Source organism: Massilia consociata, from assembly GCF_042432755.1.
GTDB lineage: Bacteria > Pseudomonadota > Gammaproteobacteria > Burkholderiales > Burkholderiaceae_D > Telluria > Telluria consociata.
Window position 1 is genome coordinate 112248 of record NZ_JBHLWP010000009.1, and the last position, 57671, is coordinate 169918.

Genomic DNA, 57671 nt, shown 5'->3' on the forward strand with positions numbered 1-57671 from the left:
CTGCTGCGCATGGCCGGCTACGACACGCTGTACGACAACCACTACCATGACGACGACATCGAGCGGGTGGCGCGCGAAGAAGGGCGCGTGCTGCTCACGCGCGACCGCGACCTGCTCAAGCGCAGGACGGTCGAGTTCGGCTGCTACCTCCACGCGCTCGACCCGGCTGCCCAGTTGCGCGAGCTGTTCGCCCGACTCGGCCTGGCGCCCGGCGTGCAGGCCTTCACCCTGTGCCTGCACTGCAACCTGACGTTGCGGGCCGTTCCCAAGGAAGCGGTGCTCGACCGGCTGCCACCGATGGTCGCGGCCACGCACGAGACATTCACGACCTGCGACGGCTGCCGCCGGGTGTACTGGAAGGGTTCGCATCACGAACGCATGCGCGGCCTGCTGGAGGGCGTGGCGGCGCGGGCCGCTGATGTAGAATTGCCCCGGACCCCAGACACCACATCATGACAGCGTGAGCGAACACCTTCCGCCGTTTTCCTTCCCCATCCGCACCGAGTGCCCGCCGGGCGCCTGCGTGTGCGAGCGTGACCGCGTGCTGGGCGACCCGCAGGCCGACCATCGCCCGCTCGCCCTGACGCGCCTGCAGGAACAGAAGCTCATCGAGCGGATCGAACGCGTCGACAGTTACGAGGACCTGCGCCACGTGCAGGCCCTGGTGCGCAAGAACCTGGGCGCCGAACTGCGCATCGAACCGGGCCCGAACGAAGTGCGCACGGTGCGGGGCATCATCGTGGTGCTGGAAGAAAAGCCGGGGCTGTGCAAGAAAGTGCGGCAGTCGGTGCCCGCGGCGGTACGGCGCCGCCTGGGCGAACGTCCCGAAATCGCCTACGCGCTGCTCGACGCGCATGACCTGTTCGGTTCGGGACCGGCGGGATGACGGGCAGGCCGGATCGCGGGCGCACGGCGGGCAGGCGTGTTGCACGTGTTTCTCTTGGCTCTTATACAATGCATTCAAGGCGGCAGCAGCCGTTTGCCATTTGCACACCAGGAGAACAAACAATGTCGGGCTACAGCATCAACATCGAAGAAAAAACCCTTGCCGGTAATAACTTTCGCGAAGTCCTTTACACCACCCAGCGCAGCCAGCTCGTCATCATGACGCTGCAGCCGGGCGAGGAGATCGGCGTCGAGCGCCACGAAGGCCATGACCAGTTCATCCGGGTCGAAGCGGGCGAAGGCGTGGCCCTGCTGGACGGCGAAGAGCACAAGCTGGAAGACGGCGTCGCCGTCGTGATCCCTGCCGGGGCCGAGCACAACGTGATCAATACCTCGAAGACCGAACCGATGCGCCTGTACACCCTGTACACCCCGCCGGAGCACCCGGACGGCACCGTCCACGCCGACAAGGCCGAAGCGGACGAGTACGAGCGCCAGCACGGTCACTGATCGTCCAGCGTCAGCGACCGCATGAAAAAGGCCGGCATTTGCCGGCCTCGTCATATCAGCGGTAGTGGAACGGGAAACGCGTCCCGATGTGCCCGCCCCATCCACGGTGGTGCCCCCAGCCGCGGCCGAAGTTGAAGCCGAGACCGATGGAGACCGGCGGATAGTAGTAGCGCGGCTGGTACACCGGCTGCGGGACGTAGACAGGATGCGGCACGGGTTGCGGCACGTATACGGGCTGCGGCACATAGACCGGCTGCTGCTGCACGACCACCGGCGCCGTGCTGTAGGTGGTGGTGCCGGTTTCGCCGTTGGCGGCGGCGCGGGCGCCGGTGCCCACCGGCACCGGCGTCACCGACACCACTTGCCACTGGCCCGGGTCGGCCGGCTGGCCATAGCTACGGCTGCCGTAGTAGTCCTGGCCGGGTGTGGCGCAACCGGTCAGGGCGGCCAGCGCGGTCAGCGACGCGGTAACAATGATGAGTTTTTTCATGGCGGTCCTCCTGATGCTGCCATGATAAAAAATCCCACATACAGTTGCCGTTGCTATTACAGCTGGTTACATCCTCGTCGCAGGTGACCGCAATGCGGTGCCGGTCAGGTCATCATCGAGACCAGCCTCGACAAGGGCACAGCCGCGGCCAAGGCCTGGTAACCGGCATCGTTCGGATGCAGATAGTCTCCAAGTCGTCCGTCGGGCTTGCGGTTGTAGTCCGGATGCAGGCGTCCGGGATTCGCCGGATCGCGCAGCACTCTGTCCCAGTCGATCAGCATGTCGAATTCGTTCGAGGACCGCAACCAGCCGTTCGTGGCCTGCCGCACCGCTTCGCGCTGCGCCGTGTAGTAGACGAATCCTTCCATCGGCGGCAGGGTCGCCCCCACTATCCTGACGCCGCGCGCCCGCGCCCGGGAGATCAGCTGGCGGTAGCCGGCGATCAGGTCCTGCTGCATTCGCGACAGCGCGGTACCGGATGCGTACACGATGTCGTTGATGCCGATGGCCACAATGACTGCACGCACCCCCGGTGTGGCCAGCACGTCGCGGTCGAAGCGCTCCACGACGCGACGCCCGGCCAAAAGGGCATTCGGGTCGTCCAGCAGCAAGCGGTTGCCTGCGATGCCGCGGTTCACCACGCCGATGCGTCCCACCGTGCCGAGTTCCGACGGCAGGCGACGCGCCAGGTAATCGGGCCAGCGCCGGTTCGCGTTCGCCGTGCTGCCCAAGCCGTCCGTGAGTGAATCGCCGATGGCGACGATGCACCGCGTGCTGCCGTCGACGTCTACCTCGGTGAGGAAGGGCCAGGAGCCGAACGAGCGCGACACGGGAAACGAGGTATGTGCCGCGAAATTGCCCGCGCTGGAGACATAGTTCGTCTGCCACGAATCCCTGTGAATCGTGGTCGCCATGACGGTGCCGGGGAAAAACAGGCTGATTGCCAGGTCGGCGAATGGGGCGACCTGCAGGTACACCGGATCGGACAGGATTGCCACACCGGCTGGAATGGTGATCGACGTGCGGCCGCCGAAGGTCAGCGGATGATTCGAGCCAGCCACGACAGCGACGCCACTGCTGCGCAGGCCGACCTGCGCTGCGCCGATGGCCAGGGACGTGTTGCCCATTTCGTTGGACAGCCGCACACGCACCCGGTTACCGCCGGTACTGGCATGCGCGATCATGCGCAGCGTCTGCCCGCTGAAACTCATCGTGCTGGCGGAGGGCGGGGGGCCTGCCGGCGCGCAGCCCCAGGTCGCGGACCAGCCGGACGACGACTGCGCCAGCACCGGCTGCGCGATCCCCCCGAGGGTGCCGGCCAATGCTGGAGCAGCAAGCAACAATCGTCGCCGCTGCCGGTTGATATCCAGGTGTTCGGTAGTTGGAGTGTCGGGTAGCTGGGCGTCGTCGGCTTGCATTTTGCTCTCCCTTGCGGCACTGGATTGGCCGCAGAACGCCATTACGATAGCCCAGCAATTCGCGCACAACAAAGACTAGTACGCGAAAGCTTGCGCTAGATCGTGGCTTGCCCGCAGTAATTATGGTGGAGAATTACTCCAGGATACGGAGAACCCCATCAAGACCGGAGAAGTTGAGCGCCACCGACGCCTGGGCACGCACCACCGGCTTGGCCCGGAAGGCCACCGACAGGCCGGCAATACCCATCATCTTCAGGTCGTTGGCGCCGTCGCCCATGACGATGGCCCGGCGCGGATCGATGCCGAGTTCGCCGCACACGCGCTGCACGGTACGCATCTTTTCCTCGGCATCGACGATGCCGCCGAGCACGCGGCCGGTGAGCTTGCCATCAAGCACCTCGAGCACGTTGGCGTGCGTGAAGTCCAGCCCGAGGCGTTCCTTCAGGCGGTCGGTGAAGAAGGTGAAGCCGCCGGATACCAGCAGCGTCTTCAGGCCGGCAGCCTGCACCGCGCGCAGCATCGTTTCGCCGCCCATCGAGATGCGCAGGCGCTCGTCGTAGACGCGTTGCAGGCTTGCCGCGTCCAGCCCCTCGAGCAGGGCCACGCGGCGCGTGAGGCTGGCGGCAAAATCGAGCTCGCCGCGCATCGCCGCTTCGGTGATCTCGGCCACCTGGGGCTTGAGGCCCTGCATGTCCGCGATCTCGTCGATGCATTCGATGGTGATCAGTGTCGAATCCATGTCCATCGCCACCAGGCCGAAATCGGCCAGCGTGCGGCCGGCCTCGATGAAGCAGGCGTCCACCCCGGCCTCGAAGGCGGCGGCGTCGATGCGCTCTTTCAGCCCGGCGGAAAAGGGTACGCCTTCGCAGCGCAGCGCGTGGTCGCCGAGCGCAGCGGTGCGCGCCGGCTGCGCCAGTTGCGCGATGCGTTCGAGCGTGTCGAGGGAGGCTTGCGGCCCCTGGAGCACCAGGTTCATGGTCATAAAAGGATGGGCTCTAGGCGAGCAGTTGTTTGATGGTCTGTTTTACCTGCGTCACGCGCGCCGCGAGGTCGGGCATGCTGGCGGTGATGCGCAGCTTGTCCTGGCCGGCGAGCTTGATGTGGCGGTTCTTCTGGATCAGGGTGATGATCCTGATCGGGTCGATCGGCGGCTTCTCGATGAACTGCAGGTTGGCCGCTTCGCCGTGGGCGTCGATCTTGACGATGCCGACCGACTTCGCCGCGATGCGCAGGCGGTGGGTCTCGATCAGCGCCTTCACCGGGTCCGGCAGCTTGCCGAAGCGGTCGATCAGCTCTTCCTGCATGGCGTCGATCTTGTCCTGGCTCTCGCAGTTGGCCAGGCGCTTGTAGATCGACAGGCGCTCGTGCACGTCGCCGCAGTAGTCCGAGGGCAGCAGGGCCGGCACGTGCAGGTTGATCTCGGTGGTGCTCGACAAGGGCGCCGCCAGGTCGGGCTCCTTGCCCGCCTTGAGCGAGCGCACCGCCTCGTTGAGCATGTCGGAATACAGCTGGAAGCCCACTTCCAGCATCTCGCCGGACTGGTTTTCGCCCAGCACCTCGCCGGCGCCGCGGATCTCGAGGTCGTGCATGGCCAGGTAGAAGCCGCTGCCCAGTTCCTCCATCGCCTGGATCGCGTCGAGCCGGCGCTGCGCCTGTTTCGTCAGCCCGGTCACGTCGTTCACCAGGAGGTAGGCATAGGCCTGGTGGTGCGAACGGCCGACGCGGCCGCGCAGCTGGTGCAGCTGGGCCAGGCCGAAGCGGTCGGCGCGGTGCATGATGATGGTGTTCGCGGTCGGCACGTCGATGCCGGTCTCGATGATGGTCGTGCACAGCAGGATGTTGAAGCGCTGCTGGACGAAGTCGCGCATGACCTTTTCCAGGTCGCGCTCGTGCATCTGGCCGTGGGCCACGCCGATGCGCGCTTCCGGCAGGAGCGCCGAGAGCATCGCGCGGCGGTTCTCGATGGTCTCGACCTCGTTGTGCAGGAAGTAGATCTGGCCGCCGCGCTTCAGTTCGCGCAGGCAGGCTTCGCGAATGATGGAACCGTCCTCGCTGCGGACAAAGGTCTTGATCGCCAGGCGCTTCTGCGGCGCGGTGGCGATGATCGAGAAGTCGCGCAGGCCCTCCAGCGCCATGCCGAGGGTGCGCGGGATCGGCGTCGCGGTCAGCGTCAGCACGTCGACCTCGGCGCGCAGGGCCTTCAGCGCTTCCTTCTGGCGCACGCCGAAGCGGTGTTCCTCGTCGATGATGACCAGGCCCAGGCGGGTGAACTTCACGTCCGGCGAGAGCAGCTTATGGGTGCCGATCACGATGTCGAGCGTGCCGTCGGCCATGCCCTTGATCGCATTGTTTATTTCTTTTCCTGTCCTGAAGCGCGACAGCTCGGCGATTCTGACCGGCCAGTCGGCGAAACGGTCGGCGAAGGTCTGCGCATGCTGCTCGGCCAGCAGGGTGGTCGGCGCCAGGATCGCCACCTGCTTGCCGCCCATGACGGCGATGAAGGCGGCGCGCAGCGCCACCTCGGTCTTGCCGAAGCCGACGTCGCCGCACACCAGGCGGTCCATCGGACGGCCCGAGGTCATGTCCTTGATGACGTTGTTGATCGCTTCCGCCTGGTCCGGGGTCTCGTCGAAGCCGAAGCTGGCGGCGAAGTTCTCGTAGTCGGTTGCGGAATACTCGAAGGCGTGGCCCTGGCGCGCGGCGCGGCGCGCGTACAGGTTGAGCAGCTCGGCCGCGGTGTCGCGCACCTGCTCGGCGGCCTTGCGCTTGGCCTTGTCCCACTGGCCCGAGCCGAGGGCGTGCAGCGGCGCGTCCTCGGGGGAGGCGCCGGAGTAGCGCGAGATGACGTGCAGCTGCGAGACCGGCACATACAGCTTCGTCTCTTTCGCGTATTCCAGGTGCAGGAACTCGGTCTCGCCTTCGCCCAGGTCCATGCTCATCAGGCCCATGTAGCGCCCGATGCCGTGGTTGATGTGGACCACCGGGTCGCCGACCTTCAATTCCGACAGGTCGCGCACCATCGACTCGACCTGGCTGGTCGCTTCCTGCTTCTTCTTGCCGGCACGCCTGCCCGAACCCGCATACAGCTCGGTCTCGGTGATGAAGACCAGGCGGTTGACCCCTTCCTCGGTCAGTTCGCTCAGTTCGAACCCTGCCTGCAGCGGCGCCACGCCCAGCGCCAGTTTCGCACTGGTCGCGCGCAGGCCCTCGAAGCCCTCGACCGGGGCCGGTTCGAGGCGGTACTCGTGGAAGTATTGCTGGAGCGTCTCGCGCCGGCCGGCCGAATCGGCGCAGATCATGACGCGCGCGTCCTGGCGCAGGAGGTAGGCGCGCAGGTTGGCGAGCGGGTCGTCCAGGCGGCGGTTGACCGAGATGTCGGGAATCGGCGCGCTCAGTTCGGATGCGGGCGCGCCCGGGTCGCGCGCGATGGTCCAGCGTCCGTGCGGCTTGGCGCAGGTGAAGAATTGCTCGGCGCTCAGGAACAGTTCACGGGGCTCGAGGATGGGGCGCTCGCGGTCGCTCTTGAGGAACTTGTAACGCGACTCGGTATCGAGCCAGAAGCGCTGGATGGCCGCTTCGATGTCGCCCACCAGCGCCAGCGGCGTTCCTTGCGGCAGGTAGTCGAACAGGTTGGCCGTGTCTTCGAAGAACAGCGGCAGGTAGTATTCGATGCCGGCCGAGGCGATGCCGTTGCCGATGTCGCGGTAGATCGGCGAGCGCGAGGGGTCGCCCTCGAAGCGCTCGCGCCAACGGCCGCGGAAGGCGGTGCGCGCCGCCTCGTCCATCGGGAATTCTCGGCCCGGCAGCAGGCGCACCTCCTTGACCGGGTACAGCGAACGCTGGGTGTCGGCGTCGAACGTGCGGATCGATTCGATCTCGTCGCCGAACAGGTCGAGGCGATAAGGCAGGGCCGAACCCATCGGGAACAGGTCGATCAGGCCGCCGCGCACCGAATATTCGCCCGGCGACATCACCTGCGAAACATGCGAGTAACCGGCCAGGGTCAACTGGGCCTTGAGCTTGCCTTCGTCCAGGCGTTCGCCCTGGCGGAAGAAGAAGGTGTAGGCCGCCAGGAAGGACGGCGGCGCCAGGCGCAGCAGCGCGGTGGTGGCCGGCACGACCAGCACGTCGCACTGGCCGTTGCGGATTTCGTGCAGCGTGGCCAGCCGTTCCGACACCAGGTCCTGGTGCGGCGAGAACGCGTCGTAGGGCAGGGTTTCCCAGTCCGGCAGCAGGTGGCACGACAGTTTGTTGTCCGCGAACCAGGGAATCTCGTCGAGCAGGCGCTGGCCGTCGCTGGCGTTGGCCACGACGACGGTGAGCATCTGCTGGTTCGCCTTGAGCGTCAGTGCGGCCGTGGCCAGTGCATAGGCGTCGGACGAGCCGTGCAGGCTCGGCAGGGCAAATCGGGTACCTGGCTTAGGAAGGTTTTTCTTGAGATCGAAGGGCATGCAGCGTTGGATGACATTCGCGGGATGGGTTGTTCATTATAGACGAACGGCGCGCCAGGCTGCTGCCGGCCAAACTTCGGACGCGTTGGCGACGGCCCTGTGCTCTGCCAGAAGGTGGAAGATGTGGTGTGTTTACAATTTATCTACTTTCTGTAACGATAAGATTGTTTTTCAATAATCTCGATATAACGATTCCAACAGGGAGACGAGAATGAACGCGAACAGGCTTGGCACAATCAAGTTGGCAGTGAGCGCGACAGCGCTGCTGCTCGGCGCTTGCTCCAACATGTCCGGCCTGGCCGGCGGCGAACAGGCCGGACGGAATGTGCTGGTCGTTGCGGATCCTCAACTGCACAATGTGCACGGCCTGAGTCTCAAGCAGATGGCGCCGTGGGCAGACTTTGTCAGCGGCGTCGCGATCCGGCCTCCAGAATTGAACCTTCTCGCACCGCTCGTGCTGGACCATGCGCTCACCGACGGCTTGAAGAGTAATCCGGACGTTCTGCTGGTGTTGGGGGATCTCGGCAACATCGGCTGTAGCGGCGAAATCGAGCAGTTCCAGAAGATCCTGCACGAACGGCCGGGCCCGCTCCCGCCGGTGATCATGGCCCATGGTAACCACGATACTTATCTGATGGGCACGCTCAATTCGTACGTTCCGGCCGACGAGGCCCCCAACTGGAAACCGGCGCGCATGGAAAAATCGCCCACGCCCACCGACGAAAGCTGGTGGGATCTTCCAACCGTCGATACACCGATGCAAAAGACCGGCTGGCGCGACGGCTGCTACCAGCCCGGCACGACAAGTGCCCCGATGAACAAGTCGCGCTGGCTGGCGAAGTACCTCGCGTCGCTGGCGCAGTGGGGAGCCGTTGTCGAGACGCCGGCTGCAGGCGCCACGGACGGGCCGTCGACGCCGATCCGGGTGCAGGCGACGCCGGGCACTGCGTTGGGCAAGATGGGCTATGTCGCCGAAGGCGTATGGCATCGCCCTGCGTTTGGCGACAAGGCGCCAAGCAAAGCCAGTTTCACGCCGACCTACAGCTCATACATCGTGCAGCGCTTCGACCTGGACAAGACCTCGACACTGGTCATTGATACCTCGGTCTGCCTGAATGCCGGTGCCAACGCGGCTTTCCCGATTACCAATGCAGGCATGTGGGGCTGCATCGGCCTCGAGCAGTTCGGCACGATCGAACGCATGGTGGCCCAGGTGCCGGCCGATCACAAGCTGGTCGTAGCGAGCCATTTTCCGATTAAATGGCTGGGCCCGTTGGAGACCCTGAGGCTTGTCCGTTTCCTTGGAAAACGCGGGAACTGGACTTATCTGTCCGCGCACTCCCATGATGCGCATTCCGACAAGCGCATCGCCCGCGGCCGCGAGATTAACATGGGCTCGACAACGGACTGGCCGATGGAATGGAACATCGTGCACTATCCGGGCGGCGCCGGAGTCCCCGCGGCGGCACCGGTGCGGCTCGGGCGGGTGCAGGAAATCGGCTATATCCACCCCGTGGATTTCGATGACCGCTTCGAGGTGTGCCGCCACCTGGCGGCGGCCGAGAAGCTCGCGAAGCTCGACCCCGCTGTCCCGATCAAGGAGTGGATGTCGCCTTCGACGCCGGCCGATTGCAGGATTGCCACGCGCGCGGACTGGCACACCCACAGCAGCCGCCTCGCGGAGCACGTCGCGAGAATCCATGCGCGCTACCGCGAGAACAAGGATGGCTACCGGGACCGGGTACTTGCGATCGCGGCGGCTGCCAGTGAAGCCGAGTCCCATGAATTCAGCCTGATCAAATAAGGCGAGGAGTGTCATGGACAAAGACATGAAGCGCCGCGTGTTATTGAAAGCCGGGATGCTTGCCGGCGCAGCCTCGCTGGGAGGCTGTTGCTGGCTGAAGCCGCGCGATCCGGTTCCGTACTGCCCCACCGGCAGCATGGTCAGCGCGCCGGACGGCCGGCTGACGATCGACGCCCATGCGCACGTGTTCAACGGTACCGACCTGCCGGTCGAGCCGTTCTTTCGACTCGTACTGGCGCGCGAGGCCGGCCTGCCGGGCGCAATTGCAGGCCTCATCGGCGAGCTGCTGCAGGCGGTTGCGTGGAATGTGGCCCCGGGCGCGCAACGGGAACTGGCGATGCTCGACAAGCTTCGGCCGGAGCTGGCGGCATGCGGCGATGGCCGCGGGACAACGGCTGCAGAAACCGTTCGCAACCTGGCCGATACCGCGCATCGGCAGGGAGTGGCCCAACTGCGGCAGGCGCTGGACAGCGCCAGGGGTGCCCAGTTGCGCGACAAGGCAGAGCGCAAGGCCGCGGCGGCGCTGACGATCGACATGCTCGCCGCGATGGCTGTGGTCGGCGAAATCGAACTGCTCGACGAGGACGAGAGCTACGAAGCGTATCGCCGGCGCATGCTGGCGGAGGAAAAGGCTGCGCTGATGGTCGATGAGGCGCGGCGCAGCGCGCGGGGCATGATCGCGTTCGTCCTGCAGAATTTCCAGTACCGCTATGTGACGATCCACGATTACCTTCAGCTCTACAACAAGCCCGGCGAACGCGTGGTAGACCTGATGATGCCGATGATGGTCGACTACGACTGGTGGCTGTCTTCCGGGGAAACCACGGCGACGGCGCTACGGGATCAGGTGGTGGTCATGGAGGCCCTGGCGATCGCGACTGGCGGAAGAGTGCATGGCTTCGTGCCCTTCGATCCGCTGCGCGAGGTGATGCATCAGGTCACGCTCCGGACGGGCAGACCCGTCCCCGGCTCGTTCGACCTGGTCAAGGAGGCGCTCGCGCGCGGGTGCATCGGCGTGAAGCTGTATCCGCCAATGGGCTTTGCCCCCTTGGGGAATGCCGGGATCCAGGAGAAGAACCCGGGCTTCTGGGATCGCCCATGGCTTCCGGAGCAAGTCAGGAAGGCGCCCGGACTCGGGCAACAACTCGACGCAGCGCTATGCCGGCTCTACGAATACTGCGTCGCGGAAGACGTCCCAATCATGGCCCATACCGGTCTGTCGAACGGTCCTGCGAAAGATTTCGAAGGGCTGGCAGGAGCGGAACACTGGAACACGGCCCTCCAGGCATATCGGGGACTGCGCATCAATTTCGGACACTTCGGCGACACGGCGCCGGTCGCTCATCAAGGGGACGTGGCGGCGCGTGCGCTTGCCTTCACAAAACTAATGCAGGCATCGGGGGCCGGTGCGCATGCCTATGCCGATTCGGGCTACTTCGTCGAAGCCATGGATGACGAAGACAAGATGCTGTCCTTGCTGCAGCAACTGTACACCCGCACCCACGACAAAGGGCCGGCAGCGCTGGAGAACCGCTTCCTCTACGGGTCCGACTGGGAAATGACGATCACGCACGGTCGCGTCGAGCCCTATCTGGCCTCATTCGAACGCTTGTTCGACCGTATGGCAGGTGACTCGCGGCTTGCAGGGGAACGCGCCAAAACGCTTGTCCGCAAGTTCTTCGGTGCGAATGCTGCGGACTACGCGGGCCTCAGGGCCGGCGAGAAAACGCGCGCGCGCCTGCAGGAGTTCTACAAGCGCAAGGGCATACCCGATGCGGACTGGATGCGCAAGGTGGATGCGTTGCCGTCGCCAACTCGCACCGCCAGTTAGGTCCACTCGCGCCGCTTGGCGCTGCCGAACCTCACACGCGCCATCGGGATCGTCCCGCCGGACGCCGGGCGCAGCTGGGTTAACTGATCATTGAAGAAGACGTGGGGCGTGCACCGACAATGCGCGTGATTTGTCCAAAACAGCTTCGGCTCGATCTGGGATCCCATCACTCCTCATCCCGGCACAGTTTGTCGAAAATCCGCCGGCGGGCGCCATCGAGCGCAGCCGCTGTCCCCTGCGCACCGGCGGCACCGACGTCGAGCAGCAGGCGCAGCTTGGCCAGCCGGTCGCCTTCGTGCAGCGCCTGGGCCAGCGGCGGCGCATCCGGCCGGCCAGCCTCCAGGATCGCTTTCGCGACCGGCGGTGGGAATTCCCACTGTGTTGCGATGCGCGCGGAGAGCGTGCGGGCGCTGTCCTGCAGCGCCGCCGCGAACGCATCGGATTGCGGCAGCGCCGCCGCGCCCGACACCTGGTCGACGAGGCGGAACGCGACGATCAGGCCCACGTTCTGCATCAAGCCGGCAAGACAGGCCTCGAACGGGTCGGCGCCGAGCACGGGCGCCGCGCTGCTGGCCGCAAGGGCGCACTTCTCGGACTGGCTCCAGACCTGCGGCGCAACCTGGCGCGCCAGGCGTCCGCCCTGGGTGCTGATCAGGGGACGGAAGGCCACCCGCGCCAGCAGCATGCGCAGGCCGTTCTGCCCCAGCAGCATGAGCGCCCCTTCGATGGTGCGCACCGGCGCGGTCGGGCGGTAGTACGGGCTGTTGACTTCACGGATGACTTCGGCGACGAGCGTGACGTCCTGCGCCACCTGGCGCGCAAGGTCGGCCGCCGACATGTTCTCGTCGCGCAGGCTGCGCAGCAGTTGCGGGACGACGCTGGGCACCCGCGGCACGAGGTCGGCGGCGGCGCCGGGATCGCGCGCCAGCCGGGCCAGCTCGTCCAGGATCAATTGCTCCGGCGCGTCACCCGCATGCGCCGTCGCACCCGCAAGCAAGCGATAAAAAGCGAGGTCGATATCGAGCGCTGGTGGCGGATTTACAACAATTTCCTGCGCGGGAGCGGTCTGGGCAGTGGGTGCGGCCTGGCCCGGACGGGTTGACCCGCCGAACCAGCGCGCAAGCCAATTTTTTATCATGGGGAGGAAATCAGGGCAGCAGGCAGGGCAATTCTACCCCAGCAGCGTGCGCGGCTGAGGGGAATAATGCGGGGAATAATGCAGGAATCAATGACGGGAAATAACGGACCTGCAGAAAGGAATACGCCCGGTCGCTGCCGCATGGCGGTGCGCAGCCGGGCTGCACGGCCGGCTGTGCCGGCCGGGAATAACGTGGCAGGGCCGCCATGCGGCCCTGCCAGGGTGTGGCTCAGCGGCCGGTGCCGGTCGTCGACGAGTTGGTGGTCGTCGAGTCGGTCATGTGGGTGTTGGTCGGGGTCGAGGCATTGCCCGTGTTCAGGTCATTGGTGGTGCCGGTGTTGGTGCCGCTCTGGCCCGAGGTGCCGGTGGTACCCGAGGCGCCGGTGGTGCCGGTGCTGCCCGAGCTCATCGACGAGCCGGAGGTCGAGCTGCCGGTGGAGTCGGTGCCGGTGCCGGTGGTGTTGCAGGCGGCAAGAGCGAAGGCCATGATGCCGCCCAGCAGGGCGCCTTGGAATTTGTTGGTCATTCGTTTTCTCCTTGGGGTTGGATAGGTATCGCCATCATGCGAGTACGGCCGGGCGTGTGAAATAGGAACACGGCGTTATCGCATGTAGGAGCGGGCGTACGTATTGACGGGTATCTTTCCGCTTGGCATATAAAACCACCGGGAGACGTGTGGACGTGCGCTGCCGTACCGTACCGTACCGTACCGGTCGGCCCGGCCGGCGGCACGGCGCGCTGCACGCGGCTCAGCGGCCGGTGCCCGAGGTCGAGGAGTTGGTGCTGTCCGAGCCGCTGGTGCCGCCGGTGCCCGACGCACCCACGTTGCCGGAAGCGCTGGAGCTGCCGGCGCCGCTCGTGCCCGCGCCGGTCGGGCTCATGGTGGAACCCGCGTCATAGGAGCCGGTGGTGCTGGTGTCGGTCGAGGTGCCGGTCGAGCTGCACGCTGCCAGTGCGAAGGCCATGATGCCGCCAGCAGGGCGCCTTGGAAGTTGGTTTTCATCCGTTCTCTCCTTGGGTTGGTGGTAACGCCATCATGCGAGGGCGGCCGTGCACACCCAATAGGAACACCGCCTTGGCGGATGTAGGAGGAGACGGACGTTCCCGTCAGGCCGTCGGCGCCGCATGGCTTGCCAGCCAGTCGAGCAGGGCATCCGGCGCCAGCGGACGGCTGTAGAAATAGCCCTGGCCCTTGGCGCAGAACTGGGCGCGCACCACGTCGGCCTGCGACTGCGTCTCGATGCCTTCGGCCACCGTCAGCATGCCGAGGCTTTGCGCCACCTTCACGGTGGCCTCGATCAGGACGCGGTGGTGGTTGCTGGTGTCGGCCTGGCTCACGAACGAGCGGTCGATCTTCACCGTGTCCACCGGCAGCAGGTGCAGGCTCGAGAGCGACGAGTAACCGGTGCCGAAATCGTCCAGCGCGAGCTTGACGCCGAGCGCCTTCAGTTCGTGCAGGCGCTGCTGGATGTCCAGGTCCTGCGCGGCCAGGCTTTCGGTCACTTCCAGCTGCAGCTGCCCGGGCGGCATGCCGGTGGCGCACAGGATGGCGTGGACCGTGTCGACCCAGCCCGGCTGGCCGAGCTGGGCGCGCGACAGGTTGACGGCGACCAGCCGCGGGGCTGCCGGGCCCAGGCGCGCCTGCCAGTCCATGAAGTCGCGGCACGAGCGCTCCAGCACGAAGTCGCCCACGGGCCCGATCAGGCCGCACTCTTCGGCCACCGTGATGAAGTCGACCGGGGGGACGATGCCGCGCGTCGGGTGGCGCCAGCGCACCAGCGCCTCGACCCCGGCCCCGTGGTCGGTGCGGCCGTCGGACAGCAGGCCGACCACCGGCTGGTACACGACGAACAGCTGCTCCTGCTCGATGGCCAGGCGCAGCTCGGCTTCGATATCGGCGCGGCGTGCCGCGCGCTCGCGCATCGCGGTCTCGAACACCAGGTGGCGCGCGCCGCCGGCGCGCTTGGCCTCGACCATGGCGATGCCTGCGTCGCGCAGCACCTCGTCGGCGTCGCGCGCGCTGTCGTAGCTCCATGCCAGCCCCAGGCTGGCGCTGCAGACCACATGGTGGCCCTGCACGCGGTAGGGTCGCGACAGTGCATCGAGCAGGCGCGCGGCGACACGTTCGGCGTCCTCGCGCGTGCGCATGCCGTCCAGCACCACCGCGAACTCGTCGCCGCCCACGCGCGCTGCCAGTTGGCCGCTTCCGCTCGCGGCGTCGATGCGGTCGCTGGGCGGGCGCAGCGCGCCGCGGATACGGTCCGCGATCTGCACCAGCAAGTCGTCGCCCGCGGCCTGGCCGAGGGTGTCGTTGATGCGCCGGAAACGGTCGCAGTTCATGAGCAGTACGGCGAAATTGTTCGGCGACTGCGCACCAGCCGGCAGCGGCCGTGCGACCAGGCGCTGCAACTGCTCGCGCACCGCTTCCCGGTTCGGCATGCGCGTGAGCGCATCGGTACGCGCCGCGTTGCGCAGGCGGCGCGCCAGCACTTCCTGCTCGCGCTGCACCTCGAGCGTGGCGTCGGCCACCACCGCCATCAGGCGCTCGCCATCGAGCTTCATGAGGCTGATCGCCAGCACTTGCGGGCTGCCCGGGCCGCTCAGCTCGGGCGGCAGGGTGGCGCGCAGCCCTTCGCAGATCACACCCGAGGGGGCGGTGAAGTCGCGTACCAGTTGCGGAAGTTGCGGGGCGAGCGGCGCGAGCGCCTCGAACAGGTTGTCCAGGCCGGCGCTGCGCGCGATCGGCATCAGGAGATTCGATGCCATCGGATTGAGCATGTCGACCGTGCCGTCGAAGCCGATCTGGGCCAGGCCGATCGGCGCGCGGTACAGGAACTGCACCAGGGCCTCGTAGGCATCGCTTGGGTCAGGCTGCATTTTTTCCTCCTTCCTCTCCGGGTGGCGCAGGGTCTGTCGATTCTGGGCGCCAGCACATCACACGGTTGCGTCCCGCGCGCTTGGCGGCGTACAAGGCCTGGTCCGCGCGCTTGAGCAGCAGGTCGATGCCGCCATCCGGCCCCTCGGCCGGCTCGAGGCAGGCCACCCCGGCGCTGAGCGTGTAGCGGATGCCTGCGTCGTCGAACTGGACGACCTGCGACGCAACGACGCCGCGCAGCCGCCGTGCGACCATCTCCGCGCGCGCCAGGTCGGTGGAAGGCAGGAGCACGGCGAATTCCTCGCCACCGATGCGCGCCACCGTGTCCACTTCGCGGAAGGTCTCGGCCAGGATCGCCGCCAGGTGTTGCAGCACGGCGTCGCCGCCCGGATGCCCGTAACGGTCGTTGATAGCCTTGAAGTGGTCGGCATCGACCACGATCACGGCGGTGGAGCGCGGCACGAACCTGCTGCGCGCCAGTTCCTGCTCGGCGGCCTCGAAGAAGGCGCGGCGGTTGGCCAGGCCGGTGAGGTAGTCGCCGTAGGCTTCGCGACGGCGACATTCGCTCGCCTCGCGCTTGTCGGTAATGTCGCGCAGGATCAGGCAGTAGGCCGGCCCGTCGGGCTCGCCGGCCCGGCCGTCCCCATCGGCGCGGTCGGGCAGCGGGGCGATCATCGCGCTGCCCCAGAAGCTGCTGCCGTCGGCGCGCGCACGCGTGCCTTCGTCCAGGCTCCAGCCATCCTTGTCGGCGTCGTGCAGGCGGTCGAGCACGCGCTCGGGCGTCATCGCGTCCCGAGGGTAGAAGACGGAGTACGGCCGGCCCACGATCTCGGCGCCGAAGCCGGTGACGCGGCCGATGCTCGGATTCCAGTCGGTCACGGCGCCCTGCGCGTCGAGGCCGACGAGCGCATAATCGGTGATGCCGGTCAGGATGGCGTTGAGCCAGGCGTCGTTCTGGCGCAACTGGCGCTCGCGCCGCACCTGCAAGGTGACGTCGTCGATCACCGCCATCATGCGCCGCCCATCGAGCTTGAGCAGCGTGATTGCCAGGATCTGCGGAATCTTCTTGCCGGTGCCGCCGGCATTCAGGTGCACGTGCAGGCCATCGCAGATTTTTCCGGAAGGCTTGTCGAAACGGCTGCTCAGGTGGCGCAGTTCCGGCGCCACGCCTTCCAGTGCGGTGAACAGGTTGTCGAGGCTGCCATCGTGCGACAGCGGCATGAGCAGCTGGGCGGCGATCGGGTTCATCATCACGATGGCGCCATCGAGGTCGGCCTGTGCCAGGCCCACCGGCGCCAGGTACAGGAACTGGATCAGCGCCTCGTGTTCCGCGCGCAGCTGCTCGAGATCGCTCACCGGCGTTACCGCGGCTGGCGCTGGACCAGCACGTAGCGGTGCCTGCCCGCCGGGCTGGCCAGCAGGCGCAGGGCGACCTTCACCGGGCGCATGCGCAGGGTCAGGACGTAGTCGATGGTGGCATCGAGCGCGCTGCCTTCTTCCTGCGCATCCTCGAAGCGCTGGGCCACCATGAAGTTGTTCAGGCAGGGGGCGACGTTGGTGAACAGCGGCTCGCCCAGCACGCGTTGCGTGGACAGGCCGGCTGCCTGCGATTCGAAGGCGTTGTAGCGCTGGACCTTGGTGTCGGCGTCGAAGGCGATCACGCCGAAATCGAGCTGGTCGAGTTGTTCGGTGGTGCAGTCGTCGAGCTGCGCGGCCAGGTCGGCCGAGGCGAACGACAGGGGGCGGTGTGCATCGTTGGTGTCCGCGGATGGCGGATATTTAGTTGATTTGAGGAAATTGATGTTGACACGCGAGCAGGAGCTTGTCAATTGTGCGCGCCCTGTTTTGACATTTTGCGTTGTCAATTCTCCTTTCCGGTGCAAAAACAGCCGCGTTCATTGACAGCCGCGCGCGCCGTCGGCACCATCTGCCGGTTTCCGCTGCCGCTTGTCATGACCAAACCCGTTCCCGCCGACCGCCGCTGGTGTTCACACCGATCCACCTTGTTGCGCGTGCTGTCCGACCTGCTTGCGGGCGAGCTGGCGCTCATGCGTCCCGGCATCGCGCGCCGCCCCTTGCCGTGGCCGCCCGAACTGGACCTGGCGGCGGACCTCGGCGCCGATTCGCTGGAGTTGCTGGGCCTGGCCAGCGCGATGGAAGAGGTACTGGCCATCGGCTGCATCGGCCAGGAGCGGGTGCTGGCCGATCCCCGGCTCGGCGCATGGCTTGACGCTGCGGCGGCGGGCCTGGACAGCGGCGCCGATCTCATCCGATTCCGCACTTCCGGTAGTTCCGGCGCCCCCAAGTCCTGCAGCCATACCCTGGACACCCTGTGGCAGGAAACTGCCGAGCTGGCGCAACTGTTCCCGTCCACCCGGCGGATCGTGACGCTGGTGCCTGCGCACCACATCTACGGATTCCTGTTCACGGTGCTGCTGCCGCGGGCGCTGGGGCTGCCCCCGGACGCGCTGCGCGACCTGCGCGGAGCCTCGCCGGGTGGAGTGGCGCGCCAGTTGCAGCCGGGTGACCTGGTGGTCGGGTTCCCCGACTTCTGGGGCGCATTCGCGCCGGTGGCGGGCCCGCTTGCGCCTGGCATCGTGGGCGTGAGTTCGACCGCACCCTGCCCGGACGTCGTGGCGCGCGCCGTCGTCGCTGCCGGGCTGGCGCGCCTGGTGCAGGTATACGGCAGTTCCGAAACGGCCGGCGTGGGCTGGCGCGAAGACGCGGACGGCGATTACCGCCTGTTTCCTTTTTGGGAAGCAGGGGAGGACGCGGCAAGCCTGGTGCGGCTTGGCGCGGACGGACGGCGCAGCACCTACCCGCTGCAGGACCGGCTGGCCTGGTCGGCCCCGGGGTACTTCCGCCCGGTGGGACGGATCGACCACGCGGTGCAGGTCGGCGGGACGAACGTGTTCCCGGCCTACGTGGCCGACGTGCTGCGCATGCACCCGGCGGTCGGGCAGGCCGCGGTGCGCCTCATGCGGCCTGACGAAGGGCAGCGCCTGAAAGCGTTCGTGGTGCCGCGCGCGGGCGTGCCCGGCGATGCGTCCGGCCTGCGTGCGGAATTGACGGCGTGGATCGGCCAGCGCCTGTCGGCGCCGGAGTGTCCCGCCGCCTACTCGTTCGGTCCGGCGCTGCCGCGCAACGCCGGCGGCAAGCTCACCGACTGGATCATCGACGCCTGGGCCTGAACACCCGGGTACAGGCCGCTACAGGTCGACCAGCACCTCGAAGCCGCCCCAGAACATGCGCTTGCCGTCGAAGGGCATGGTCCCGGGCTGCATCATGTCGGCCATGCGCGGATCCTTCATGACCTTGTCGTTGACCTCGTCGCGCTGCTGGCGCGATTCGTAGACGATCCAGGAAAAGATCACGGTTTCGCCTTCTTCCAGCTTGACGCTCTGGGGAAAGGACGTGACCAGGCCCGGCTTGACGTCATCGCCGACGCATTCGACGAACTTCAACGCGCCATGCTCGCGCCAGATCTGGCCGGCACGGGTGGCGATATCGCGGTACTTCTCGATGTTGGACAGGGGAACGGGAAGCACGAAACCGTCGACGTAGGCCATGGTGATCTCCTCGGGATAGGCGGGTTGCCTCGGGAACGGGAACCGCCTGGTAACAGACCCGTGGAAGGCCGCGAGGTTCCCGCATCGCGGGAACCAGGCCGGCATCGCGTCAGAAGATCGTGGTGGGAGGAGGAGGTGGAGGCGGCGGTGGGGCGGGCGCTGCCGGCGCTTCCAGCGGATCTTCGCCGTACTCCTCCTCTTCCGGCAACGCGATGCCGCTGTCGAGCGCAGGCGCGACGTCGATCGCACGCCGGTCGTCACGCTCCACGTTCTCGGCGTAGATCCAGTCGTCGTTCTCGCGCAACACGCCTTCCGGTTCGATCCTCTCTTCCTGCGGCGGCACCTTGGCCAGCGCCACGCGCATGTAGTCGATCCAGATCGGCAGCGCCAGGGTGGAGCCGAACTCGCGCCCGCCCAGCGAGCGCGGCTCGTCGTAGCCCATCCAGGCCACCGCGACCACGTTGCCGCCGTAGCCGGCGAACCACCCGTCGATGGCGTCGTTCGTGGTGCCGGTCTTGCCGGCGATATCCTGGCGTCCCAGTCTCTGGCTGGCCGCGGCGCCGGTGCCGTAGCGCGTGACGTCGCGCAGCATGCTGTCGGTAATGAACGCGTTGCGCGGGTCGAGCACGCGGTTGGCCTCCTGCGCGGCGGCCGGCGGCCTGTTGTCCACCAGGATGGTGCCGTCGCCGTCCCGGATCTGCGCGATCAGGTAGGGCTTGACCCGGTAGCCGCCGTTGGCGAGCACCGCATACGCGCCGGCCAGCTGCAGCGGCGTGACGGCGCCGGTGCCCAGGCCGAGCGTGAGGTTGCGCGGGTGCCGCGCCGGGTCGAAGCCGAAGCGGCCGAGGTAGGCGTGGGTATAGTCCACGTCGAGCGCGCGCAGCAGCCGTACCGTGGCGACGTTCTTCGAGCGCGTGAGGGCGCGGCGCAGGGTGATCGCCCCGTCGTAGGCGCCGTCGTCGTTCTGCGGCGACCAGGTCGCCCCCGCGTTCTCGCCCGGCAGGTCGAGCGGCGCGTCGAGGATGAGCGTGGAGGGCGCGTAGCCGAGTTCGATGGCCGCCGAATACACGAAGGGCTTGATGACCGACCCCGGCTGGCGCCACGCCTGCGTGACGTGATTGAACTTCTGCAAGTTGAAGTCGAAGCCTCCGACCAGCGCATGGTAGGCGCCGGTACCGGCGTCGATCGCGACGAACGCCGCGGCGACCTCGGGCAACTGCGTGATTGCCCAGCCGTCCTTGCCCAGCTTGCTGATGCGCACGACCGCGCCCGGCGCGATCCGGACCTTGTCGCCGGCGTTCGGCGCCAGGCCCCGTGCGGCGAACTTCAATCCGGCGCCTTCGATGGTGATGTCGTCGCCGCCCAGGGTCTCGACCGTCACGCGCCTGGCGGATGCGGCGGTGACCATGGCCGGCAGCAGGCCGTCGCTCACCGGCCGCTTCTGCAGCGCCTCGATGATGGCTTCCTCGCGCTCGAGGCGGTCCTGCGGCAGCGTGATGCGCGCTTCCGGGCCGCGGTAGCCGTGGCGCTGGTCGTAGTCCAGTACGTTGCGCCGCACCGATTCGTAGGCCGCGTCCTGTTCGGCCTTGAGGATGGTCGTGGTGACCACGATGCCACGCTCGTAGGCTTGCTCTCCGAACTGCGTGTAGACGGCCTGGCGCGCCAGTTCGGCCACGTAGTCGGCCCTGGTCTCGAACACCTGGCCGCCACGTTTGAGGCGCAGCGGCTCCGCCAGCGCCTGGCGGTATTCGGGTTCGGTGATCTGGCCGAGCTCATACAGGCGCTTGAGCACGGCATGCTGGCGCTGCTGCGCGCGCTTCGGGTTGGCCACCGGGTTGTGGCGCGAAGGGTTCTGCGGCAGGCCGGCCAGCATGGCGGTCTCCGCCAGCGTCAATTCTTCCAGCGACTTGCCGAAGTAGCCACGCGCGGCGCTGGAGAACCCGTAGGAGCGGTTGCCGAGGAAGATCTGGTTCATGTACAGCTCGAGGATCTGGTCCTTGCTGAGGGCATCCTCGATCCGGTAGGCGAGGGCGACTTCGGTCAGCTTGCGCGAGATGACCTTTTCCTTCGAGAGGAAGAAGTTGCGCGCCACCTGCATCGTGATGGTCGAGGCGCCGCCGGATCCGAAGCCGTCGCGCAGGTTGGTGGCGACGGCGCGCGCGGCGCCGCGCCAGTCGATGCCCTGGTGCTGGTAGAAGTGGGCGTCCTCGATGGCGAGCAGGGCCTGTTTCATCCGGGCCGGAATCCTGTCGATCGGGACGAAGTCGCGCCGCTCGACGCCGAACTCGCCGATCAGGTGATTGTCGGCGGTGTACACCCGCAGCGGAATCTTGGGCTGGTAGTCCAGGACGGCGTCGATCTTCGGCACGTTCGGCAGGATCGCCGTCATCATGTAGATCGCGGCGCCCGCAATTGCCATGACGACGGCGGCAAGGCTGAAGAGGATGAAGGCGCGCAGGAGGCCGAAACGCCGCACGGGCGGCTGGGGGGATGTGGTCACGAAGTTGCTACCTAAGTTTTGCTACCAGAATTTGCTGCCTGAATTTGCTGCTCGAGTTGCTACGCGATTAGTCGCAGGGCAGGGCCGGTGCTGCATGAAGGCCGTCACCGGCCGATTATAAACCGCTTTCATTCCATTTCGGCATGTGCCATAGTCACGCCTTCAGCTCTACCTAAGTCTGCATTCCGAAGGAACCCTCCATGCCTTACGATTCCGCATCCGGCCAACCCCCGGCCGGCTTCAAGCCCTACATCCCGGCCGGCGCGCACCTGCCCGAAATGACGCTGCGCGCGCTTGTCATGGGCGTGGTGCTGGGCATGGTGTTCGGCGCTTCCTCGCTCTACCTCGTGCTCAAGGTCGGCCTCACCGTCAGCGCCTCGATCCCGGTGGCGGTCATCGCGATCACCCTGTTCGGCATGGCGCGCAAGATGGGCGCGCGCGAATCGACCATCCTCGAGAACAGCATCACCCAGACCGCCGGTTCGGCCGGCGAATCGCTGGCCTTCGGCCTGGGCGCGACCATGCCGGCCATCCTGATCCTGGGTTTCGACCTCGAGATCACCCGCGTCATGCTGGTGGGCGTGCTGGGCGGCCTGCTGGGCATCCTGATGATGATCCCGATGCGCCGCACGATGATCGTCGACGCGCATGGCCAGCTGAAGTACCCGGAAGGTACCGCCTGCGCCGAGGTGCTCAAGGCCGCCGCCACCGACGTCTCGCGCGAAGCCGCGGGCGAGGAGCGCGACCCGGCCTCGGACGCCGTCAAGGACGCGAAGCGCCGCGCCGCGATCATCTTCGGCGGCTTCGGCATCGGCCTGCTGTACAAGACCCTGAGCGTCTCGTTCAAGGGCTGGAGGGACACCGTCAACTTCGAGTTCGGCGCGCCGCTCAAGGGCGGCTCCGCCGGCGCCGAGGTGTCGCCCGAACTGCTGGGGGTGGGTTACATCATCGGCCCGCGCATCGCCCTCACCATGGCGGCGGGCGGCGTGCTGTCCTACCTGATGCTGATCCCGATGATCAAGTTCTTCGGCGATGCCCTGAGCGCACCGCTGGCGCCGGCGACCACCTTGATACGCGACATGTCGCCGGACGAGATCCGCAACGCCTACGTGCTCTACATCGGCGCCGGCGCGGTGGCCGCCGCGGGCCTGATCTCGCTGGTGCGCGCGATGCCGATGATCTGGAAGAGCCTGAGCGCGGGGCTGTCCGGGATGGGCAAATCCAGTTCGGCCGACGCCACGCTGCGCACCGACCGCGACATCCCGATGAAGTGGGTGATGATCGGCTGCCTTGCCATCATCGCCATCATCACCGTGGCCACCCCCCTGCACATGAACCTGCTGGGCGCGCTCCTGATCCTGGTGTTCGGCTTCCTGTTCTCCACCGTGTCCTCGCGCCTGACCGGCGAAATCGGCTCGTCCTCGAACCCGATCTCGGGCATGGCGGTGGCGACGCTGCTGTTCACCTGCCTGATCTTCCTGGTGATGGGCTGGACCGGCGGCCAGTACTACGTGACCGCGCTGTCGGTCGGCGCCATCGTCTGCATCGCGGCCAGCAACGCCGGCACCACCTCGCAGGACCTGAAGACCGGTTTCCTGGTGGGCTCGACCCCGCGCATGCAGCAATACGCGATCCTGTGCGGCGCCTTCGCCTCGGCGCTGGTGCTGGGCCCGATCCTGCTCAAGCTGAACGAGGCGGGCACGGTCTACGTGCCGGCGGCCCAGGTGGCGCCCGGCCTGAGCGTGGATGCGTCGAAGCTGACCCAGACTGCCCGGCTGCAGGGCCCGCAGGCGGCCAGCGACGCCAATACCTACAAGGTCTGGCAGAAGAACGACAGCGTGGGCGGCCCGGCCGGCAAGTACCTGGTGGCCGACGACGGCAAGGTGGCGTACCTGGTCGACCCGGGCATCAACGGCGTCCACAAGACCCGCCCGGACGGTACCGAGGTCAAGAAGTACGACGCGCCGAAGGCCGTCCTGATGTCCTACATCATCAAGGGCATCCTCGACCAGGAACTGCCGTGGACCCTGGTGCTGTTCGGCGTGATGATCTCGGTGGTGCTGGAGATGGCGGGCATCGCCTCGCTGGCCTTCACCGTCGGCGTCTACCTGCCGCTGGTGGCGACGCTGCCGATCGCGGTGGGCGGCCTGCTGCGCTGGGGCGTGGACCGCCGCAACAACAAGCTGCCGCAGTACGAGAAGCTGACGCCGGAACAGTGCCAGGCCGCGGGTGACCGCAGTTCGGGCACGCTGCTGGCCTCGGGCTACATCGCGGGCGGCGCGCTGGCGGGCATCATCATCGCCATCACGGCCGGCGTGCTGACCGACTTCGACAGCACCATGGCCAAGTGGGCGGAAGCGGCAAATCCGTTCTACGCGGGCCCCGACGCCAATGTGCTGACCCTGGTTCCGTATGCGCTGATCATCGGGCTGCTGTACTGGGTGGCCCGCGAGAAGCCCGGAAAGCGGCAGCAGACATAAAACGAATGGCCCGGGGATCCGGGCCATTTTTCTTTGCGTGCGGCTTGTGCGCGCTTCGCGGGAGCTTGCCGGCCCCGGCTTCAGACGTGGGCCAGGTCGTGCTGGCGGATGGCGTCGTCCAGCCACTCGTCCACATGGCTGAAGCGGTAGCCGAGCGCACGGGCGCGCGATGTATCCAGTACCAGCGGCGCGGCGAGGTCGAAGGGCGACAGGCCCGGCCGGGCGGCTTTGCGCGCATGCGCGGTCCCGTCGAGTACCTGGGCCACGCGCGCATGCAGGTCGAAGGCCGACAGCGCGCCGTCCGCCGCCGCGTTTACCGCGCCGGTAAACGCCTGGGCGCCGGCCCAGGCCAGGAAATCCGCCGCCTCCTGCGCTTCCATGAACGACACCCTGGCTGCCGCGTTGGCGTAGTGCAGGACCCCATTGAGGCGCACCAGGTCGACGTAGTGCGCCAAGCGGCCGGTGAAATCCTCCGGGCCGCCCAGCACGTGGGCCAGGCGCACGGTGACGAGCGGCAGGCTGCCGTCGCGCACCAGGTAGGCTTCGGCCTGGACCTTGCCCGACACGTAGCTTTCGACGGCCAGCTTCGGATCGTGCCACGGGTACGCGGTGTCGATGCGCCGGGCCGCCACCTTCAGGTCGTCCTCGCGCAAGGGCCGCGCGGCGCAAGCCCGTTCCCCGAGGCGCACCTCGCGGTAGGTGTCGATCGTCGAGGTCATGACATAGCGGCCCACCTTGCCGGCGAATACGCGTACCGAGATCGCGGCGTCCAGGGGCGAATAGCACATCTGGTCGAAGACGATGTCGTAGCCGGCGTCGCGGAAGGCGTTGCGCATCGCGTGCTCGTTGCGGCGGTCGACGCGGATGCGTGCGAACTGGTCTCCATAGCGCTGGCCGAAAGGGTCGGGCGCATAGCCGCGCGTCGCGATGGTCACGCGGTGGCCCGCGCGCAGCAGGCGCTGGACCAGGAGCTTGCCGAAATAACGGGTCCCGCCGATCACCAATATATTCTTGGGCATGACTTTTCCTTGAAGGATCGAGTATATTTTCTGCAAAGCAGCAAAATTCATCAAACCAGAAAAAGTATCGATGTTGAATAAGAAAAACTTATGCAAGGAGGGGGCATGAAGCCCCTGCGCAGCCTTTCCGGCCTCATCGATTTCGACTGCGCCGCGCGCTGGGGCAGCTTCAAGCTGGCCGCACGCGAGCTGCACAAGACACCCGCCGCGGTCAGCCTGCAGGTCAAGCAGCTGGAGGAGAACGTCGGCTTTGCGCTGTTCGTGCGCCATCCGCGCCACATCGCGCTGACCGAGAAAGGGCAGGAACTGGCGATTGCGACGAGCCGCATGCTGGCCGACCTGCGGGCCAAGGTCGCTGCGCTGCAGCGCGGCGACGAGGAATCGGTTCTCCGGATCTCGACCACGCATTCGTTCGCGATCAAGTGGCTGGTGCCGCGCATGCACCGCTTCACGAAACTGTACCCGGAGCTCGACATCCGCATCGACTCCAACGATGCGCCGGTGGACCTGCAGGCCGACAGCACCGACGTGGCGATCCGCTACGGGCCGGTGCGCGAGGGCGACCCGGCGGTGCTGTTTCGCGAGCGCCTGGTGCCGGTGTACAGCCCCGAGCTGCTCTCGCCCGGCCAGGACCCGTTGACGCTGGCCGACCTGCCGCAGTACAAGCTGCTGGTGGAGCATTCGCCGGAACGCTGGCTGCAGCTGCTCAACGAGAACCGGGCGCTCAAGGGCAAGTACGACTTCTCGCGCGGCTACAGCCATTGGGGCGTGCTGGTGCAGGCGGCGGTGGCCGGGCTGGGCGTAGCGCTGGTTCCCTACGGGATCGCGTTCCAGGACATCGCCTCCGGCGCGCTGCGCCAGATCGCCTGCCGCAGCGCGCGCTTCGACAGCGGCTACAGGTTCCTGGCCAATCCGCACAAGGAGCACATGCTCAAGGTGCGGCGCTTCCGCGAGTGGATGGAGGGGGAGATGCGGGAGATGGAGGCGACGCTGGACCGGCGCTGAAGCGCCAGGCAAGGCAGACAAAAAACGGCGGCCGGTTTGAACCGGCCGCCGTTTTCATTGAAGCTGAAGGACGCTCAATGCAGAACGATCACTTCACGCCGTGCATCAGTTTCTGGATCACCGGTGCGAGCAGGAACAGCAGCACGCCGCCGCCCAGCAGCGACCAGAAGCCGAACTCGTAGCCGGTCAGTGCCGACTGCACCGACATGCCGGTTTCGCCCGAAACGTGCGAGGCGAAGATGCCCGACAGGTTGTTGCCGATACCGGTCGACAGGAACCAGCCGCCCATGCCCAGGCCCACCAGGCGGGTCGGAGCCAGCTTGGTGACCATCGACAGGCCGATCGGCGACAGGCACAGCTCACCGACCGACTGGATCACGTACACCATGAACAGGGTCCAGAACGGGATCTTGCCGTCCATGTCGATCAGTTGCGACAGCGCGTACACCAGCAGGCCGAAGGCCAGGGCGTTGAAGATGATGCCCAGGCCGAACTTGCGCGGGATCGACGGGTTGGCGTTGCGCTTGCCCAGCATGACCCAGATCGCGGCGATGATCGGCGCGCAGGCGATGATGGCCACCGAGTTCACGGACTGGAACCAGGCCACCGGGAACACCCAGCCGCCCAGGTTGCGGTCGACGATCTGGTCGGCCAGGAAGGTGAACGAGCTGCCGGCCTGCTCGAAGAAGCACCAGAACAGGATGTTGAAGAAGAAGATGATCATCATCGCGATGGTCTTGTCACGCGAGACCTTGCCTTCGCGGACGCCTTCGACGATCAGCATCAGGGCCAGGATGACGAACAGCACCGACAGCACGATCTGCAGGTTGGCCGCGCCGGCCTGCAGCAGCAGGTAGACACCCGGGATCACGACGATCGACCCGATCACCACGCCGATCAGGCGCTTCGGGCTGGCCAGTTCGCCGACCGGCGCGCCGATGCCCTGCAGTTGCTTGCGACCGAAGTAGAACCAGACGAGCGACAGCAGCATGCCGACGCCCGAGGCGTAGAACACGACCTTGTAGGCGGGCACGTCGCCGGTGTTGAACACGTGCTGGGCCAGCACCTGGGTCAGGATCGGCGACAGGAAGGCGCCGGCATTGATGCCCATGTAGAAGATGGTGAAGCCGGAATCGCGGCGGGTGTCGTGCAGCGAGTACAGCTGGCCGACCATCGCCGAGATGTTGGGCTTGAACATGCCGTTGCCGACGATGATCGTCGCCAGGCCGAGCTTGAACACGTCCTGGTCCGGGACCGCGATCATGAACAGGCCGGCGGCCATGAAGATCGCGCCGACCAGGATCGAACGCTGGTAGCCGATGACGCGGTCGGCGATGTAGCCGCCGAACACGGCGCCGGCATACACCAGCGCGAGGTAGGAACCGTAGGTCAGGTTGGCGTCTGCCTGCCCGACGCCGCTGCCGTCGTAGAACTGGGCGACGATATAGAGCACCAGGGCCCAACGAATGCCGTAGAAAGCGAAGCGCTCCCAGAATTCGGTCATGAACAACATCCACAGTGGTGCTGGATGGCCCATGATCTGCTTGAATTCCGGAAGGTCTCCCTTGGCTGAAGTAGCTGCACCGCTCATGCGGTTCCTCCCAAGTTAATTATTGAAGTAGCTGAATCGGTTGTTGTATATGGAGCGATCGGATGCCCGAAAATTCCAGTAGGCACGCATTTTAGTGTAATTCGCTCATCGCAAGCGAACTTTTTCTGGTTGTGGTATTGACGGTTCCGACCGGTGCGAGACGCCTCATGGCGCACCCTCAATCGGGGCGCAAAACCTTGCGCTTTGGCGTATATTGATAACCAGGCCAGTCCGTTTTACAGATCGAAAGGGATAATAAAACCATGACCCATGATGTAATCGATGTTCTCATTTCACCGGAAGGCCGCCTCGAAGTCCTGTCGAAAGCCGAAGTGGCCAAGCTGCTCGATACCAGCAAGGCAGGGCTGTACGATGTGTTCCGCAAATGCGCGCTTGCCGTGCTCAATTGCGGAAGCTCGATCGACGACGGCAAGGAACTGATGGAGCGTTACCGTCATTTCGACATCAACATCCTCCAGCGCGAACGCGGCATCAAGCTCGATATCCGCGGCGCGCCCGCCATCGCTTTCGTCGATGGCAAGATGATCCGCGGTATCCACGAGCACCTGTTTGCGGTGCTGCGCGATATCGTCTTCGTCCATTTCGATATCACCGAAAACCCGAAATTCGACCTGAACCGTCCGGAAGGCATCACGGACGCCGTGTTCCATATCCTGCGCAATGCGAACGTGCTGCAGCCGCAGCGTAGCCCCAACCTGGTCGTGTGCTGGGGCGGGCATTCGATCAGCCGCATCGAGTACAACTACACCAAGGAAGTCGGCTATGCGCTGGGGCTGCGCGAGCTCGATATCTGCACCGGTTGCGGCCCGGGCGCCATGAAGGGCCCGATGAAGGGCGCCGCGATCGGCCATTCCAAGCAGCGCATCGCCGGCGGGCGTTATCTCGGCATTTCCGAGCCCGGCATCATCGCGGCCGAGTCGCCGAACCCGATCGTCAACGACCTGGTCATCATGCCGGACATCGAAAAGCGCCTGGAAGCCTTCGTGCGGACCGGCCATGGCATCGTCGTGTTCCCGGGGGGCGCCGGCACCGCCGAGGAAATCCTGTATATCCTGGGCATCCTGCTGCATCCGGACAATGCCGAAATGCCGTTCCCGCTGATCTTCACCGGCCCGGCCACGGCGCGCGAGTATTTCGACCAGATCGACCATTTCATCGGCCTGACGCTCGGCGAGGCCGCCCAGCGCCGCTACAAGATCATCATCGACGATCCGGAAGCGGTGGCCAAGGAGATGTCCGCCGGGATCGCGGCGGTGCGCGCATTCCGCAAGGCGCACAGCGACGCTTATTACTTCAACTGGCGCCTGAAGATCGATCCGGAATTCCAGAAGCCGTTCCGGCCGACGCACGAGAACATGCGCAACCTGAAGCTGCATCGCAACCAGGACGCGCACGTGCTGGCGGCAAACCTGCGGCGCGCGTTTTCGGGCATCGTGGCCGGCAACGTGAAGGAAGAGGGGATCCGGGCGATCGAGCAGCACGGCAAGTACGAGATCCAGGGCGAGAGCGCGATCATGGGCCCGATGGATGCGCTGCTGGCGTCGTTCGTGGAACAGAGCAGGATGAAGTTGCCGGGCAAGGCGTACACGCCCTGCTATACGGTGGTGCAATAAGCGGCGCCGCGAGCACCTTTATCATGAGAGCCGTCGTTCCCGCGCAGGCGGGAATGACGGGCCGGAGGTCGAGGGAACGTGGCGCTGGTTGAAGGGCGCGCCAAAGACAAAGGCGGCCGTGCGAGAGCACGGCCGCCTTTCTACATATCGGGCCGCTTCGGCGACCCGATCGCTCAGTCTTCCTTGCGCAGGTGCGGGAACAGCAGCACGTCGCGGATGTTCGGCGAATCGGTGATGATCATCATCAGGCGGTCGATGCCGATGCCGCAGCCGCCGGCCGGCGGCATGCCGTATTCCAGCGCGCGGATGTAGTCGGCGTCGTAGAACATCGCCTCCTCGTCGCCGGCGTCCTTGGCTTCCACCTGGGCCTTGAAGCGCGCGGCCTGGTCTTCCGGATCGTTCAGCTCCGAGAAGCCGTTGGCGATCTCGCGGCCCACCATGAACAGCTCGAAGCGTTCGGTGATGCCTGCGCGGGTGTCCGATGCGCGCGCCAGCGGCGACACCTCGACCGGATAGTCGATGATGTAGGTCGGCTCCCAGAGCTGCGACTCGGCGGTCTCTTCGAACAGCGCCAGTTGCAGCGCGCCCAGGCCGGCGGTGGCGAAGGGCTTGACGCCGAACTTCAGCAGTTCCGTTTTCAGGAATGCCGGATCGTTCAGCTGTTCCATGGTGTAGCCCGGCGCGTACTTGTTGATCGCCTCGACGATGGTCAAGCGGTGGAAGGGCTTGGACAGGTCCAGCTCGCGGCCGCCGTAGGTCAGCTGGGCGTGGCCGTGCGCGTCGATCGCCGCCTGGCGGATGACGGCTTCCGTGAAGTCCATCAGCCACTTGTAGTCGGTGTAGGCCGCGTAGAACTCCATCATCGTGAATTCCGGGTTGTGGCGGATCGACACGCCTTCGTTGCGGAAGTTACGGTTGATCTCGAACACGCGGTCGAAGCCGCCGACCACCAGGCGCTTCAGGTACAGCTCGGGCGCGATGCGCAGGTACATCTGCATGTCGAGCGCGTTGTGGTGGGTGATGAAAGGCTTGGCCGCGGCGCCGCCCGGGATCGGGTGCAGCATCGGGGTCTCGACTTCCATGAAGCCGTTCTTTTCCATGAAGCGGCGGATCGACGACATCGCGGCGGTGCGCGCCTTGAAGGTGCGGCGCGTCTCTTCGTTCATGATCAGGTCGACGTAGCGCTGGCGGTACTTGGTCTCCTGGTCGGCCAGGCCGTGGAACTTGTCCGGCAGCGGGCGCAGCGACTTCGTGATCAGGCGCAGGTTCGTGACCTTGACGGTCAGTTCGTCGACCTTGGTCTTGAAGAGCAGGCCTTCCACGCCCAGGATGTCGCCCAGGTCGTAGTGGTGCAGCGCTTCCATGGTTTCAGGCGAGGTGTTGTCCAGCGTAACGTAGATCTGGATGCGGCCGTCGGCTTGCGGGCCGGAGGCGTCCTGCAGGGTCGCGAACGCGGCCTTCTTGCCGGCTTCGCGCTTGAGCATCATGCGGCCGGCCAGCACCACCGGCACCGGTTCGGCTTCGAGCTCTTCGCGGCTCTTGCCGCGGTAGGTTTCCTGCAGGTCGGCAGCCTTGTGCTGCGGGACGAAGTCGTTCGGGAAGGCGACGCCCTGCTGGCGGATCGCGGCCAGCTTGGCGCGGCGCTCGGCCATGATCTTGTTCTCGTCGGCCGCCAGCACTGGCGACTGTCCCTGGTCTTGGTTTTCCGTAGTCATGATTGGATAGCAGTTCTTATTGGCTTATTGGAACTCAGGCGAACAGCAGCCCGGCCTTGAGTTCGGAAAAGTCGCGCACGATGGCGATGACGTTGTCAAATTCGGCAAAGCTGGCGGCGGGCAGGGTCGTGGTGAGGACGATGCAGCGCATGCCTGCGCGGCGCGCCGCTTCCACGCCCAGCGGCGCGTCTTCGAACACGATGCAGTGTTCCGGCGCGACGCCGCAACGGCGCGCGGCTTCCAGGAACACGTCCGGATGCGGCTTGCCGCGCGCGACGTCCAGCGCCCCGACGATCGTGTCGAAGTGGCGGCGCAGGTCCAGGCCGTCGAGCGTGAACGCGACGTTGGCCGGTGGCGCGGCGGTGCCGACGGCCAGCTTCACGCCGTTCGCCTTCGCCTGCGCGACCAGGCAGTCGAAGCCGTGCACGGCTTGCAGATGCGGCGCGTACAGCTCGCGGTAGACCGATTCCTTCTCGTGGTTCAGCTCGGCGACGGCATCGTCATCGAGGTGTTCGCCGAGGTAGTGGCGGATGATCTCCTTGCCCTGGCGGCCGGCCGTCGTGCGGAAGAATGCGTCCGCGTCGATGGCCATGCCGCGGCGCTCGAAGAAGGTGATCCACGAGTCGGTGTGAAAGGCCATGTTGTCGACAATGGTGCCGTCCATGTCGAACACGAAGGCGCGCGGTGCGGTCGTCATCGCTGTCGTCATCGTTATTACACGCCCTGCTTGAGCGAGGCCGAGATGAAGTCGTCCAGGTCGCCGTCCAACACGTTCTTGGTGTTGCCGGTCTCGAAACCCGTGCGCAGGTCCTTGATGCGCGACTGGTCCAGCACGTACGAGCGGATCTGGTGGCCCCAGCCCACGTCGGTCTTGGAGTCTTCCAGTTTCTGTTGCTCGGCCAGGCGCTTGCGCATCTCCAGTTCGAACAGCTTGGCGCGCAGCATGTCGAAGGCCTCGGCCTTGTTGCGGTGCTGCGAGCGGTCGTTCTGGCACTGCACGACGATGCCCGACGGCGCGTGCGTCAGGCGCACCGCGGAGTCGGTCTTGTTGATGTGCTGGCCACCCGCGCCCGATGCACGGTAGGTGTCGATGCGCACGTCGGCCGGGTTGATCTCGATCTCGAACGATTCGTCGACTTCCGGATACACGAACAGCGAGGTGAACGAGGTGTGGCGGCCGTTGGCCGAGTCGAACGGCGACTTGCGCACCAGGCGGTGCACGCCGGTCTCGGTGCGCAGGTGGCCGTAGGCATACTCGCCCTCGACCTTGATGGTGGCGGTCTTGATGCCGGCGACTTCACCGTCGGACTGTTCGAGGATCTCGGCCTTGAAGCCCTTGCGTTCGCAGTAGCGCAGGTACTGGCGCAGCAGCATGGACGCCCAGTCCTGTGCCTCGGTGCCGCCGGCGCCGGCCTGGATGTCGATGAAGCAGTTGGCGTGGTCCATCGGGTTGCTGAACATGCGGCGGAATTCCATCGCCTCGATGGTCTTCTGGATCGCTTCGGCGTCGCTGCCGATCGACGCCAATGTGCCATGGTCGCCTTCTTCCCTTGCCATCTCGAACAGGTCGGATGCATCCGCCAGGTCGGCACGCGCCTTTTCGAGCGTCAGCACGACGGCCTCCAGGGCTTTCTTTTCCTTGCCGAGGTCCAGGGCCCGCTTCTGGTCGTTCCAGACGGTCGGGTCTTCCAGTTCCTGGTTGACCTGTTCTAGTTTCTCCGACTTGCGGTCGAAGTCAAAGATACCTCCGAAGTTCGGCTTCACGGCTGGTCAGGTCGTTCAGCAGGGCGGAGATGGCGTTGATGCGTTCAGCTTCCATGGTCTGGGCAGTATCGTAAGTTGGTTGAATCGAACCTTCGATTATACCCCAGGACGGCATGGAGACGGCAGCCATGGCGTCTTCGCTTGCCCCGCGGCATGGCGCTGCCGTATCATCGCGCGATTCCACTGCCGCTTCGCTACCCGTACACTCCATGGCCATTCATTTGCGTTACCAGATTTGCATCGCGCTCGCTCCCGTGCTCGTCAGCGCCTCGGCGCTCGGCGCCAAGCCTTCCGCCAAGGCGCCGCAGCCCGGCACGACCGCGACGCTGGCCGTGCTGGAAACCACCGACCTGCACGCGAACGTGGTCGGTTACGACTACTACAAGCTGGTGCCCGAACCCTCGCACGGGCTGGACCGCACCGCGACCCTCATTGCCCAGGCGCGCAAGGAATTCCCGAACACGCTCCTGCTCGACAACGGCGACACGATCCAGGGCAACGCGCTGGCCGACTACCAGGCGCAGGTCAAGCCGCTGCGCTGCGACCAGACCCTGGGCATCTACAAGATCATGAACCACCTGCGCTACGACGGCGCGGCGGTGGGCAACCACGAGTTCAACTACGGCCTGGCTTTCCTGAGCCAGGTGACCGGCAGCCGCTTGCAGGTGGCTGGCGTCGAGCAGCCCAGGCGCTGCGCCGGTCCGGCCTTCCCGCTGGTGCTGGCCAACGTGTACAGCGCGAAGACGAAGAAGCCGCTGTTCAACCCGTATACGATCATCGACAAGCAGGTGAGCGCGCTGGACGCCGCCGGCAAGCCGGTGACGGCCCTGGTACGGGTCGGCATCATCGGCTTTACCCCGCCGACGATCATGTCGTGGGACAAGCGCCACCTGGAAGGCCGCGTCTACACCGAGGGCGTGCGCGAGGCGGCGCTCAAGTACGTGCCGGAGATGCGCCGCAAGGGCGCCGACCTGGTTGTCGCGATCTCACACGGCGGCCTCGATACCAGTCCCTACACGCCTTCGATGGAAAACGCCAGCTGGCACCTGGCGCAGGTCCCGGGCATCGACGCGATGCTGCTGGGGCACTCGCACCAGTTGTTCCCGAATGCGGCCAGCACCGTCCCGCAATTCAACCTGCCGGGCGTGGACAAGGCGAAGGGCCTGGTGCACGGCGTGCCGACCGTGATGGCCAATTTGTGGGGCAAGCACCTGGGCGTCATCCAGCTGCACCTGAAACACGACGGCAAGCGCTGGATGGTCGAGCAGGACAAGACCGTCGTCCAGGCACGGGCGGCCCAGACGGGCGATAAGGCATTCGTCGACGCCGACCCGGCCGTGCTGGACCTGGTGCGGGAAGAGCACGAGGCGACGATCCGCTACGTGCAGACGCCGGTGGGTTCCACCGACTTTCGCATGTCGAGCTATTTCGCCGACGTGGGCGACGTGTCGGCGATCCAGGTGGTGAACCAGGCGCAGGCGGATTACGTGGCGAAATACGTTGCCGCCAACCTGCCGCAGTACCGGCACCTGCCGGTGCTGTCGGTATCGGCCCCGTTCAAGAGCGGCATGGCCGGCCCCGGCGACTTCACGGACGTGCAGCCGGGCGACCTGGCGCTGAACAATGCGGCCGACCTCTACCTGTACCCGAATGCGTTGCACGCGGTGAAGGTGGACGGCGCCCAGCTCAAGGCCTGGCTGGAGAAGGCGGCGCAGCGCTTCAATACGATCGATCCGCGCAAGACCGAAGCGCAGGCGCTGGTCAATCCGGCGGTGCCGAGCTATAACTTCGACACCATCACCTCGCCCGAGGTGTCGTACGAGATCGACGTGACGCGCGCACCGGGCGAGCGTATCCGCAACCTGGCGTGGCGCGGCAAGCCGGTGGCGGCGCAGCAGGAATTCCTGGTGGCGACCAACAACTACCGCGCCGGCGGCGGGGGCAACTTCCCGGCGCTGGACGGCAGCCGCACCGTCATCGCCTCGCCCGACAACAACCGCGACATCCTGATCGGCTACGTGCGCGGCGCCAGGCTCACCCGCGCGGCCAACGGGTCGGCGCGCAGCTGGCGCTTCGCAAGGGTGGCGACGGCCGGGCCGGTGGTGTTCCATTCGGCCCCTGGGCTAGCCGGACTGGCGCACGAGGCGGGCCTGTACAACGTCACCCAGCTGGCGGCCGACGACGGGCGCGGCAAGGGGACGGCGCTGTACGCGGTGGACCTGTCGAAATGAAGCGGGTCCTGGCAGCGGTCCTGGCCGCATTCATGCTCGCCCAGCCGGTCGCCGCCCAGCACGGGGACGAGGCCGATGTCGCGTACCGGCGCGGCCTGAGCCACAAGAACGGCGGCGACGCCGGCCTGGCGGCGCACTGGCTGGGCGTGGCGGCCGCGCGCGGCATGCCGGAAGCGATGTTCATGCTGGCGAACATGCTGCTGGACGGGGATGGCGTGCCGCGCGACGAGGCGGCCGCGCGCACCTGGCTGGAAGCGGCGGCCGAGCTGGATTATCCGGAGGCCTGGCAGCAGCTGGGCATGCTGGAAAAGGATCCGCAAAAGGCGGCGCAATACATGCGCCGTGCGGCGCATGCGTTGACGCACCGGGGGGAAGGCAAGCGTTAGCGGTACGCCTGCAGGAATTGGGCTCCCGCCTGCGCAGGAGCGACGGTCTTGGGCTACAGGCCGGGGCGACGCCGCAGCGGCTCGACGCATCGAATGATCATCAACGTCGTTCCGGCGAAGGCCGGAACCCAGGTTCGCCGAACAGACGCAGACGTGATCAATGCAGCCGCTTCTTTTCCGGCTGCACCAGCACGAACGGACTCACCACCGACGCCCACAGCGTCGCATCCGATGCAAGCCAGGTCTGCGCCTGCACGTCGCTGACCTTGGCCACCGTTCCCGCCGCCATCCACTTCGCCACGCTGGCCTTGTCGTCGTGCGCAATGCGCAGGGCGACGTCGATCAGGTCCAGTTCCTCGCTCACGTAGATCACCGAGCCGCTCGCGAAGTGGCGGTCCAGCTCGCTCCATTTGATGCGGCCGGTCTCGCGGTTGATCTTGTCGTGCAGTTCGGTGTCTTTTTCTGGATTCGTCTTCATACGCTTTGCTTCCGCTTTACATCTTCAAAGGATCTCGACCGCCGGTTGCGGCGAGCCCGCCCATGTTAACCGATAGGTCTTGTCCTTGCGCACATTGCCCACGAGTGCGGGGCGGAAGCAGGCGATGCAGGTGCCGCCGGGATGCCGCACGCTCGGGTAGATGATGCCCATCGAGTTACGTTCCAGGAGTTCGGCGGCCAGGGCCTGCGAAGCGACGTAGCTGTCCGGGTCGAGGCAGTCCTTGTACGCCTCGATGCCGCGCAGGTCGTGGAACGCGGCGCTGAAGTCCGCCAGCAGCGACTGGTAGGTGACGCTGTCGTCGAAGCGCTGGATTTCCGCATACTCGACGGTCTTGTGGAAGATCACTTCCGCCAGGGCCGTCTCGGGCGCGAAGGCGCAGTACCAGGCGCCGCGTTCGCCGTCGTTGAAGCGGCTGCCTTCCGGCCGGGCATAGGTGAAGGCGGCGTTGATGATGCGAAAGTTCGGCACGCCGAACACCAGTTCGTCCATCCCGATGCCGGGCAGCAGGCCGGACTCGCCACGCAGGCGCTCGTTGGTGGCGTTGTCGAGGTCGAACAGGTCGCGCAGGACGGCGTCGCTGTCTGCCAGCGGGGCGAGCACGGAATCCTCGACGTCGGCGAAGCGCGACGGGATCAGGCGGCAGGTGTCGTTCTGGCGCAACTGGGTGAGTTTATGAACTACGTGCAAGATCAGAGGCCTCCGCGGCGCGCATCGAGCAGCTTGCGGACCGTCTGCATGGCAATCAGGCCGCCGCCCAGCATGTAGGCGAGCGGTGTGCGGCCGCCGAAGATCAGGTTGGTGTTGGGCAGGTGCACCCATTCGTCGGCGAGCTTGTCGCCGTACAGGATGTGCAGGGCCTTGTAGATGCCGAGCAGGTAGGAGATGCGCGTGATGCGGTCCACCTCCAGTACCCGGTCCGGGTTTTTCTTCCAGTCGTAGTAGGACGACGACGACATGCCGCCGAGCAGTTCGCGCGCATCGTCGTCGCGTACCTGCCAGGCAGCCGCGAGCTTGAAGAAGCCCATCAGCGCCGAGCGCGACAGGCGCTCGCGCTCGGCGCGGGAATTCAGGTCGACCAGAACCGCGGGTTCGAATCGGCTCTTGGGGTAGGAGTAGGCTAGACTCATGGTGTCCTCCATCAATGGACTCTTTATACTCCAATTCCGGAGTCCCTGCAACTACCGGTTGTCAAGAGAAAGCGCCCATGACAGAATTATTATCATTGCCATTTAGAAAGGTCTAGGAGAGGTCTTCGATGCGCCTGCGTTCGCTTTCTCTTCTTTCTGCCTGCCTGTTGCTGGCGGCACTGGGCGGCACCGCCACCACGGGCGCCAGTGCGCGCGACGGCAACAGCGAGCTCAGGCGGCAGGTCATGGCATCCGAGCGGGCTTTCGCCGCAACCATGAAGGCACGGGATTTCGAGGGCTTCACCCGCTTCCTGGCGGAGGAGGCGATCTTCCTGTCCGACGGTGGCAAGCTGCGCGGCAAGGCGGCGATCGCCAGGGGCTGGCGCCAGTACTACGACAAGCCGCAGGCGCCGTGCTCGTGGGAGCCGGACGAGGTGGAGGTGGTGGCGTCGGGCACGCTGGCCTACAGCGGCGGGCCGATCTACAACGCCGCGGGACAGCGCATCGGCCGCTTCAATTCGGTCTGGCGCCTGAAGGCGCCGGGGCAGTGGGAAGTGGTGTTCGACCGCGGGTCGGATTTCGCCCCGCCGCAGCCGACGAAGTGAGCCAGGGAGCGGCCAGGCCTGCCGTATTCAACAACTCGTTCCACGAACCGGTCGCGTGCATTCATGTGCGATCTGAACGCGCGGTCGGCGCAGCCGACCACCCTTGTATCTACGCCGGCTCGGCGTGCTCGACCAGCAGCTGGACCTTGGTGACGCCGTTGTATTCGTTGGCATCGAGCCGGAACGCGACGCGCGCGCGCTCCGGCAGGCTGTCGGTATGCCCGAACCAGATCGCGTCGTAGCGCCGCCCGTTCTTCTCCAGCAGCAGCTTGAGGTGCCGCTCCTTCAGGATGCGCTGGCTTACCACGCGGAACTCGTCGCAGAACACCGGCGGGGCGAAGCCCTGGCCCCAGACCTGCTCGTCCATGGTTTCGATGAACTGGGTCGAGTAGAACTCGTCCTCGAGCGGCCCGTCGGTCTCGACGATGCGCTCCAGCTGCGCCTCGGTCAGCCAGGCGCGCCCCACGGCCTCGAAGGCCTCGCAGAAGGTGGTGAAATGGTCGGCGCGGATCGTCAGGCCGGCCGCCATCGCGTGGCCGCCGAACTTGTCGATCAGCCCCGGCACGCGCTTGGACACCAGGTCGAGCGCGTCGCGCAGGTGAAAGCCCGGAATCGAGCGGCCCGACCCCTTGATCCAGCCGTCGCCGGCAGGCGCGAAGGTGATCGTCGGCCGGAAGAACTTTTCCTTCAGGCGCGAGGCCACGATGCCGATCACGCCCTGGTGCCAGCCGTCGTCGAACACGGCGATCGTGCTGCTGCCCGAGGGTTCGAAGCTGTCCAGGTGCAGCAGGGCGGTGTCCTGCATCTCGGCCTCGATCTCGCGGCGCTTGAGGTTGATCTCGTTGAGCTGCTGGGCAATCGCCCAGGCCCGGCCCGGGTCGTCGGTGACAAGGCATTCGATCCCGAGCGACATGTCTTCCAGCCGGCCGGCGGCGTTCAGGCGCGGCCCGACCGCGAAGCCGAGGTCGAACGGCGACGCGCAGCGCGCTTCGCGGCCCGCCACCCGGAACAGCGCCGCCACCCCGGCATGCATGCGGCCCGCGCGCATGCGCTTGAGGCCCTGCGCCACCAGGATGCGGTTGTTGCAGTCCAGCCGCACCACGTCGGCCACGGTGCCCAGGGCGACCAGGTCGAGCAGGCTGTCCAGCTTGGGTTGCGACTGGGCGTCGAACACCCCGCGCTTGCGCAACTCGGCGCGCAGCGCCAGCAGCACGTAGAACACCACGCCCACCCCGGCCAGGTGCTTGCTCGGGAAGCCGCACTCGGGCTGGTTCGGGTTGACGATCACGCGCGCCGGCGGCAGCGCGTCGCCCGGCAGGTGGTGGTCGGTGACGACCACTTCGATGCCGCGGCGGTTCGCCTCGAGCACGCCGTCGATGCTGGCGATGCCGTTGTCGACCGTGATGATGATGTCCGGCGCTTTTTCCCGCGCCGTCAGTTCGACGATCTCGGGCGTCAGGCCGTAGCCGTACTCGAAGCGGTTCGGCACGATGTAGTCGACCCGGGCGCCCATCATGCGCAGGCCGCGCAGGGCGACCGCGCAGGCGGTGGCGCCGTCGCAGTCGTAGTCGGCGACGATGGTCATTTTCTTGCCGGCTGCGATGGCATCGGCCAGGAACACGGCGGCCGCGTCGATGTGGCGCAGGGCGCTCGGCGGCACCAGGGCGGCCAGTTCGCTCGAGAGCTCGCGCGGGTCGGTCAGGCCGCGCGCGGCGTAGATGCGCGCGAGCACAGGATGGACCCCGCCCTGGCGCAGCAGCTCGGAGGTGCGGAATGGGCAGGGGCGCGTGGTGATACGCGTCGTGGTGCGGGTAGTGATGCTCAAAGTGTTACTCACGTTGTGACTCAAGCGAGTCGTTCCAGGGTCGGCCGGCGCCAGAACTTGCGCTGCGCCATGGCGCTCGTGGTGAATTCGGCAAGGTCTTCGCGGCTGCTCAGGACCAGGCGCAGCTGTTTCACGCGGCCTTGCACCAGCGCCGCGTGCAGCGGCGCGAACAGTTGCTGTTCCAGGTGCTGCACGCGCATCATCCAGCTGCCCCAGTCGGCGGCGATCGCCGACTCGGCCAGGCTGCCGACGATGACGGTTCCGTCCTGGCCGAGCAGGCCATCCAGCCCGTCCAGTTCGTCGAGCGAAGCGTAGGTTTGGTCGGACAGGCCGGAAATCCAGCCCGGCACCTCGATGCCGGCGATGCGCCGGGTGGCGCGCTTGTCGGCGCCGGAGGCGGCGCCCCATAGCCAGAATGCATTCACGGCCGGCTGGCGGCGTGCTTCGCGCGCGGCGTTCACCGGGTGGGTATGCCACGCCATCTGCACCTCGTTCTGCAGCCTGCGGTAGGGCAGGGCCTGCTTCCCGCGCGGCACGAAGTCGGTCAGGTCCATCCCCACGACCGTGTCGGGGGTGGCGGTGTCGATGCCGGCCCAGTCGCCGGCGCGCAGGAACCAGGTCTGGGCGTCGCCATACAGGAGCGGATGGCCGATCTCGTCGCACAGTTGGCGGGCGGCCTCGTACAGGGCGCGGCTGTCTTCGCCGGACAGGTCCAGGTGGCGCAGGTCGGCCATCATCGAGTGGCTGCGCGCGATCTGGACATGCGACGGGTTGACGATGAACCAGGTGCCGTCCGCCGGGTCGAGGCCGAAACCGCGCATCGCGGCGGCGGCAAAGGCCGGCCGGCCGTCCGCGGCGAGGCCGAGTTCGCGCGCCAGCCATTGTTCATGTGGCAAGGCACGGCCGTTGTCGGGCGTCGGGGCGCGTTCGTGCGCGCCCGTGCGCGACAGCAGCGAGGCCAGTGCCGGGGTCTGCAGGGCGCGCACCAGGTCGGGCGCGAATTCGGGGAGCGGGAGCAGGTAGGGCAGGACGAGCGTAATGTGTGACATCCCATCATTTTAGGGCAAATACCGGGTGCGCGAACGGTCGTGCGCCACCACCGTCCCGCATCCGGCACATGCGGACGCAGGTTTTGCGACACAAAGCGCCGATGTCTGGCAAACTGTTGGGTTGGCAAACTAATAATAGCGATAGACAGCTATACACAGGAATTCATGAGCATCACCCACAAGCTGCCCTATGAATGGCAGGTCGGCCTGCGCTACACGCGCGCGGGCAAGCGCAGCGGACGCAACAGCTTCATTTCCTTCATTTCGATGGCGTCGGTGGCAGGGATCGCCCTCGGCGTGGCCGCCCTGATCGTGGTGCTGTCGGTGATGAACGGCTTCCAGAAGGAAGTCACGGCACGCATGCTGTCGGTGCTGGCCCATGTGGAGGTGTTCGACGTGCGCGGCGAGATGCCCGGCTGGCGCAGCGCGAGCGCGGAGGCCTTGCGGCATCCGGAAGTGCGCGCCGCCGCGCCGTTCGTGGAAACCCAGGCCATGCTGCTGAGCGACGGCGTGATGAAGCCGGTGCTGCTGCGCGGGGTCGCCCCGGAGCAGGAAGCGAAGGTATCGGATGTGGGCAAGCAGATGCGCGAAGGGCGCTTCGACGCGCTGCAGCCGGGCAGCTACAACATCGTGATCGGGCGCGCGCTGGCGAAGTCGCTCGACGTCGCCGTGGGCGACCGCATCACCCTGCTGATGGCCTCTGGCGGGGTGCCGGGCCAGGACGCCGCGGCGGGAGCGGATGCGGGCGCCGTCGCCAATACGATGCCGCGTACCCGTCCCCTGACCGTGGCCGGCATCTTCGAGGCGGGCCATTTCGAGTTCGACTCCTCGCTGGCGTTTACCAGCATTGACGACGCCCAGCAGCTGACCGGCATGCAGGCCCCGAGCGGCCTGCGCCTGCGCCTGGGCGACATGCACCAGGCCCCGCGCGTGGCGGCCGAGCTCCAGCAGGGCATGACGGGCGAGCTGTTCGTGCGCGACTGGTCGAAGGTCAACGCTGTGTGGTTCGCGGCCGTGCAGTCGCAGAAGCGGATGATGTTCATCATCCTGACCATGATCGTCGCGGTGGCCGCCTTCAACCTGGTCTCGACCCTGGTGATGACGGTGCGCGACAAGCAGGCCGACATCGCCATCCTGCGCACGATCGGCGCCTCGCCGCGCTCGATCATGAAGATCTTCATGGTGCAGGGCACCCTGGTGGGCCTGCTGGGGGCGGCGCTCGGGGTGCTGTTGGGCGTGCTGGTGGCCCTGAACATCGACGTCATCATCCCCTTCATGGAACGCAGCTTCGGCGTGCAGTTCCTGTCGGAGGAGGTGTACCTGATCAGCGAAATTCCTTCCGAGCTGCGCTGGGGCGACGTCGGCTGGATCGGCGGCGTGGCCGTGCTGCTATCCTTTGTCGCCACCCTCTACCCGAGCTGGTCGGCCTCGCGGGTGAAGCCGGCCGAGGCGCTGCGCTATGAATAAGCGGCACAATATGAAAATGGCACGGGTCGATTCAATTGTGACAATCCCCGCCACGGATGAGCTTTGTATGGCACACTGCGGCCCTGAATTCGCCCGACGGAGACCATGAGCATCATCCAGAATTTGCCGTATGAGTGGCTGGTTGGCCTGCGCTACACGCGCGCCGGCAAACGCAGCGGCCGCAACAGCTTCATTTCCTTCATTTCCCTGATCTCCGTGTCGGGCATCGCACTGGGCGTGGCGGCCCTGATCATCGTGCTGTCGGTGATGAACGGTTTCCAGAAGGAGGTCACCGACCGCATGCTGTCGGTGCTGGCCCACATCGAGGTGTTCGACCCGCGCGGCAGCATGCCGGACTGGCGCGACGCCGGGAAGGCGGCCGCGCGCAACCCGGCCGTGCGCGGCGCGGCTCCCTTCGTCGAGACCCAGGGCATGCTGGTCGGCCAGGGCGTCATGCGCCCCTCCGTCATCCGCGGCGTGCTGCCCGGCGAGGAGCACGAGGTGTCGGACGTCGCCCGGCAGGTCCGGCTGGGCAGTTTCGACGCCCTGCAGCCCGGCTCCTTCAACATCGTGCTCGGCTATGCCCTGGCGCGCTCGCTCAACGTCGGCATCGGCGACAAGGTCACGATGCTGCTGGCCCAAGGACAGGTGACGCCGGCGGGCCTGCTGCCGCGCTCGCGCAGCTTCAGGGTGGTGGGCATCTTCGAGGCCGGCCACTTCGATTTCGACGCGGCCCTGTCGTTCGTGCACATCGAGGATGCACAGCGCATGGAGCGGCTGGACGCGCCCATGGGCCTGCGCCTGCGCATCGCCGACATGTACGAGGCGCCGCAGGTGGCCGCCGAGCTGCAGAAGTCGATGCCGGGTAATCTCACCATGCGCGACTGGTCGAAGCTGAACGCGAACTGGTTCGCCGCCGTGCAGACCGAAAAGAAGATGATGTTCATCATCCTCACCCTGATCATCGCGGTGGCGGCCTTCAACCTGGTGTCCACGCTGGTGATGACCGTGACCGACAAGCAGGCCGACATCGCCATCCTGCGCACCCTGGGCGCGTCGCCGCCGTCGATCATGAAGATCTTCATGGTCCAGGGCGCGCTGGTGGGCGTGCTCGGCACGTTGCTGGGCGTGGGCGGCGGGGTGGCGGTGGCCCTGAACATCGATGTGATCGTCCCGTTTATCGAAGGTTTGTTGGGAGTGCAGTTGTTGTCGAAAGATATCTACCTGATCAGCGCCGTGCCGTCCGACCTGCGCTGGCCGGACGTGTTCAAGATCGGCGGCGTGTCCGTGCTGCTGGCGTTTGCGGCGACCCTCTACCCGAGCTGGGCGGCCTCGCGCGTGAAACCGGCGGAGGCCCTGCGGTATGAATGATGTAAAGCGGAATAATGCAATGAACCCAAGTGTGAACGACGGCGGCGCGCCGGTCCTGTCCTGCCGCGGCCTGGGCAAGACCTTCAAGCAGGGCGACTACACCGTGCAGGTCCTGGACGGCATCGATTTCGCCATCCACCGGGGCGAGCGCGTCGCCATCGTCGGCGCCTCGGGCTCCGGCAAGTCGACGCTGCTGCACCTGCTGGGCGGGCTGGACACGCCGTCCACCGGTTCCGTGACCCTGCTGGACGAAGACTTCGCCGCCCTGTCCGAGACGCGCCGCGGCGAGCTGCGCAACTCCTCGCTCGGCTTCGTGTACCAGTTCCACCACCTGCTGCCCGAATTCTCCGCCCTCGACAACGTCATGATGCCCCTGATGATCCGGCGCGAGAAGCGCGAGGCGGCGCTGCAGAAGGCCGAGGCGATCCTGGGGCGCGTGGGCCTGGGCAAGCGCGTCGTGCACCGTCCGGGCGAACTGTCCGGCGGCGAGCGCCAGCGCGTGGCCCTGGCGCGCGCGCTGGTGACCCAGCCGGCCTGCGTGCTGGCCGACGAGCCGACCGGGAACCTCGACCACAGCACGGCGCAGACCATCTTCGACCTGATGCTGGAGCTGTCGCGCACGCTGGGCACCGCCTTCGTCATCGTCACCCACGACATGGAGCTCGCGCGCCGCTGCGACCGCGTGCTGCGCCTCACCGAGCACGGCCTGCGGCCGGCGGAGGCCTGACCCATGTGGATCGACACCCACTGCCACCTCGACGCCCACGAATTCGGCGCCGGGTCGCTCGACGTGGCGGCCGAAGCCGCGCAGGCCGGGGTGTCGGCGATCGTGGCGATGGCGGTCGAACGGGGCAACTTCGGGGCTGTCGCCGAACTGGCGGCGGCCGCACCCAACGTCACCTATGCGCTCGGCATCCACCCGATCTGCATACCGCAGGCGCGGGACGAAGACCTGGCCGTGCTGCGCGCCGCCGTGGAAGCGGCGCTGGACGATCCGAACTTCGTGGGCATCGGCGAGATCGGGCTGGACTTCTTCATTCCCATGCTGTGCGAGCCGGACATGGTTGAGAAGCAGGAGCGCTTCCTGCGCGAGCAGCTGCGCATCGCGCGTGACTTCGGACTGCCGGTCATGCTGCACGTGCGGCGCTCGCAGGACCAGGTGCTCAAGCACCTGCGCCAGATCCGCCCGTCGGGCGGCATCGCCCACGCCTTCAACGGCAGCTTCCAGCAGGCGCAGAACTTCATCGACCTGGGCCTGCACCTGGGCTTCGGCGGCGCCATGACCTTCACGCGCGCGCTCCAGATCCGGCGCCTGGCCACCCAGCTGCCCCTCGAGGCGCTGGTCCTCGAGACCGATTCGCCGGACATCGCCCCGAGCTGGATCCACCCGGGCCGCAACACGCCCGACCAGCTTCCCGCGATCGGCGCCGCGCTGGCCGGGCTGCGCGGGATCGCGGTGGACGCGGTGCGCGACGCCGTCCTGCGCAACTCGCTGGCGGCGATTCCCCGGCTGGCGCGCCATCCGGCGTGCATGGCGGGACGCCCGCATCCCGCCGGCGGCACCGCTGGCTAGACACTGGCCAAACAGTCAAGTAGCAAAGTAGCGGCAGCCGAGCCGCAAGGTAGCATGCGTCCGGCATGCGGGTGCCCGCGACCGTGGCTATAAGGTTTAGTTCGTTTGTAGCGATGAGGCACGACAAGGCTTCTGCTCGGCTGTTCTGCCAATATGCACTCTTCGCTGCGGGCGCAGCCACGAGAAAAGGGAGAGGCACTTGGATAGCGCGAGCGAATTCCTGCGGATGCTGCGGCACGAGAAATCGCTGACGACCGCCCACCGGCCGATCAGGCTCCGGCTCGGCCATGCGGACCACCTCGCGGACGAACTGCTGCTGCCCCAGCGCGTCCAGGGACACGAATCGGTGTGCGGCGGCTTCGAGTACGTCGTCACCTGCGTGGCGGACACGCCGCGCCTGCCGCTCAAGGAACTCATCGCACTGCCGGCCGAACTGCAGATGGTCACCGACCGCGGCCACCTGCGCGCCATCTGCGGCATCGTCGCCGAAGCGCGCGCCGGCGACCACGACGGCGGCCTGGCCGTCTACCAACTGGTGCTGCGCGACGCGCTCGCCGTCATGGAAAAGCGCGTCAACAGCCGCGTCTTCCGCTACCAGAACGAGCTCGAGATCGTGCAGGTGCTGTTCGACGAGTGGCGCCACTCCAACAGCGTCATGGCCAGCGCCTTCGACTACGAGCTCGACCCGCTGTTCGACATGCGCCAGTTCCCGCCGCGCGAACAGACCATGCAGTACAACGAGTCCGACGCCGCTTTCGTTCGCCGCCTGCTCAAGCGGCGCGGCATCGCCTGGACCTTCCGCCCGGGACGCGCCCGTGCCGGGGCGGCCGAGGGCGAGCCGGACGACACCCCCAGCCACACCATCGTGCTGTTTTCCGACCCGGCCTCGCTGCCGGCCAGCGCCGCCGGCACCGTGCGCTACCACCGCGACCACGCCACCGAGGAGCGCGACACCATCGTGTCCTGGTGCGCCGCGCGCCGCCTGCAGCCGGGTAGCATCACGCGCCACAGCTGGGACTACCGCAATCCGCTGGGCGCCCAGTTCATGACCACCACCGCGCGCAGCATGGCCGACCAGGGCCGCAGCGGCAATGCGCTGGCGGCCACGCTGGACGACTACCTGGTCGAGATGCCGCACGCCGGCAACGACGTCGAGGACCACTGGCGCCTCGGCCAGGTACGCATGAACCGCCACGAATTCGACACCAAGTGCTTCCACGGCGAAGGCAGCGTGCGCGACCTGTGCGCCGGCGAATACTTCACCCTCGCCGGGCACCCCGAAATCGACAACCATCCCGCCGCCGAGCGCGATTTCGTCGTCACCGCGCTCTGGCTGGAAGCCGAGAACAACCTGCCGGCCGACCTGTCGGCCAGGGTCCGCCGCCTGATGGGGCCCTATGGCCCGGAGCGCGCCATGCTGGCGCCGAACGAGCATCCGGTGGGCGGCGACGGCGTGCGCGTGCGGATGCGCTTCGACGCCGTCCGCCGCGGTATCCCCCTGGTGCCCGCCTTCGACCCGCGCCTCGACCTGCCGCATCCGCAGCTGCAGAGTGCCATCGTCACCGGCCCGCCGGGCGAAGAGGTGCATTGCGACGCGCTGGGACGGGTGAAGATCCGCTTCCCGGGCATGCGGGGCGCCGACCACAAGCATGCGCACGGCGCCGGGGCGTCGGACACGCCGGCCGATTCGGCGTGGGTGCGGGTGTCGTCGAACTGGGCCGGCAACGGCCCGGGCAGCCGCCAGCAGTGCGGCACGCTCGGCCTGCCGCGCGTCGGCACCGAGGTCCTGGTGGCTTTCCTGGGCGGGGACCCGGACCGGCCGGTGATCCTCTCCCAGCTCTACAACCAGCAGGCGCAGCCGCCGGCACTCGGCGGAGAAGGCGAACTGCCAGGCAACCGCTACCTGTCGGGCCTGCGCAGCCGCGAAGTCGGCTCAGGCCGTGCAGGGCAGCTGATGTTCGACGACACGCCGCGCGAGATCGGGGTGCAGCTCGCCAGCGAGCACGGCGCTTCGGCACTGAACCTCGGCTGGCTCAGCCAGTCGCGCGTGAACGGCAAGGGTGCGCCGCGCGGCGAGGGCGCGGAACTGCGCAGCGACGAGGCGGTGGCGCTGCGCGGTGGGAAGGGCGTCCTGATCAGCGCAGGCGGCAAGGACAACGAAGCGGCGGGGCAGTTGGAGCGCGAAGGGCTGGTCGGGATTGCCGAGCTGATGCAGGGCGTGCTGGAGGAGCTGGGTCGGCTCGCGGCCGACCATGGCGAGGAGGAACAGGCCAAGCCGCGCCTGGCCGCCCTGAACGAAAAGCTGCGGCGCTGGCATGCCGGTTCCAACATGGAACCAGGCGCCGGCGACGGCGGCGCGCCGCTGGTCGCAGCGACGGGGCCGGCCGGCATCGTCCTCGGCAGCGAAGACAGCATCGCCATCGGCGCACAGCAGAAAGTCGATGTCGTGTCGGCCGGCGACGCCGAAGTGTCGGCAGGGCGCAGCCTGTTCCTGCGCGCGTCCCGCGCCCTGAGCCTGTTCGCCTACGAGCTCGGGCTGCGCCTGATCGCCGGACGCGGCAACGTGGTGGTCCAGACCCACCAGGGTGATGTCGAGATCAAGTCGTCCGGCCGCATCAGCCTGATCGCGGCTGGCGGTATCGAACTGGACGCGCCATCGGTCAAGGTGGTGGCGCAAGGCGCCCAGACCAACTGGGACGCGGGGACCATCACCCATCAGAGCAACCAGCGCCATATCGTCCGTGCCGCGACCATCGAGCACGTGCCGGGCGCCGCCGGAGCGCCGGTGGGGCTGGACCTTCCGAGTACCGAGCTGGAGACCGACGAGCGCATCGTCGTTCTCGACCGCCAGACCGGCATGCCCGCCAAAGGGCGCCGCTACATCGCGCGCCACGAGGACGGCACCACGATCCAGGGCGTGACCGACGAAGAGGGGCGCACCGAGATCCTCCATACCTACGCATTGGGCGATATCGAGATACGCCTGCTGCCCGACGACGACACCGATCCTCCTGGTGCGGGTCAGGCATGAGCGAGCCGACCCGCCCCATCCACCAGCCTACAGTCGATCGTGACGGCAGCCTGGTGGCGCATACGGTTGCCACGCCGACTTCGTTCAAGGTGCGCGCCCGCGTCACGGTCGGGTCGCGCAAGGTTATTCCGGTTATTTTCATCCCCGGTGTCATGGGCTCCAATTTGCGCGTCCGACCGGACCAGTCCGCCAAAGAAGGAGATGTGCTGAAACCCGGCGAAGCTGCGTGGCGCCCGCCAAACGGTATGTTGGAAGGTTACCGTGAAGCCCGCAAATGGGCGGCTCGCAAACCTCCTCAGCGACAGCTCATTCTCGACGCCCGGAAGCTTGAAGTCGATCCTGGCGGCGACATGGAATATCCTGCTTATGTCATTGACGAGGCAGTGGTGCGGGAGCGCGGCTGGGGAGAAGTGCATGCCGGATCCTATGGAAAACTGCTCAGTGAATTACAGCGTCACCTGGATAAGACCTACTGGCGCTCACCCCAGGGCGCACAAGAGATTCGACCGTATTGGCGCCGCGTCATGCATTTCGACCCTGCCCGTTGGGGCGTGCGGAGCATTGCGCGGATAACCGAAGCTGAGCTCGAAAAATTCGCTGGCTACCAGTATCCGGTCTATGCTTTCGGATACAACTGGCTGGAGTCCTGCGAAGAATCCGCCAAACGCCTTCGGCAGCGGATCGACCAGATCAAGGCATTCTGGACGGAGCGCAAGCATGTATGTCGCCATGTCATTCTGGTGACCCATTCGATGGGCGGATTGGTCGCGCGCGCCTGCGCGAAGCTCAGTCCGCCTGGAGACGGCAGTGCCCCCGATATTGCAGGCATCGTTCACGGCGTTATGCCGGCGCTTGGCGCGCCCGTAGCCTACCGCCGCATTGCTTGCGGGACCGAAGGCGGCAATTTCACCAACCACGTCGGTGACAATGTGAAGGCTCAAAAGTTTGCGGAGATCGCTGGTGATACCAGTGCCGAAACGACTCCCGTCATGGCATTGTCCAGTGGAGTCTTGCAGTTATTGCCCAATCATTTGTATCCACGGCCGTGGCTGACGATTAAAACCGTCAGGCAGGTGAATCGCCAGGACGAAGTCCGCGACCTGCTGGCGCTCCCGGACGGCAATCCTTACGACTTCTATCGCGATATGCAGTCGTGGTATCGCATGATCGACCCAAGCCTTGCCGATCCAGCGAAGCAATTCGTGAAACAAAAAGATGGCGTATATAAGCCTATTCTGAACGCTATTGATGAAGCAGAACGCTTTCATCGAGAAATATTGGCGGTAGGTGGTCATGGTGCCAATAAGGGGCAGCCGTATTATCACCCCAATACGTACTCGTACCATGGAACTGACCGATCATTGAAGACTTATGAAAAAATCCAATGGGTAGCCCGCGAAGATCGCCATAGTCCCGCCCCGCTCACGCGTGCGAATGTTCGCTCAGCAACGCTTTCTGCCGTCGGGGCTGACGGAGCACGTGAGGTCGATATTGAGAAAGGGTTGCGCCTGCGCTTCACGATATGGCCACAGGATGGGTATGGTGATGAAACTGTGCCAGTTCAATCGGGAGCAGGCCCTGAACCGCATGTCCGGCAAGTATTTTCGGCTGGAGGATTCCGCCATCAGGACAGCTATCAGCACCCTGACATGATCCTGCTGACACGGCATCTCATAGTCAAGATCGTTCAGGATATCCGATGAAGTGGCTTGGCGGCCGGCCAGTGCGATGGATTGCGGGGGTAATGGCGGTAGCGATGACGCTGGTGTCCCTGTTCGCCAATTCAGTACAGACCATCCAGGACAGGCAAAAGGTGGCGCAAATGACCGACAAGATGAAGACCGTGTGCGTAGGGCGCTTTCTTATCGACCTTCCTGTCGACGCGCAGGTGAATATCAAGCGTGGCTTCGTTGGCGGTTTCGATCTGTCGAGCAGTATTGACGAGACTGATGCCGAATTCTCTGCCCGCCTCAGCGAGACTGAAACGAAATTTGCACAAGGCCGTACCCGGGACGGGCGGCCGAATCTCGAGTCGGCGAAGGTCCTCGCCATCGGCGCTGCACGCGGAAAGACACTGGTCCACAACCGCAGGAAAACCAAAGTGCCGGACGGGGATCGCATGACCTTCAGCGAAGACGTCAGCGTCCGCAGCCTGCTTCGTTTTCCGGGACTGAGCATTACTGCCGATGTCGACTGGATCGCGCCTGAGCAGGTTGACGACATCGAGCGCATCTTGTCGCGTATCAGCCCGCTTGCCGCTGGCGAGGTGCCCCGGGAAAAAGGATTCTGCATCGGCCATGCAATGCTGCGTGATCCCTATGAGCACCTGGGAACGGAACATGTCGTTCTGTTCGCCGGCTTGCCCGGTCACCCGGATGTCAACATCGTTCTCTCGTCGATGGCCGGCACCATACCAGGACCGGGGCTGCTCGAGCGGCACGCGAGTGCGGCGGAGCGCGAACCGTTCTACATGAAGCTGGCCTTCACGACACTGCGGGAACGGCAACGCAGCATCAACGGCCTGCAGGGGGAAGAGTTGGCCTTGAGGGTGCGGGAGCCGAATCTTACTACTGGCTATTCCTTTCAGTGGGAAATGCCGGGGAAGCACGATGACGTGTACGCGCCACTGCTCACGCTCGAACTCGACGCGGGGACAAACCCGCAAAGTGGCGGCAAACCGGTTCAGTCCAGTCTTTCCGAAGAAGCGCTGATCGAACTCTGGGAGCGCATCGCCAACAGCGTTCGTCTCCGGCCTACCGCGGACGCTCCGGTTGTGGAACGGGAGGTCATCGCCGCTGCCCTGGGAACGAACGCGCTGGCGGGCGAAGTATGTCCCCATTCCGGTTGGTGGCAATGCGGGGACGGTGGCGATGGCGTCGGCGTCTTCGGCGGCCAACGGCAGTTCCTCAAGGCGGGCCAGCGTATGCCTCAAGCCTTGCTCATGCCGCCTCAAACTCTGTGGCAACGCCTGCGAGGCGTGCAGCCAAGCTACGAAAGCCGGAACCCGACCATCTGGAAGCTGGTCGACAAACGCAGCAGTGCGCGCCTGCCCCAGCCCCCCATGCTCGCCAATGCGGTGTCGCTGACGGAAAGTTCGAGCGTTCCAGCCGGCACAGTCCCTTATGGATTGTCGGAAGCGCCGCTTGGCAGCGTTGCGAAGACGGGTACCGCATGTCCCGCCAGCGGCTGGTGGCGATGCGAGGACAGTCATGCACTTGACGGCACTCGCTGGTTCGCCGCAGGCAGCTTGCTTCCGGCAGCAACGTTCCGGACCCCGATGTCGGGTCGCGGGAGCACGCACCCGGAATACATACACCGGCGCAGTGCTTGGCAACTGGTGCGGCATGCACCGGCCGGCGAACAGCCGGGCGGCCATGCCGCGGAGCCTCCGGGATATGGTTCCTCGAGCGCTTAGATGGGCTCATGAACCAGGACCGTATTGGACAGCGCGCAGGTTCGGGCACATTGCGCACCGGGCCTGCACACGAGGCTGGACCAGTGCTGGCTGCTATGCTTGATGCGTGATTTGCAGTCGCGCAGACCGCGGGCGTAGCGTGAAAAAAACACATGATGAAGGTACGCAAAATCTTGCTTTGAGGGAATTAGCCGGCTGTGCGATGATGCCGTTTTGGCTTTAATAAATACAGTGGCGACGAGATATGACTGGACAATGGTGGCCCAGATGACCGATCGGATGAAGACACTATGCGTCGGGCGATTCCTGATCGACCTTCCTGCCGACGCCGCCGTTACCCTGCACGGGGGCCTGGTCGCCGGCTTCGAGCTTGCGTGCATGCCGGAATCCGATGAGCAATTCGCGCTTCGCCTGGCCAGGATGGAGGCGCAGGTCGCCGCTGCCCAGGACGAGCAGGGCCGTCCCAGCCTGGAATGGGAAAAGGCCTTGTCGCTCGACTCGGCGCAAGGGAAAGTGCTGGTCTATAACCGCCAGCGTGGCAAGGCCTTCGTCGATGGCCGGCTCACCGAAGCCGAGGATGTCAGCGTGCGCGGCATGCTGCGCTTGCCCCATGTAAGCATTGCGGCGGAGGCGCACATGCAGGCGCCCGAACGCGGCGACGAACTGCTGCGTTTGTTCGGGCGCTTGCGCCCGCTCGACGAGGACGAAGTGCCCCGGGAATCCGGATGTTGCCTCGGCCGTGCCATCGTCCTGGACCCGTACGGCAACGCCACGACGGAAAGCGTGGCGATGGTTGCCGGCTTGCCGGCGCATCCCGACGTGCGCATCGTGCTGTCCTCCGTGGCGGGAATGCCATCCAGGCCTGGCCTGCTGGAACGCCACGCGCGCGCGGCCCAACGCGAGCCGCTTGCCGTGCGCCACGCATTCACGACCTTGCGCGAGCGCCGGCGCGCCGTGAACGGCTTGCCGGGAGAAGAGCTGGCCATGCGCGTGCAGGAGCCGAACGGGACGACCGGTTTTTCGTTCCACTGGCAAGCCGCGGGCACGCTGGACGACACCTGTGCGCCCTTGCTCACGCTGGCGCTGGAGGCCGGGGTCGGACCGGACGACGACGCCGATCCGGTGGAATCGAGCCTGTCCGAAAGCGGGATGACCGCGCTCTGGGAAGGTATCGTCGGAAGCATTCGCCTGCGCCCCGCGGACGTGACGGGAGCCGCCCTGGCAGCCGGCGCAGCCTGATGCCCGGGCCGGTCCGTGGACCATCTACCCGATACGCGATGGCCGCACATGTTCGAGTTGCGCCAGGCCGTGCTTGCGTTTCTTGCCGGCGTCTGCTGGCTCCAGACGCGCGGCGAACTGCCGGCATGGACCTGGCTGGGGCTGGCGGCCGCTGCGCCGCTTGGCCTGGTCCTGGGGGCCTACCTGCCGCAACTGCGCACGCTGCGCCATCCGTGCCATCGCCTGGCGCTGCTGTTCGCAGGCGCGGTCCTCGGCGCCGCCTGGGCGACGTTCGTGGCCCAGCTGTCGCTCGCGGACGCGCTGCCGCGCGAGCACGAAGGACGTGACCTTACCGTCGTCGGCACCGTCGCCAGCCTGCCGCATGCATTCGATGGCGGCGCGCGTTTTCACTTCCGTGTCGAGCGGGTGCTCACGCCTGGGGCATCGGTGCCGCCGCGCATCGCCCTGTCGTGGTATGGCCCGCCGGCGGCGCCGGGCGCCGACTCGCCGGTGGAACCGGGCGAGCGCTGGCAGCTCGTGGTACGCCTGCAGCGCCCGCACGGCAACGCCAACCCGTACGGGTTCGATTATGAAGCCTGGCTGCTGGAGCAGGGCGTGCGCGCCACCGGCTACGTGCGGCCCGCCGGCGCGCGCAACCAGCGCCTGGATGCGTTCGTGCCGCGCCCCGGGAATATCGTCGAGCGCGCCCGCGCTGCCTTGCGCCGCCACATCCTGCACGAGCTCGAGGGCAAGCCCTACGCCGGCGTGATCGTGGCACTGGTGATCGGCGACCAGCGCGGCATCGCGCAGTCCGACTGGGACGTGTTCAACCGCACCGGCATCGGCCACCTCGTGTCGATCTCCGGGCTGCACGTCACCATGGTCGCCAGCCTGGGTGCGTGGGCCATCTCGTGGCTGTGGCGGCGTTCGTTCTTCGTCGCCGGCGCGGCGCTGCCGCTGCACCTGCCGGCGCAGAAGGCGGCGGCGCTCGCGGGCGCGGGCGTCGCGCTGCTGTACGTGCTGCTGGCCGGCTTCGGCGTGCCCGCCCAGCGCACCTTCTACATGCTGGCCGCGGTGGCGCTCGGCCTGTGGTGCGGGCGGGTGGTGACGCTGTCGCACCTACTGTGCCTGGCCCTGATCGTCGTCGTCGTGCTCGATCCGTGGGCGGTGCTGGGGGCGGGCTTCTGGCTGTCGTTCGGCGCGGTGGCCGTGATCCTGTATGCGAACCTCGGCCGCGTCCAGGCGGGCCAGGGGTGGCGGCTCAACCTGGCGCTGGCGGCGCGCACCCAGTATGCCGTAACGATCGGCCTGGTGCCGCTGACGATGTTCCTGTTCGCCCAGGTCTCGCTGGTCAGTCCGCTCGCCAATGCGGTTGCGATCCCCGTCATCAGCCTGTTCGTCACGCCGCTGGCCCTGGTGGGCGCGCTGCTGCCGGCGCCGCTGGCGGGATGGGTGCTGGGGCTGGCGCACGTCGCCATCGACCTGCTGGCCGGCGCCCTGGCGTGGCTGGCGGCGGGACCGCTGGCGATCTGGCAGGCGCCGGCGCCGCAGGCCTGGGTCTTCGCACTGGCGCTGGCGGGTACCGCCTGGATGCTGGCACCGCGCGGCTGGCCGCACCGCTGGACCGGGCTCGCGGCCTGGGCGCCGATGCTGGCCCAGCTGCCGACCAATCCGGTGCACGGCGCCTTCACGGTGACCGCCTTCGACGTGGGGCAGGGGATGGCGCTGCTGGTCGAGACCCACCGCCACCGCCTGCTGTACGATGCCGGGCCGCAGTTCGGGCCGGGCGCGGATGCGGCGGGCAGGATCCTCCTGCCCTACTTGCGCGGCCGGGGCATCGGGAAGCTGGACACCCTGGTGGTTTCCCACAGCGACACCGACCATGCGGGCGGCGCCCGAACCCTGTTGGGCGGCGTCGGCGTCGCCGCGGTGCAGTCGTCGCTGGCGCCCGGCCATCCTGTGGTGCGCGCGGCCGCGCGGCACACCCGCTGCGCTGCGGGCCAGGCCTGGACCTGGGACGGCGTGCGCTTCGACATGCTCGGCCCGGCCGTGGAAAGCTATGCGGATCCGGGTCTGAAGGCGAATGCGCGCAGCTGCGTCCTGCGCGTAAGCGCGGCTGGCGGGGCGATCCTGCTGGCGGCCGACATCGAGGCGGCGCAGGAAAGCCAGCTCCTGCAGCGCGCGCCGCAGCAGTTGCGCGCGGACGTGCTGCTCGCGCCGCACCACGGCAGCGGGACGTCCTCGACCGCCGCCTTCCTGGCCGCCGTCGGGCCACGGGTCGGCATCTTCCAGGTGGGACACCGCAACCGCTACCGCCATCCGAAGGCGGAGGTGTACGAGCGCTACGGCGGGCTCGGCATCCGGCGCATCCGTACCGACGTCTCGGGCGCGGTCACGCTGCAGTTCGCGCAAGGTTCCGGCCACGATCTCGGCATCGGCGAATACCGCAGCCAGCGCCGCCGTTACTGGCACGACCGATGAGCGTCAAGCCTGTCAATGCTGCAGCGGCAGGCTGATCGTCACCCGCAGGCCGCCGTCCTCGCGGTTGGCCGCCTCGATCGCGCCGCCGTGCGCCAGCACGACCCGCTGCGCGATCGCCAGGCCCAGGCCGTGTCCGTCGACGCCGGCCTTGCACGGGGTGGCGCGGAAGAAGGGCTGGAACACGCAGGCCAGGTCCTGCGCCGCGATGCCGGGGCCGCGGTCCAGCACCTGGACCTGGGCCTGCCCGGCGTGGCGGCCCAGCGCGACCATGACGGTGCCGCCCTCGCCGCCGTGGCGGATCGCGTTGCGCACCACGTTCTCGAGGGCGCTCCACAGCAGGTCCGGGTCGCCCTGCACCACGATGGCGCCGGGCGCCTCCACGTCCAGGCGCGGCGCATCCGGCCCGGCCTCGAAGCGGGCGTCCGCCACGATCTCGTCCACCATTTCGGTCAGGTCGATCTGTTCGCGGCGGGCGATGCCCGGCGAGGCTTCCAGCCGCGACAGCGTCAGCAGGCCGCCGACCAGCTTGTCCATGCGCATGCTCTCGCGTTCGATGCGGTCGAGCGAAGAGGCTATTTTTTCCGGCTGCTGGTGCGCCAGGCCGACGGCGGCCTGCAGCCGCGCCAGCGGCGAGCGCAGCTCATGCGACACGTCGTGCAGCAGGCGGCGCTGGCCGTCCATCAGGGCGCGCAGCTGTGCGCTCATGCGGTCGAAGTCGCGCCCCAGGCCGCGCAGCTCGTCGCCGCCGCCGTCGCCAAAGCGCGGCGCCAGGTCGCCCGCCGCGGCGGCTTCGAAGGCGCTGCGCAGCGCCCGGATCGGGCGCGAGAAGTACCAGGCCAGCAGGGCGGCAAAGAGCAGGCTGGCCAGGGTGGCGGCGGCGATGGCCGCGGCCGGCTCGACACGGCGGCCACGGCCGGGCCCCGGACCGGGCGGCGCTTCTGCCCGGGCGCTCAAGCCGGGCAGGGCGCCCGGTGCGCCTCGCAGCCCGCGCGCGCTGCGCTGGACGAAGGCCACGTAGTGGGCGCCGTCCGGACCCGCGAGCCGGCGGATGCCGCGCTGCGGCGCGTCGCCGGCGAGCTGGCGCTCGACCTGCGCCAGCAGGTCGGAGGGGACGGCACGCCCCAGCAGCTCGCGCCGGCCGGCGTCGAGCACGAACACCTGCGGCCGCTGCATCTCGCCGAGCATGGCGCGCAGCGCCGGCATGCCGCCGTGTTTCAGCACGGCCGCCGTGGCGTCGAGGGCGATGAAGGCCGGTGCGCCGGTATCGAGTTCGGCCGCCTTGCTGCGCGCCTGGTCGCGCAGCCAGAAGGCGCCGCCGATGCCGATGGTGGCGGCGACCTGGGCCAGCAGGATGCACAGGAAGAACTTCCAGAACAGGCGGCCCATGCTAGTCCCGGATCAGCTGGTAGCCCTGCCGGTAGATCGTCTGCAGGCAGGAGCGGCCGTCCGCGAGCAGGCCGAGCTTGTGGCGCAGGCTGCTCAGGTGCACGTCGATGTTGCGGTCGAAGCGGGCGAGGGCGCGCCCCAGGCCCTGCTCCGACAGTTCGTTCTTGCTGACCGGGCGGCCGGCGTTGCGCGCCAGGACTTCGAGCAGGTTGAATTCGGTACTGGTCAGCTCGACCGGCCGGCCGTCCCAGGTCGCGCGGCGCTGTTCCGGATACATGGCGAGCTTGCCCACCGTGATGACGGTGGGGCCGGCCTCCAGCGGGGCTTGGGTGCGGCGCAGGATCGCGCGCACGCGCGCCGTCAGTTCGCGCGGGGTGCAGGGCTTGGCGACGTAGTCGTCGGCGCCCAGTTCGAGGCCGAGGATGCGGTCGGCGTCGTCGCCGCGCGCCGTCAGCATCAGGACCGGGATGCGGCTGCCGGCGCGGATCAGGCGCAGGGCCTCGATCCCGCTCGTGCCCGGCATCATGACGTCGAGGATGGCGATCGCATGTTCGCCGCTCAGGGCGGCGCGGGCGCCGTCCCGGCCGTTATGGACGCAGGTGACGCGAAAGCCTTCCCGTTCGAGGTATTCGGAAAACATGGCGACGAGCTCGACGTCGTCGTCAATCAAGAGGACATGGTTCATGCAGGCAGGATAGCAAACCGGCGCCGGAATAGTTGTTATAAAGGAAGAATATTTACCCGAATTTACGCCTGCGGCGGGCGAGGCGCCGCGCCGCCAGGGCGCACCGGCGCTGCCCCGGTGTAGGCGTTTCCCTCTAAACAAGGGCCGCGTTACAGTGTCCCGGCGGGGTCTTTCATTACAATGGTCCGCTGTTGTCAATGAAGCCAGTTCGCCCATGAGCAAACCCCTGCTGCATTTCTCCCACGGGAACAGTTATCCCGCCGGCACCTATAGCCGCCTGTTCCAGGCCCTCGGCACCCATTACGAGGTGCGCGCGCACGACATGTACGGGCACGATCCGCGCTTTCCGGTGGGGGACGGCTGGCACGGCCTGGTGGACGAGCTGATCCACCACCTCGAGCATTACGACCGGCCGCCGATCCTGGTCGGCCACTCGCTCGGCGGCATGCTGAGCATGATGGCCGCCAAGGAGCGGCCCGAACTGGCGCGCTGCGTGGTGATGCTCGATTCGCCGGTGGTGGCGGGCTGGCGCGCCTTTGCGTGGAAGCTGGCCAAGATGCGCGGCTGGGCCTCGCGCTTTTCGCCGGCCAGGTTCTCCGAGCGGCGACGCAACGTCTGGCCGGACCGCGCCGCGGCTTACCAG

Annotated in this window: 46 protein-coding genes (2 of these 46 cut by a window edge); 22 read left to right on the forward strand and 24 right to left on the reverse strand. The window is 66.8% G+C overall.

The window, feature by feature from the left end; all coding sequences use genetic code 11:
• From ACFFJK_RS07565 to ACFFJK_RS07575, 3 genes are all read left to right on the forward strand, one after another.
• Positions 1–456 carry the 3' portion of a Mut7-C RNAse domain-containing protein gene (locus ACFFJK_RS07565; RefSeq protein WP_379678571.1) on the forward strand. It extends 327 nt beyond the left edge of the window, so 456 of the gene's 783 nt are visible here — the last part of the coding sequence; its start codon lies beyond the left edge, outside the window; its stop codon occupies positions 454–456.
• Between the two features lie 4 nt (positions 457–460).
• Positions 461–886, forward strand: coding sequence for a hypothetical protein (locus ACFFJK_RS07570; RefSeq protein WP_379678573.1), 426 nt, complete (start codon positions 461–463; stop codon positions 884–886).
• 122 nt (positions 887–1008) lie between these two features.
• Entirely contained in the window at positions 1009–1395 is a 387-nt protein-coding gene (locus tag ACFFJK_RS07575; protein ID WP_379678575.1) for a cupin domain-containing protein, read from the forward strand.
• Positions 1396–1450: 55 nt separating this feature from the next.
• Here the strand turns inward: ACFFJK_RS07575 and ACFFJK_RS07580 are convergent, their stop codons facing one another.
• From ACFFJK_RS07580 to mfd, 4 genes are all read right to left on the reverse strand, one after another.
• A complete protein-coding gene (locus ACFFJK_RS07580) occupies positions 1451–1885 on the reverse strand; it encodes a hypothetical protein (protein WP_379678576.1) in 435 nt (144 codons plus the stop codon).
• A gap of 104 nt (positions 1886–1989) precedes the next feature.
• Complete coding sequence (locus ACFFJK_RS07585) at positions 1990–3303, reverse strand: SGNH/GDSL hydrolase family protein (protein ID WP_379678577.1); 1314 nt, start codon at positions 3301–3303, stop codon at positions 1990–1992.
• A 133-nt stretch (positions 3304–3436) separates the two neighbouring features.
• Entirely contained in the window at positions 3437–4279 is an 843-nt protein-coding gene (serB, locus tag ACFFJK_RS07590) for a phosphoserine phosphatase SerB (protein ID WP_379678578.1), read from the reverse strand.
• A gap of 19 nt (positions 4280–4298) precedes the next feature.
• Positions 4299–7754 (reverse strand): transcription-repair coupling factor, encoded by a 3456-nt coding sequence (mfd, locus tag ACFFJK_RS07595; protein ID WP_379678579.1) that lies wholly within the window; start codon positions 7752–7754, stop codon positions 4299–4301.
• Between the two features lie 211 nt (positions 7755–7965).
• Here mfd and ACFFJK_RS07600 point away from each other — a divergent pair, with 211 nt between their 5' ends.
• A complete protein-coding gene (locus ACFFJK_RS07600) occupies positions 7966–9558 on the forward strand; it encodes a metallophosphoesterase (RefSeq protein WP_379678580.1) in 1593 nt (530 codons plus the stop codon).
• 13 nt (positions 9559–9571) lie between these two features.
• Complete coding sequence (locus ACFFJK_RS07605) at positions 9572–11389, forward strand: hypothetical protein (RefSeq protein WP_379678581.1); 1818 nt, start codon at positions 9572–9574, stop codon at positions 11387–11389.
• 166 nt (positions 11390–11555) lie between these two features.
• On the opposite strand, the gene ACFFJK_RS07610 is transcribed toward ACFFJK_RS07605, so the two are convergent.
• From ACFFJK_RS07610 to ACFFJK_RS07635, 6 genes are all read right to left on the reverse strand, one after another.
• Positions 11556–12527: an HDOD domain-containing protein gene (locus ACFFJK_RS07610; RefSeq protein ID WP_379678583.1), complete on the reverse strand. Its 972-nt coding sequence runs from the start codon at positions 12525–12527 to the stop codon at positions 11556–11558.
• 229 nt (positions 12528–12756) lie between these two features.
• Positions 12757–13053 carry a hypothetical protein gene (locus ACFFJK_RS07615; protein ID WP_379678584.1) on the reverse strand — a complete coding sequence of 99 codons (297 nt, stop codon included), beginning with the start codon at positions 13051–13053 and terminating at the stop codon, positions 12757–12759.
• A 223-nt stretch (positions 13054–13276) separates the two neighbouring features.
• Positions 13277–13492 (reverse strand): hypothetical protein, encoded by a 216-nt coding sequence (locus ACFFJK_RS07620; RefSeq protein ID WP_379678585.1) that lies wholly within the window; start codon positions 13490–13492, stop codon positions 13277–13279.
• A 142-nt stretch (positions 13493–13634) separates the two neighbouring features.
• Complete coding sequence (locus ACFFJK_RS07625; RefSeq protein WP_379678586.1) at positions 13635–15404, reverse strand: putative bifunctional diguanylate cyclase/phosphodiesterase; 1770 nt, start codon at positions 15402–15404, stop codon at positions 13635–13637.
• Entirely contained in the window at positions 15394–16758 is a 1365-nt protein-coding gene (locus tag ACFFJK_RS07630) for a sensor domain-containing diguanylate cyclase (protein WP_379678587.1), read from the reverse strand. The genes ACFFJK_RS07625 and ACFFJK_RS07630 overlap by 11 nt, the downstream gene beginning before the upstream one ends.
• 5 nt (positions 16759–16763) lie before the next feature.
• Positions 16764–17231 (reverse strand): PAS domain-containing protein, encoded by a 468-nt coding sequence (locus ACFFJK_RS07635; protein ID WP_379678588.1) that lies wholly within the window; start codon positions 17229–17231, stop codon positions 16764–16766.
• Between the two features lie 123 nt (positions 17232–17354).
• Here ACFFJK_RS07635 and ACFFJK_RS07640 point away from each other — a divergent pair, with 123 nt between their 5' ends.
• On the forward strand, positions 17355–18593 hold the full coding sequence (locus ACFFJK_RS07640) for an AMP-binding enzyme (RefSeq protein WP_379678589.1): 1239 nt from the start codon (positions 17355–17357) through the stop codon (positions 18591–18593).
• 18 nt (positions 18594–18611) lie between these two features.
• Here the strand turns inward: ACFFJK_RS07640 and ACFFJK_RS07645 are convergent, their stop codons facing one another.
• Both ACFFJK_RS07645 and ACFFJK_RS07650 read right to left on the reverse strand, forming a co-directional pair.
• Positions 18612–18971: a DUF1428 domain-containing protein gene (locus tag ACFFJK_RS07645; RefSeq protein ID WP_379678590.1), complete on the reverse strand. Its 360-nt coding sequence runs from the start codon at positions 18969–18971 to the stop codon at positions 18612–18614.
• Positions 18972–19080: 109 nt separating this feature from the next.
• Positions 19081–21471: a penicillin-binding protein 1A gene (locus ACFFJK_RS07650; protein ID WP_379678591.1), complete on the reverse strand. Its 2391-nt coding sequence runs from the start codon at positions 21469–21471 to the stop codon at positions 19081–19083.
• Positions 21472–21671: 200 nt separating this feature from the next.
• On the opposite strand from ACFFJK_RS07650, the gene ACFFJK_RS07655 reads away from it, so the two are divergent.
• The gene (locus ACFFJK_RS07655; RefSeq protein WP_379678592.1) at positions 21672–23951 is read left to right on the forward strand and encodes an OPT family oligopeptide transporter; all 2280 of its coding nucleotides are present in this window, start codon (positions 21672–21674) and stop codon (positions 23949–23951) included.
• An 80-nt stretch (positions 23952–24031) separates the two neighbouring features.
• On the opposite strand, the gene ACFFJK_RS07660 is transcribed toward ACFFJK_RS07655, so the two are convergent.
• Complete coding sequence (locus ACFFJK_RS07660) at positions 24032–24970, reverse strand: NAD-dependent epimerase/dehydratase family protein (protein ID WP_379678593.1); 939 nt, start codon at positions 24968–24970, stop codon at positions 24032–24034.
• Positions 24971–25075: 105 nt separating this feature from the next.
• On the opposite strand from ACFFJK_RS07660, the gene ACFFJK_RS07665 reads away from it, so the two are divergent.
• Positions 25076–25975 (forward strand): LysR substrate-binding domain-containing protein, encoded by a 900-nt coding sequence (locus ACFFJK_RS07665; RefSeq protein ID WP_379678594.1) that lies wholly within the window; start codon positions 25076–25078, stop codon positions 25973–25975.
• Between the two features lie 88 nt (positions 25976–26063).
• Here ACFFJK_RS07665 and ACFFJK_RS07670 read toward each other — a convergent pair whose 3' ends face one another.
• On the reverse strand, positions 26064–27566 hold the full coding sequence (locus ACFFJK_RS07670) for a peptide MFS transporter (protein WP_379678595.1): 1503 nt from the start codon (positions 27564–27566) through the stop codon (positions 26064–26066).
• Positions 27567–27829: 263 nt separating this feature from the next.
• On the opposite strand from ACFFJK_RS07670, the gene ppnN reads away from it, so the two are divergent.
• Positions 27830–29200: a nucleotide 5'-monophosphate nucleosidase PpnN gene (gene ppnN / locus ACFFJK_RS07675; RefSeq protein WP_379678596.1), complete on the forward strand. Its 1371-nt coding sequence runs from the start codon at positions 27830–27832 to the stop codon at positions 29198–29200.
• 173 nt (positions 29201–29373) lie between these two features.
• Here the strand turns inward: ppnN and lysS are convergent, their stop codons facing one another.
• From lysS to prfB, 3 genes are all read right to left on the reverse strand, one after another.
• Positions 29374–30915 (reverse strand): lysine--tRNA ligase, encoded by a 1542-nt coding sequence (gene lysS, locus ACFFJK_RS07680; RefSeq protein ID WP_379678597.1) that lies wholly within the window; start codon positions 30913–30915, stop codon positions 29374–29376.
• Positions 30916–30949: 34 nt separating this feature from the next.
• A complete protein-coding gene (locus tag ACFFJK_RS07685) occupies positions 30950–31612 on the reverse strand; it encodes an HAD family hydrolase (protein ID WP_379678993.1) in 663 nt (220 codons plus the stop codon).
• Between the two features lie 17 nt (positions 31613–31629).
• Positions 31630–32734, reverse strand: a protein-coding gene (gene prfB / locus ACFFJK_RS07690) for a peptide chain release factor 2 (RefSeq protein ID WP_379678598.1) whose coding sequence is annotated in 2 segments (ribosomal slippage) — positions 31630–32652 and positions 32654–32734 — 1104 coding nt in all. Because the reading frame shifts where the segments join, the coding sequence is not laid out codon by codon here.
• A 154-nt stretch (positions 32735–32888) separates the two neighbouring features.
• On the opposite strand from prfB, the gene ACFFJK_RS07695 reads away from it, so the two are divergent.
• Both ACFFJK_RS07695 and ACFFJK_RS07700 read left to right on the forward strand, forming a co-directional pair.
• A complete protein-coding gene (locus ACFFJK_RS07695) occupies positions 32889–34910 on the forward strand; it encodes a bifunctional 2',3'-cyclic-nucleotide 2'-phosphodiesterase/3'-nucleotidase (RefSeq protein ID WP_379678599.1) in 2022 nt (673 codons plus the stop codon).
• Entirely contained in the window at positions 34907–35296 is a 390-nt protein-coding gene (locus ACFFJK_RS07700) for a tetratricopeptide repeat protein (RefSeq protein WP_379678600.1), read from the forward strand. Before ACFFJK_RS07695 ends, ACFFJK_RS07700 begins: the two co-directional genes overlap by 4 nt.
• A 157-nt stretch (positions 35297–35453) precedes the next feature.
• Here ACFFJK_RS07700 and ACFFJK_RS07705 read toward each other — a convergent pair whose 3' ends face one another.
• Genes ACFFJK_RS07705 through ACFFJK_RS07715 form a run of 3 tightly spaced genes read right to left on the reverse strand, consistent with a single transcriptional unit; the run spans position 35454 to position 36922 of the window.
• Positions 35454–35774, reverse strand: coding sequence for a DUF2288 domain-containing protein (locus ACFFJK_RS07705; protein ID WP_379678601.1), 321 nt, complete (start codon positions 35772–35774; stop codon positions 35454–35456).
• A gap of 24 nt (positions 35775–35798) precedes the next feature.
• The gene (locus ACFFJK_RS07710) at positions 35799–36482 is read right to left on the reverse strand and encodes an RES family NAD+ phosphorylase (RefSeq protein ID WP_379678602.1); all 684 of its coding nucleotides are present in this window, start codon (positions 36480–36482) and stop codon (positions 35799–35801) included.
• 2 nt (positions 36483–36484) lie between these two features.
• Positions 36485–36922, reverse strand: a complete 438-nt coding sequence (locus tag ACFFJK_RS07715) for an MbcA/ParS/Xre antitoxin family protein (RefSeq protein ID WP_379678603.1) — start codon at positions 36920–36922, stop codon at positions 36485–36487.
• Positions 36923–37050: 128 nt separating this feature from the next.
• Between ACFFJK_RS07715 and ACFFJK_RS07720 the strand changes: the two genes are divergently transcribed.
• Positions 37051–37527 carry a YybH family protein gene (locus ACFFJK_RS07720; protein WP_379678604.1) on the forward strand — a complete coding sequence of 159 codons (477 nt, stop codon included), beginning with the start codon at positions 37051–37053 and terminating at the stop codon, positions 37525–37527.
• A 109-nt stretch (positions 37528–37636) separates the two neighbouring features.
• On the opposite strand, the gene recJ is transcribed toward ACFFJK_RS07720, so the two are convergent.
• Positions 37637–39364, reverse strand: a complete 1728-nt coding sequence (recJ, locus tag ACFFJK_RS07725; RefSeq protein WP_379678605.1) for a single-stranded-DNA-specific exonuclease RecJ — start codon at positions 39362–39364, stop codon at positions 37637–37639.
• Between the two features lie 8 nt (positions 39365–39372).
• Positions 39373–40401 carry a hypothetical protein gene (locus ACFFJK_RS07730; RefSeq protein WP_379678606.1) on the reverse strand — a complete coding sequence of 343 codons (1029 nt, stop codon included), beginning with the start codon at positions 40399–40401 and terminating at the stop codon, positions 39373–39375.
• A gap of 165 nt (positions 40402–40566) precedes the next feature.
• On the opposite strand from ACFFJK_RS07730, the gene ACFFJK_RS07735 reads away from it, so the two are divergent.
• From ACFFJK_RS07735 to ACFFJK_RS07775, 9 genes are all read left to right on the forward strand, one after another.
• Positions 40567–41868, forward strand: a complete 1302-nt coding sequence (locus tag ACFFJK_RS07735; protein ID WP_379678607.1) for a lipoprotein-releasing ABC transporter permease subunit — start codon at positions 40567–40569, stop codon at positions 41866–41868.
• A 105-nt stretch (positions 41869–41973) separates the two neighbouring features.
• On the forward strand, positions 41974–43239 hold the full coding sequence (locus ACFFJK_RS07740; RefSeq protein WP_379678608.1) for a lipoprotein-releasing ABC transporter permease subunit: 1266 nt from the start codon (positions 41974–41976) through the stop codon (positions 43237–43239).
• Positions 43232–43966, forward strand: a complete 735-nt coding sequence (lolD, locus tag ACFFJK_RS07745) for a lipoprotein-releasing ABC transporter ATP-binding protein LolD (RefSeq protein ID WP_379678609.1) — start codon at positions 43232–43234, stop codon at positions 43964–43966. Before ACFFJK_RS07740 ends, lolD begins: the two co-directional genes overlap by 8 nt.
• A 3-nt stretch (positions 43967–43969) precedes the next feature.
• On the forward strand, positions 43970–44812 hold the full coding sequence (locus ACFFJK_RS07750; RefSeq protein WP_379678610.1) for a TatD family hydrolase: 843 nt from the start codon (positions 43970–43972) through the stop codon (positions 44810–44812).
• A gap of 199 nt (positions 44813–45011) precedes the next feature.
• Complete coding sequence (locus ACFFJK_RS07755; protein ID WP_379678611.1) at positions 45012–47843, forward strand: type VI secretion system Vgr family protein; 2832 nt, start codon at positions 45012–45014, stop codon at positions 47841–47843.
• On the forward strand, positions 47840–49546 hold the full coding sequence (locus ACFFJK_RS07760) for a Tle4 family T6SS lipase effector (protein ID WP_379678612.1): 1707 nt from the start codon (positions 47840–47842) through the stop codon (positions 49544–49546). The genes ACFFJK_RS07755 and ACFFJK_RS07760 overlap by 4 nt, the downstream gene beginning before the upstream one ends.
• Positions 49547–49599: 53 nt before the next feature.
• The gene (locus ACFFJK_RS07765) at positions 49600–51258 is read left to right on the forward strand and encodes a T6SS immunity protein Tli4 family protein (protein ID WP_379678613.1); all 1659 of its coding nucleotides are present in this window, start codon (positions 49600–49602) and stop codon (positions 51256–51258) included.
• 267 nt (positions 51259–51525) lie between these two features.
• Complete coding sequence (locus tag ACFFJK_RS07770) at positions 51526–52497, forward strand: T6SS immunity protein Tli4 family protein (RefSeq protein ID WP_379678614.1); 972 nt, start codon at positions 51526–51528, stop codon at positions 52495–52497.
• A gap of 57 nt (positions 52498–52554) precedes the next feature.
• On the forward strand, positions 52555–54957 hold the full coding sequence (locus ACFFJK_RS07775) for a DNA internalization-related competence protein ComEC/Rec2 (RefSeq protein WP_379678994.1): 2403 nt from the start codon (positions 52555–52557) through the stop codon (positions 54955–54957).
• Between the two features lie 12 nt (positions 54958–54969).
• Here ACFFJK_RS07775 and ACFFJK_RS07780 read toward each other — a convergent pair whose 3' ends face one another.
• Both ACFFJK_RS07780 and ACFFJK_RS07785 read right to left on the reverse strand, forming a co-directional pair.
• Entirely contained in the window at positions 54970–56343 is a 1374-nt protein-coding gene (locus ACFFJK_RS07780; protein ID WP_379678615.1) for a sensor histidine kinase, read from the reverse strand.
• A 1-nt stretch (position 56344) separates the two neighbouring features.
• A complete protein-coding gene (locus tag ACFFJK_RS07785; RefSeq protein ID WP_379678616.1) occupies positions 56345–57028 on the reverse strand; it encodes a response regulator transcription factor in 684 nt (227 codons plus the stop codon).
• Positions 57029–57242: 214 nt separating this feature from the next.
• Between ACFFJK_RS07785 and ACFFJK_RS07790 the strand changes: the two genes are divergently transcribed.
• Positions 57243–57671, forward strand: the 5' portion of a protein-coding gene (locus ACFFJK_RS07790) for an alpha/beta fold hydrolase (protein WP_379678617.1). 396 nt of this gene lie beyond the right edge of the window; the window shows 429 of its 825 coding nt (coding positions 1–429); the start codon lies at positions 57243–57245; the stop codon falls past the right edge of the window.

What these genes read in the sequence shown, in the direction of transcription:
- ACFFJK_RS07575 (WP_379678575.1), top strand. Translation starts at nt 1,009, where the DNA reads ATGTCGGGCTACAGCATCAACATCGAAGAAAAAACCCTTGCCGGTAAT.
- ACFFJK_RS07580 (WP_379678576.1), bottom strand. Translation starts at nt 1,885, where the DNA reads ATGAAAAAACTCATCATTGTTACCGCGTCGCTGACCGCGCTGGCCGCC.
- ACFFJK_RS07585 (WP_379678577.1), bottom strand. Translation starts at nt 3,303, where the DNA reads ATGCAAGCCGACGACGCCCAGCTACCCGACACTCCAACTACCGAACAC.
- serB (WP_379678578.1), bottom strand. Translation starts at nt 4,279, where the DNA reads ATGAACCTGGTGCTCCAGGGGCCGCAAGCCTCCCTCGACACGCTCGAA.
- mfd (WP_379678579.1), bottom strand. Translation starts at nt 7,754, where the DNA reads ATGCCCTTCGATCTCAAGAAAAACCTTCCTAAGCCAGGTACCCGATTT.
- ACFFJK_RS07600 (WP_379678580.1), top strand. Translation starts at nt 7,966, where the DNA reads ATGAACGCGAACAGGCTTGGCACAATCAAGTTGGCAGTGAGCGCGACA.
- ACFFJK_RS07605 (WP_379678581.1), top strand. Translation starts at nt 9,572, where the DNA reads ATGGACAAAGACATGAAGCGCCGCGTGTTATTGAAAGCCGGGATGCTT.
- ACFFJK_RS07610 (WP_379678583.1), bottom strand. Translation starts at nt 12,527, where the DNA reads ATGATAAAAAATTGGCTTGCGCGCTGGTTCGGCGGGTCAACCCGTCCG.
- ACFFJK_RS07615 (WP_379678584.1), bottom strand. Translation starts at nt 13,053, where the DNA reads ATGACCAACAAATTCCAAGGCGCCCTGCTGGGCGGCATCATGGCCTTC.
- ACFFJK_RS07620 (WP_379678585.1), bottom strand. Translation starts at nt 13,492, where the DNA reads ATGGCCTTCGCACTGGCAGCGTGCAGCTCGACCGGCACCTCGACCGAC.
- ACFFJK_RS07625 (WP_379678586.1), bottom strand. Translation starts at nt 15,404, where the DNA reads ATGCAGCCTGACCCAAGCGATGCCTACGAGGCCCTGGTGCAGTTCCTG.
- ACFFJK_RS07640 (WP_379678589.1), top strand. Translation starts at nt 17,355, where the DNA reads ATGACCAAACCCGTTCCCGCCGACCGCCGCTGGTGTTCACACCGATCC.
- ACFFJK_RS07645 (WP_379678590.1), bottom strand. Translation starts at nt 18,971, where the DNA reads ATGGCCTACGTCGACGGTTTCGTGCTTCCCGTTCCCCTGTCCAACATC.
- ACFFJK_RS07655 (WP_379678592.1), top strand. Translation starts at nt 21,672, where the DNA reads ATGCCTTACGATTCCGCATCCGGCCAACCCCCGGCCGGCTTCAAGCCC.
- ACFFJK_RS07660 (WP_379678593.1), bottom strand. Translation starts at nt 24,970, where the DNA reads ATGCCCAAGAATATATTGGTGATCGGCGGGACCCGTTATTTCGGCAAG.
- ACFFJK_RS07665 (WP_379678594.1), top strand. Translation starts at nt 25,076, where the DNA reads ATGAAGCCCCTGCGCAGCCTTTCCGGCCTCATCGATTTCGACTGCGCC.
- ACFFJK_RS07670 (WP_379678595.1), bottom strand. Translation starts at nt 27,566, where the DNA reads ATGAGCGGTGCAGCTACTTCAGCCAAGGGAGACCTTCCGGAATTCAAG.
- ppnN (WP_379678596.1), top strand. Translation starts at nt 27,830, where the DNA reads ATGACCCATGATGTAATCGATGTTCTCATTTCACCGGAAGGCCGCCTC.
- lysS (WP_379678597.1), bottom strand. Translation starts at nt 30,915, where the DNA reads ATGACTACGGAAAACCAAGACCAGGGACAGTCGCCAGTGCTGGCGGCC.
- ACFFJK_RS07685 (WP_379678993.1), bottom strand. Translation starts at nt 31,612, where the DNA reads ATGACGACCGCACCGCGCGCCTTCGTGTTCGACATGGACGGCACCATT.
- ACFFJK_RS07695 (WP_379678599.1), top strand. Translation starts at nt 32,889, where the DNA reads ATGGCCATTCATTTGCGTTACCAGATTTGCATCGCGCTCGCTCCCGTG.
- ACFFJK_RS07700 (WP_379678600.1), top strand. Translation starts at nt 34,907, where the DNA reads ATGAAGCGGGTCCTGGCAGCGGTCCTGGCCGCATTCATGCTCGCCCAG.
- ACFFJK_RS07705 (WP_379678601.1), bottom strand. Translation starts at nt 35,774, where the DNA reads ATGAAGACGAATCCAGAAAAAGACACCGAACTGCACGACAAGATCAAC.
- ACFFJK_RS07715 (WP_379678603.1), bottom strand. Translation starts at nt 36,922, where the DNA reads ATGAGTCTAGCCTACTCCTACCCCAAGAGCCGATTCGAACCCGCGGTT.
- ACFFJK_RS07720 (WP_379678604.1), top strand. Translation starts at nt 37,051, where the DNA reads ATGCGCCTGCGTTCGCTTTCTCTTCTTTCTGCCTGCCTGTTGCTGGCG.
- ACFFJK_RS07730 (WP_379678606.1), bottom strand. Translation starts at nt 40,401, where the DNA reads ATGTCACACATTACGCTCGTCCTGCCCTACCTGCTCCCGCTCCCCGAA.
- ACFFJK_RS07735 (WP_379678607.1), top strand. Translation starts at nt 40,567, where the DNA reads ATGAGCATCACCCACAAGCTGCCCTATGAATGGCAGGTCGGCCTGCGC.
- ACFFJK_RS07740 (WP_379678608.1), top strand. Translation starts at nt 41,974, where the DNA reads ATGAGCATCATCCAGAATTTGCCGTATGAGTGGCTGGTTGGCCTGCGC.
- lolD (WP_379678609.1), top strand. Translation starts at nt 43,232, where the DNA reads ATGAATGATGTAAAGCGGAATAATGCAATGAACCCAAGTGTGAACGAC.
- ACFFJK_RS07750 (WP_379678610.1), top strand. Translation starts at nt 43,970, where the DNA reads ATGTGGATCGACACCCACTGCCACCTCGACGCCCACGAATTCGGCGCC.
- ACFFJK_RS07760 (WP_379678612.1), top strand. Translation starts at nt 47,840, where the DNA reads ATGAGCGAGCCGACCCGCCCCATCCACCAGCCTACAGTCGATCGTGAC.
- ACFFJK_RS07765 (WP_379678613.1), top strand. Translation starts at nt 49,600, where the DNA reads ATGACGCTGGTGTCCCTGTTCGCCAATTCAGTACAGACCATCCAGGAC.
- ACFFJK_RS07770 (WP_379678614.1), top strand. Translation starts at nt 51,526, where the DNA reads ATGACCGATCGGATGAAGACACTATGCGTCGGGCGATTCCTGATCGAC.
- ACFFJK_RS07780 (WP_379678615.1), bottom strand. Translation starts at nt 56,343, where the DNA reads ATGGGCCGCCTGTTCTGGAAGTTCTTCCTGTGCATCCTGCTGGCCCAG.
- ACFFJK_RS07785 (WP_379678616.1), bottom strand. Translation starts at nt 57,028, where the DNA reads ATGAACCATGTCCTCTTGATTGACGACGACGTCGAGCTCGTCGCCATG.